Here is a 56,033-nt window from a genome sequence, read left to right on the forward strand (position 1 = left end):
ACGGGGATAGAAAAGGAAGATGAAGAGAGAACGGAGCGCGGCATTGCGGTCCCGTCCCGTTCGTCGGACCTGCAGGAGCCGGCGGCAAGCCGCAACGGCTGCGCCGTCCTCCACATACGTTCCGGCCGTTCCGGTGCGCATTCCGCCGATCGCTCCTGCTTACGGCCCTCCGCGACGGGGCCGCGATGGGCGCGGCCTTCAGACCAAGGAGGTTTGGACATGACAAGGAAATCAGAAAACACGCGCAGCGATATCTACGCCCGCATCACGGACAGGATCGTCACTGACCTGGAAAAGGGCGTCCGCCCATGGGTGCAGCCGTGGAGCGCGGCCAATCTGACCGGCCGAGTTAGCCGGCCCCTACGGCATAACGGCCAACCGTACACAGGCCTCAATGTTCTCCTTCTGTGGTCGGAGAGCGTCGCCAGCGGTTTCAGGTCGCCGACATGGATGACGCTGCGCCAGGCAAATGAACTCGGCGCTCACGTGCGCAAGGGCGAGAGCGGCGCGACCGTCGTCTATGCCAGCCGCTTCACCAAAACCGGGATAGACGCGAGTGGTGGCGAGGTTGAACGCGATATCCCGTTCCTCAAAGCGTACACGGTCTTCAATTGCGATCAGATCGATGGTCTCGCAGATCACTATTACCGCTGCCCTGACCCAATCGCCAAACCACTCGAGCGCATCGAATATACCGATCGCTTCTTCGACAACACGGGCGCTGTTGTCCGATACGGCGGCGACAAGGCCTATTATTCTCCCGCGACCGACCACATCCAGCTGCCGCGGCCCGAACAGTTTCGCGACGTGGCCTCGTTCGTTGCCACGAGAGCACACGAAACCTTGCATTGGGCAGGCGGTCCCGCGCGGCTGAACAGGGATCTCAGCCGCTACCATAAGGACCGTCGCGAACGGGCATTCGAAGAAATGCTGGTGGAATTGGGCTCAGCGATGCTGTGTGCCGATCTCGGCATCGTGCCGGAGCTTGAACCCCGCCCGGATCATGCCGCCTATATCCAGAGTTGGGCCGAAATCCTCGGCTCCGACAAGCGCGCGATCTTCAATGCGGCGGCGCATGCGCAGCGCGCTGTCACCTATCTGCATGACCTTCAGCCGGAAGCGACCGCCGCGCAGGAGGCTGCTTGACGCTTCATGATCAGAGCTTTGCAGGAAAGGGCGTGTGGCGTCTAAGGGTGGCATACGGGCGGCTTGGCCACGGATACCGGCCATTGCGGAAGGCATGCCGCCTTCTGCGGACCTCTGCCGTAAAACACGCCGGCCCAGCCAGTCCCTGAAGTCCGAAACTACCTTCCGTGCCGGCCAACCGGTGCGGTGTGGGCGCTGAGGGCTGGGCGGGATCGCATGCAAACCGAAGTCCTTGCCGGCAGAATGAGGCGCCATCCAGTCGACGATGAGCTCGATTGTCGAACGGTCGGTAGTGCAGACCCATCATTCGGCGAGGGGTTCGAACGGAACGGCACGACCGCAGCCGTGACGGGGTATGAGCATGGTGCCATAACGATCGTGCCGGCAGCGCGATGCTGGTGAACTCACCGGTAGGTCTCTCGGCATGTCGTGCGCGATCCGGTTCGGCTGGCCACACCCACGCAGACCTCGATGGATCTGGTGTGACCGAAGGACGCCTTCGTCTCGACCGCCTTGGCCGCAACGGCCATACGCAACTTTCTTCCCCTGCGAACAGGTTCGCATTCCTCGCGGGCCAAGAAAGCCGCTCCCGGCCATCCTCCGCTTCGTTCCGGCCCCGTTGGGGTGCGGCGTCGATCGCCGTCGGTCTTAACACCGTCATCGAGGACGCGATGGGCGCGGCCCGAGCAAACCGGAAAGGTTACAACAATGGCAGTCATCGGCGAATTCACCACCAACGGCAACAACTCCATCATCGGCAACGTGCGCACTCTCACCGTTAGCATGAAGGCCCGCCTGAACCCGATCGAACGCGTCTCGCGCGACGCTCCGGATTTCCGCATCACCGCCAGCAACGGCGTCGAGGTCGGCGCCGGCTGGAAAGCGGTCTCCAACGACGGCGAGGAATACATCTCGGTCAAGCTGGACGATCCGAGCTTCAACGCCCCGATCACTGCAGCCCTTTGGCCGAGCGAGAAGAACGGCGAATACGCCCTCATCTGGAACCGCCCGAAGCGGGAGGCCTGATCACCCCGAAGAGCTTCGCCGAAAGGCGGGGCTCTTTTCCGTCCCATTGAAGAAGCCGGGCGCAGGCATCGAGCCTGCTTCCGGCTTTTTCGCTGCCATACGGGAGGTGGGAACTGCTCAGTTCGTCCAAGGGTGCCATGGCGAATCGAAGGCGTCCAGCACGAGCGGCGCCTCCAATTTGCTCCTCCCGCCTATGGCGGCTTCCGCAAATCGACTCCTCCACTCGCCGCCTCTGGCGGTCGCGTCCCGCGCTGCTTGACCCCTCCGTTTCGCCATGACGCGCGGCGCCGTCTTTCACAAACGTCAAGGAGACGACGATGACGATTTCTCTCGAAATGCAACGCGAAGAGCTCAAGGCCGAACTCAGGAACACCTGCGATCCGGCTGAGCGTCGCCAGATTGCGGCGGAGCTGGAGATGGTACAGGCCGAGATTGCAGCCATTGAGGCCGAGCAGGACGGGCGCATCAGCGTGGAGCCACCGTTTTGAGGGGAGGCGTCGAACGACTTCGTGTGCGTCACTTGCTGCCGAAGATCTCGTGTCGATCTCATTTCATCGACATCAGGGATGGTGCGTCCCGGACGTCTGGCCGCAACCTGATGACGCCAGAATTTTCCCCGCCTGTGGCTCCTCGCGCATCAAAATTCAGGCGCCCTCAGGTCCTCCGCTCCGCTTCGGCCCTATGGGTGCAGCTCTCCTTTCCGGTTCGCTCTTCATCCCCGCAATGAAATGCAATCAACAGGAGATCCATGATGCAACAGCTCGCAAAATTCCTCAGCGCCACCGGCCGCCGTCTTCGCACCCTTGGCAAGGTCGTCAGTCACCTCTTCCGCAAGGGCAAAGTCGGTTTGAAGATCGCGATTAAGATCCCCTTCTTCGCCGATGTCGAGCTCAACATCGAGACCGAATGGGAACGGCGCGGGTGAGCGCCGACGGGCTCGGCCTTAACCGGCCGAGCCCCCTAGCACCAGGGCTCGCGACGACCCGTCCAGGTCCGGGCCAGTCCTTCCGAGACCAGGACATCGCCGAGGCTATGGCCATTTCGAACGAGAACTCGCAGCGCCCGACCGTAGCGATCCTTGTCACGACCCGGCCATGCTCGCATTTCGAATGGACCCTGGTTGACCAGTTGGATCAATCGCTCGGTCGCTCGGTTTCCAAGAGCAAGTTCCGAGGCGCATTTCGGCTCGCTGATCTCAGGTGCGTCGATGTCGGCGACGCGGACTTTCGTGCCATCGATCCACAGTGTGTCGCCGTCGATGACGCAGGCGATCCGGTGGCCGCCCGTGCATTTCTCAAACACTGTAGCGGGCATATTCGGTGCGGCCAGTGTCATCGACGCAGCACTGGCCGTGAGCGCCATGGTGCTCAGGACGCCGAGCACCATGGCGGGCATGGTGAGGTCGCGCTGCCTTCTCTTTTTCCGGAAGAAATGCCGGAGACCGTGTGAATATGCCAAACGTCGAATGCTCCAGTTTCATCGTGGTCGATGTGTGAATCTTGGCCGGTGTTCTGCGAGAGATTGCCCATCTTCAATGATGGGCTGCCGAAGGAGTGACCCGATATCCGCGGCTTCGTTTCTGTCGTAGAAGATCGAGGAAGGCTGCGACAGCATCACGCTCACAGGCGAAATGCTGAACCTTCATCTGGCCCTGCGCTCCGATCCGGCCCCAGCGGCGTGTCAGGGATACCTCCCCGAACAGATTGGGCTCGATCGTCATGGCATAGAAGCGCGCCATATTCTTGGCCTCATCCGTGCGTTCGACATAGAGCTGATAGGGTTGAAGGAGCATGGCAGCATATTCGCTCGACCACCAAGTCTCGTCCAACGAGAGATATGAATCGATCGCGTCTGACCGATTCATTTCTGTGAAGTTCGGGTGAACACTATGGGCGGTCCGCCTGCGGCGTTCAGCTCTATTCGCCAAAGCGAACGAAGCCCAGCGGTCTTCGCCCATCCGGGTTAAGATCTTTCCGCAAACGCCAAGCGGGATCAGTGCGAACGGACGTCGATCAATATCCGAGGAAGCTGAGGACATCGCCCCCATTAAATTCTCCGTAGTTGTCGGGAAGAGTAATGACTTCCCCACTATCCTTGTCGATCAGCGAGCCGTCGGCTTCGCGTGCAACTGCCGTGATGCCGTGCCTCCGGCATTCCTCGATCGCCTCGGCCACTGTTACCTGTGCTTCGCACGCTTCCCAATACATCATCCATGTGTCCTCTATCTATCGCACGACCGGTTCGTCCGTGGGGGAAGAGTTCTTGTGAAAGCGGTTCTCCCCGGCGCAGGCCTTCATGTCCTCGCGCCGGAACCAGATGGCGCGGCCACAGCGCAGCGGGGGATTGCCTGATGTGAAGACGATCTGCTCGTCCGCGCGCATGCGCAGCACCTCGTGCGGCAGGATCAGCGGCCGGCGGCTGAGCTGCTTCGATCGAGATCGTGATGATCCCTTCATTCCGGACGATCTGTTTGTCTGGTCCACTTCGACCGTGGTGTCGCCGCAACGCTTCGAGATGTAGTCAGCCGTATCGGGATCGTTGATCGCAGAAAAAGAAATCCAGGACGCGGACTCGAACCACTTGCTCGTCGCATCCCGGCCGCCATAGGCCTCGCGCATTTGGCCGAGTGACTGGAAGATCAGGGTGAGCGTGATGCCGTATTTGCGGCCGGCGTCACGAGCGGTTTCGAGGATGCGCAGATAGCCGAGACGCGCCACCTCGTCGAGCAGGAACAGCGTGCGATCCTTCACGTCGCCGTTGCGGTTATAGATGGCATTGAGCAGCGAGCCGATGACGACACGGGCGAGCCCCGGATGAGCTTCCAGCACTTTCAGATCGAGCGCAATGAAGATGTCGGTCCCACCGGCGGCAAGATCGTCGGTGGAGAAGCTGTCGCCAGAGACGAGGCCGGAATAGTTCGGGTAGGAGAGCCAATGGGTTTCCTTCACCGCATTGGCATAGACACCGGAAAACGTCTCCGGCGTCATGTTGACGAAAACGGCGACATTCTCCTTCACGAAGTCGGAATCCGACTGTTCGTAGATTCGCGTCAGCCGCTCGCGGAGCTTCGGCTCCGGCTCGGAGAGATTGGCACGGACGCGGCGCAAGGTCTGGTCTTTTTCATCCGTATGTCCTGAAAGGCAGACATCGGCGATGAGCGCCGTCAGAAGCTGCATCGCCGATGCCCGGAAGAAGTCGTCGCGGGCGGACGCCGTGCGCGCATTGTCGGTCATGATCCATGTTGCGACAGCGACGATATCCTCTTCCTTGGTATTGCCGTGACGGCCAATCCAATCCAGCGCATTGAAGCCGACACCAGATGCGGCGGGATCGAGCACGACCACCTTGCGGCCGGCCTTGCGCCGGTGTTCGATCACCATCGGCGCGACCTCGCTCGACGGATCCAGCACAACAAGGCCGCCGCCCCATTTGAGCGCGGTCGGGATCGTCACAGAGGTCGTCTTGAAGCCGCCGGAACCGGCAAAGACGATGCCGTGCGACGAGCCAAAGGAGCCGTCGAAGCAGAGCAGCGGCGACTTGCCGCCTGCGCCCCAGCTTTGCGGTTCATCGGAGCGGAACGGCAGAGTGGCAACGCTGTCGCGATCGACACGATAACGTTCGCCGATAACGATACCGCCTGCTTCTGGAAACAGGTTTGCGGCTTCGGGCAGTTTCATCCAGTCGGCCTCGCCATGCACAGCGCGTTTGCCGCCGATGCGGCGCGGTCCGGACGCCGCGAACGCAGCATTGCCTTTCAGCGCAACACGCAAGGCGAAGATACCGCTGAAGAGTGCTGCGGCAGCACCCACCATCGTCGCCGGGTCGCAATAGGCGAGAACCGACCGTCCCGCCGGAACGTTTCCGGCGATACCGGCAAGCCGGACGATCTCGCGCACCACGGCGATGACGACGGTCACGGCGTTTCCGGCAAGCACGCTCCCGCCGGCCGCCTTGATGTTCGCGGAACCGTTGACGGCGAACAGCGCGATGGCGCCGATCGCGGCGGCGGCGACACAGGGCAGGGCGAGCCCGACGCGGCCCAGCATCAGCTTCGCCTGCGCCGATGCTCCGAGCGCCGCCAGCCGATGTTCCATGCCTGATGCCAGGATCATAGCTGCGACCATGATTGCCGCGGGCAGGATTGCCAGAAGCAGCCTATTCGCCGTCATCACCGAAGGCCTCCGCGCCGATTGCCATCATTCGAGCCTTCTCCATCTCGTCGCCCTTGATCCGCCTGCCGGCGTCGATCAGCAGGCCGAGCAACAGAGCACGCTTTTCGTAGCGCAGCCCGGCCTTGACGATCAGGCCACCGAGTTCGATTTTTTCCCGCGTGTCCTTTTTGCGCGCATCCGATGTCATCGCCTTTGCCATCCGCTCAAGCCTCACCAGGCCCGCTCGCATCCGCGCCAAGCGACTGCGTCGCGGACGCCCCGCTTGCGGTCCTGCTATCTCCGGCGTCTCTCTTCCCGGTCGCACTCCCTTTGCCTCCGCGAAACCGTTTGGCGATTTCCTCGAACGCGGCCTGAAGCTCTGCCTCGTCAATCTCGATTTCCCCGAGACCGGCCTTCAGTGCGATGCGGCCGATGCGTTCGGCCTCACGGGTCTCGGCCTGCTTCAGCTGGTCCTGCAATCTGGCGATTTCTTCCCTGATCCTCGATGATGGCTTCTTCATTCCGGTCGCTCCTTCGGCGTTTGGGCGTTGCACTTGCGACGCCCAGATTCTTCCGGATGTGCCTGAATTGAAATCTGCAGATCTGCAGATCGCCAAGAGCGATGCTTTTGTGAATGATCCCGCCGTTCCGAAGGAATGGCTCCAAGGGCGCAATTATACGTCGCGATGCGACGCGTTGCTTTTCGGTCCGATGAGACCGGGCTCTACCGCCACTCTCGACGAACTTGGTTCTAACCGGAGCGTTCTTCGACGTGGCCATCGCCCATTTCTCAGCCAGCATTGTCAGCCGCGGCTCCGGCCGCAGCGTGGTGCTGTCTGCGGCCTACCGGCACTGCGCGAAGATGGAATTCGAGCGTGAGGCCCGCACCATCGACTACACCCGCAAGCAGGGCCTGCTGTACGAAGAGTTCTTACTCCCGGCCGAAGCCCCAAAATGGGTCCGCTCGCTGATCGCCGACCGCTCGGTTTCCGGTGCCTCTGAAGCCTTTTGGAACAAGGTCGAAGCCTTCGAGAAACGTGCCGACGCACAGCTGGCGCGCGATCTGACCATCGCGCTTCCGCTGGAGCTGTCCGCCGAGCAGAATATCGCCCTGGTCCGGGATTTCGTCGAGAAACACATCCTGGCGAAAGGCATGGTCGCCGACTGGGTGTATCACGACAATCCCGGCAATCCGCATATCCATCTGATGACGACGTTGCGGCCTCTCTCCGACGACGGGTTCGGGTCGAAAAAGGTTGCTGTTGTGGGCGAGGATGGCCAGCCGGTGCGGACGAAGTCCGGTAAAATCCTCTACGAACTCTGGGCCGGTTCGACTGATGACTTCAACGTCCTGCGGGATGGATGGTTCGAGCGGCTGAACCATCATCTTGCACTCGGCGGCATCGATCTTCGCATCGATGGGCGCTCCTACGAGAAGCAGGGAATTGATCTGCAACCTACCATCCATCTCGGCGTCGGCGCCAAGGCGATCGAACGCAAGGCGGAGAGCCGGGGCGTTCGGCCAGAGCTAGAACGGATCGAGCTGAACGAGCACCGACGTTCGGAAAACACCCGGCGGATCATGCGCAATCCCGCCATCGTGCTCGACCTGATTATGCGAGAAAAGAGCGTCTTCGACGAGCGAGACATCGCCAAAGTCGTACATCGGTACATCGACGATCCCGCTGTTTTCCAGCAGCTTATGATCAGGATCATCCTGAACCCGGACGTGTTGCGGCTGCAGCGCGACACGATCGATTTTGCGACGGGTGCGAAGTTGCCGTCGCGTTATTCGACGCGAGCGATGATCCGGCTGGAAGCGACGATGGCGCGGCAGGCAACATGGCTGTCGGAGCGGGAGGGAAGGGGCGTTTCCCAATCCGCTCTTGATGCGACGTTCCGTCGGCATGAACGGCTGTCCGACGAGCAGAAAGCGGCGATTGAGCGCGTAGCCGGCCCAGCCCGTATCACCGCGGTCGTCGGGCGCGCCGGGGCCGGTAAGACCACGATGATGAAAGCTGCACGCGAGGCGTGGGAACTGGACGGATACCGCGTCGTTGGCGGTGCGCTCGCCGGCAAGGCGGCCGAGGGTCTGGAAAAGGAAGCCGGCATCGAGAGCCGGACGCTTGCGTCATGGGAGCTGCGCTGGAACCGTGGCCGGGACGTTCTGGACGACAAGACGATCTTCGTCATGGACGAGGCCGGCATGGTTGCGTCGAAGCAGATGGCTGGGTTCGTCGATGCCGTGGTTCGGGCCGGCGCGAAGATTGTGCTGGTGGGTGATCCCGAGCAGCTTCAGCCGATCGAGGCGGGGGCTGCCTTCCGCGCCATTGTCGATCGCATTGGCTATGCCGAACTCGAAACTATCTATCGTCAGCGCGAGGACTGGATGCGCAAGGCCTCGCTCGATCTCGCGCGCGGCAATGTCGACAAGGCTTTGAGTGCTTATGGTGCCAACGTCAGGATTACGGGCGAGCGCCTGAAAGCCGAAGCCGTCGAGAGATTGATCACCGATTGGAACCATGACTACGATCGAACGAAGACGACGCTGATCCTCGCCCATCTGCGCCGCGACGTGCGCATGCTCAATGTCATGGCCCGCGAAAAACTCGTCGAGCGCAGCATCGTCGGCGAGGGTCATCTGTTCCGGACAGCTGACGGCGAGCGCCGTTTCGATGTCGGTGACCAGATTGTCTTCCTGAAGAACGAGGGATCGCTCGGGCTCAAGAACGGAATGATCGGCCATGTCGTTGAGGCTCAACCGAACCGCATCGTGGCTGTGGTCGGCGAGGGGGATCATCGGCGGCATGTCGTTGTCGAACAGCGGTTCTACAATAATCTCGATTACGGCTACGCCACGACGATCCACAAGTCTCAAGGAGCGACGGTCGACAGGGTCAAGGTGCTCGCTTCCCTGTCCTTGAATCGGCATCTGACCTATGTGGCGATGACCCGCCATCGGGAGGATCTGCAGCTCTACTATGGGACAAGATCCTTCTCGTTCAACGGTGGGCTGGCCAAGGTTCTCTCCCGAAGGAATGCCAAGGAGACGACGCTCGATTACGAGCGCGGCCAGCTCTATCGAGAGGCGCTGCGCTTTGCCGAGGCCCGTGGTCTGTCCATCGTTCAGGTCGCTCGTACGGTGGTACGCGACCGGCTCGATTGGACGCTGCGCCAGAAGGCGAAACTCGTCGATCTCGGCCAGCGTCTTACTGCCTTCGCCGCGAGCCTCGGCATTTTCCAAATCCCTGACACTCAAACGAGGAAGGAGGCCGCACCCATGGTCGCAGGCATCAAGACATTCTCCGGCTCTGTTGCCGATACGGTCGGTGACAAGCTCGGAGCAGATCCTACCCTGAAACGGCAATGGGAAGAAGTCTCTGCACGTTTCGCTTACGTCTTTGCCGATCCCGAAACCGCCTTCCGTGCGATGAACTTCAATGCGGTTCTTGTGGACAAGGAGATGGCGAAAGAGGCTCTGTGGAAGCTCGAGGCGGAGCCGGCTTCGATCGGCCTGCTGAAGGGCAAAACCGGCATTCTCGCCAGCAAGGCGGATCGGGAGGCGCGTCGTATCGCCGAGGTCAATATACCGGCCCTGAAGCGGGAACTTGAGCAGTATCTTCGGATGCGCGAAACGGTCACGCAGAGGCTGCAAACGGACGAGCAGGCCCTGCGTCAGCGGGTTTCGATCGACATTCCAGCTCTGTCGCCGGCAGCCCGCGTCGTGTTGGAGCGGGTGCGCGACGCCATCGACCGAAACGATCTGCCAGCGGCAATGGCATATGCGCTCAACAATCGGGACACCAAGCTCGAAATCGACGGGTTCAACCAGGCTGTTACCGAGCGGTTCGGGGAACGCACGCTATTAAGCAACGCTGCCCGTGAACCCTCCGGAAAACTGTACGAAGAGCTCTCCAAGGGCATGAAGCCGCAACAGATGGAGGAGCTCAAACAGGCTTGGCCAGTGATGCGGACAGCGCAACAACTGGCGGCCCACGAGCGCACCGTTAATTCTCTAAAGCTGGCCGAGGAACAGCGTCTAACCCAGCGCCAGACGCCGGTGCTGAAGCAATGAGGCACAGGCGGATTCTCCTGTTTCTGGCGGGCGCCGCCGGCGTCATGTCCGCACTGGCGGCGACTGCGATCACGGGCGGCTATCAGCTGAACCTGACCCCAAGCGAGCCGCTCGGCCTCTGGCGTATCGAGAAGCTTCAACGTCCGGTCTCTACCGGCGATCTTGTGTTTTTATGCCCGCCCACCACAGCCGTGTTCACAGAGGCGTGGCGCCGCGGATATCTGCGGCGGGGGCTTTGCCCCGGCGGATTTGCGCCGCTGATCAAGACTGTCGCAGCGCTTCCTAGGCAGCTTGTCGAAATTAACGATCACGTGCTCATCGATGGTCGTCCGGTTGCCGCATCGTCTGTGCGGCGCACTGACGGCGAGGGCAGAGCGCTCATGCCTGATGCCGGCGGTGTCGTGCCGCCCCATCATCTATTTCTTCACTCACCCTTTGCGAGCTCCTATGATTCCCGATATTTTGGCCCGGTTCCGGATGCCGGTCTTCTCGGCCTGGCGCGGCCGGTCCTCACCTTCGATCCCTGATCGCGGTGACAATCATCCGACTGATCGCTGGAAATCCATGCCTCTGATCATCGCGCCCATGGCCTGTGGGTGGGTCGGCTGGAGCGGTGAGGTGCTTCTCCTGCCGCTCGCCATGTTCTTTCCTTTGCTCTGGGCGATGGCGCCGTCACGCTCGATCGCAGCACTTGTGGCGGCGAGCTATTTCCTGGCCGCCTCTCGTGGGTTGCCGCAGGGTGTGAATAACTTCTATAGCGCCAATCTCTGGCCGGGTCTGGGGCTTTGGCTTGCTGCATCGGTGTCGTTCACTGGCGTGCATGCCGCCCTCTGGACGAAGCGTCATGGTACATTTGCAGTCGGGAAGAGGGGCGGCGGGTGGGCGATGCCGCTACGCCATCTTATCGTGATCGTGCTTATGGCGCTGCCGCCCTTTGGTATTACTGGGTGGGCGCATCCTCTGACGGCTGCAGGCGTGCTATTTCCCGGCTGGGGATGGTGGGGTCTGTGCGCGATGGCGACCGGCCTGCTCATCATGACGACAAGGCTTTGGCCGGCCGCAGCCATCATCCTTGCGGGATTCTGGCTCTGGTCCGCCGCGACGTGGACGGAACCGAAACTACCTGATGCGTGGAGGGGCGTCGATCTTCAGGTGGGACAAAATCTCGGGCGCGATGGATCGCTTCTGTATCACCGTGACCTGATCGCAACGATGCGCCGGAAAATTGCTGCGCATCCGGGCGCACGCGTCGTGGTCCTGCCCGAAAGTGCGCTCGGCTTCTGGACGCCGACCGTGGCGCGGGTCTGGCAGGAAGGTCTCCGGGGCTCGAGCCTCACCGTCATCGCAGGTGCCGCCGTCATCGATCCGCAGGGCTACGACAATGTCATGGTCGCACTTTCAGCTGCTGCAGCGAAGGTCCTTTATCGCGAGCGCATGCCGGTCCCAGGCTCCATGTGGCAGCCATGGTTGCAATGGACCGGGCAGGGCGGTGGCGCGAGAGCCGACTTCTTCGGCAATGCGGTGGTTGAGGTCGAAGGGATCAGGATCGTGCCGCTGATCTGCTACGAGCAGCTCATTCTCTGGCCAGTCCTGCAGTCGATGCTGCATTCGCCCCAGGTTCTGGTTGCGGTGGGTAATGGCTGGTGGACCGAAAACACCTCCATCGTTGATATCCAGAGAGCGAGCGTTGCGGCTTGGGCGAGGCTCTTTGGCCTGCCTGTCGTCATGGCATTCAATACATAGGGAGTATCAAGATGCTCGACGCCGTCCTTATCCAGCAATGCGCCGATCCCTCCTTGAAGCCTGCGATCATTGAGCAGTTCATCGCGAAAGCCGGATCGCAGGATCCGCTGGCTATAACCGTGCGCTCAGGCAACCGGGTGGTGCTGGTCCCGAAGCCAACCACACCGGAAGAGGCACTCGCTTTGATCCGCGACAATCTCGGTCGCAACACGGTTCGCGTTGGCATCACCCAGTATCCGGCGGGCCTCGGCATCGTCGAGGCCGGTCAGTTGAAGCCGGAGATGGTAGAGTCTTGTGAGAATATCCGCATGGGAACGGCGCTCTTTGCCAAGGTCTTTCGCATCGTTTCGAAATGGTATGGCAATCCAACGGCGAAAGAAGTCCTGCCACAGATTATGGATGATGCGGTCCTTGCCTGGCAGACGGGGTATTTCGAAGGGGTGGCGGTGTTTCGGGAGGAGGATCCGGGGCAGGAGAAAATCACTCGCCCCGCCACGGCCGATTCCAAAGAACCTGAAAATGGCGCTGACTCAAATGAGGATGCCGTCTCGACGGCAACTGCGACTGACACAGTAGCCCCCGATCCCAACAAGGCAAGCATCAGGATTGATCTTTCGGGGATTGGTGCGCGGCCGTGAATCCGCGTAGGCTGCAGATCTGCAGGACGATTGTTTTCCATTGCCCTAGCGGAAACAGTCTGGAGCTTTTATAAGACGGGCAGGGCAGTACGCGCTGCCCGGGGTGTGCAAACCCTTCCTAGCGGTTGGTGTCGGCCGAGACGGCACCAGAATCCTCTGACCATTTGGCCGGGGGCCTGTGACGCATGTCCAGGCGCCTCGGTGCTAAAGGTCTCAGGACTGTCTAGGACGGTTTGCAACCCCCGGCTTGGGATCAGAGATTAACGTTTGCGGGGGCGCACCGCAGACAATATCCTAGGGTTGGATCGCCAATGGATTTGAAAGATTCAGCAGTGTCGGACACATGTGAACTGCGCCCGGTGATCGGGCTGACACGCGGACTGCCCAACTCGGACATCGAAACTTTGGCGGTGAATTCAATTCGGCTGCACAGGCAGCTTGTTGAGAAGGCGGATCGGTTTTTCCAGGCGTTGCCGGAGGATTACAAAACGGGCAAATCAGCCGGGGGCGAGCAGCATCTCGAATACATCGAAGCGATGATCGAGATGCATGCGCAGATGAGCGCGGTCAATACGCTGGTCGGCCTTTTGGGCTACATACCGAAGGTGTCGGTCAACTGAAGCCGCGACTATATGAGGCCTGCTCGGATCGCCAGTGCCACCAAGTGCGGCATTGTATGGATCTGGAAGCGCTTTCTCGCTTCTTCAAGTTTGCTTTTCACTGAATTGTATTTGACGCCTTCGAGATCGGCCGCTTCTTCCATCGTCTTGCCGACCGAGATCCAGTTGAGGTACGCAGCCTCCTTCGGGTCTAGCCAGGCCGGGTGCTGTGCGCTCGGCGTAAGGGGCAACAGGGTCATGCGGGCATGAAGCTGCCCAACAGCGGCGGCTGCCGCGACAGGATCGACATCGCGTTCTAGGTCAATCGACGTTTTGTCAGAAGCGAGCGTGAACATGGAGGTCGATCCATTGGCCGCCCGAATGGGTATGGTGATTCCAGAACGGATCCCAAAATCCGCTGCCTGATCAAAAAACTCTCGTTTCTCCTTCGATAGGTGCCGCCGTTCATGCTCTCCGCTCCACGTAAACACGCGCTTCAACGACTTTGCCCGGTTTACGATCGGATCGATGGCCTCGAACTTTCGCTTGAAGTAGATTGTCCGCCATTCGGGAGGGTAATTTGACGAGGTTATCGTGTGACCAGGTCGGATGAACAGGTAGGCATAGCCGGAAAATCCCGCTTGATGGGCAAGGTTGGTCAGAGCATCCTCGAGAACACCTTCGTCACCTCGAAGCGCAGCAAGGTCAACCAGCCTGTCTAGCCAATGTTGCATATTATACTCCGTATTTTCAGGTGGGACAGGTCACCGAGGCGCTCCTAAATATTGTATTCTTGGCATAAGCGCAATCTAAGATTGCATAATCCTTTTTATGGAACTCTTGGTCACAATGGAGGTATCTGAGAGCGACATGTGCATGCAGCGACTACCAAACATGCTCACTGGCGGATGCAGCCGGTGTTTTGCGGCTTCTTGGAACATCGAAGCCGAAGGAGCAAAGCTTTGCCTTATTACCGGCCCGAGGAAAGCCATTCCAATGCTTTAAGAATTCATATTGGTGCCGTTGCGGCATAAGCTTTCCTCGGTGCCCAGGTGAAGCGCACGTCAAACGCCATTGCAACCAGTACTGATTAGAGCGGATCGCTCGAATGTTTGTAACGTGGTGTGTGTGCCGGGACCGTATCCGATGTGAATGCGCGACCAGACATTGAGCCCGCCGAACTTGCGCTTCGCCAAGGCGACTTGAAAACCAATAGGCGTCATAGCCTTTGTCTCCGATCGTCTTAACGTAACCATAGGAGCGTCCCCGGTTCCTATGGTTCTCAGCCGAAACAGCATCGCTTCGGCTGAGAATGCCGCAGACATCAAGATTAGCGCGTGCCACTCCATATGCGCCTCCCCAGCTATCAGTTGGTCGTGACAGTGATGGTCACGTTGATATTACCCCTCACCGCATTCGAATAGGGGCAGGTCGCATGCGCCGCACGCACAACCTCCTCGGCCGTTGCCTGATCGAGGCCGGTGATCGCGACGTCGAGCGCTACTGAAAGCGCGAAACCACCGCTCCCGTTTGGCGACAAGCCCACTTCAGCCACCACCACGATGTCATTATCTTTCACGTTTGCCACTTTGTTGCGGGTGACATGAATGACTGCGTTTTCGAAACAGGCGGCATAGCCGGCTGCGAAGAGTTGCTCTGGATTGGTGGCACCGCCAGCGCCGCCCATCGTCGTTGGAAGAGCCAACGGAAGTTCCAGAAGCCCGTCCTCGCTGCGGACCCTGCCGCTGCGCCCGCCGACCGCGGTGACCTTGGTACTGTAGAGTGTGTTCATTGTTGTGTTCCCGTCAGATCATGTTGCCCATGCCGAGCGCGCGAAGGAGATCGTTCTGTATGGGAGCGACGGCCTCATTCAGCCGCTGAACGCCAAGATCCATGCCTTCCGGCATGACGACCGTCCGCAGAGGTCGCCGTTCCGTGGCCTCGACCAGTTGCGCAATCGCGCCAGCAACGCGCTGGGGCTGTGGCGGATTTTGTGGATCGATCCCGTCGTTAGAGTGCTGCTTGATCTGGCCCGGGATGGCCGCGACGTCTCCGTATGTTTTCAGCACGCCGTGGTCCGAGGGTTCGGGGCTGGACGGGAGAAGATTGCTTGGGAACGGGCCTGGCTCGACGATGACGGAGTCAATGCCGAAGCTCGAGAGTTCGTAGCGGTAGGCTTCCGCGAGGGCTTCGAGCGCAAACTTGCTGGCGGAATAGACACCAAAAAACGGGAAGATCACCCGGCCCATGAGCGACGTAACATGGATGAGGACGCCACTGCCGGCGGCTCGCATGTGCGGCAGAACGGCGCGATCGGTGCGCACGGCGCCGAAGAAGTTCACCGCGAACTGCGCTTCGATATCTTTGACTGTATAGGCCTCAGTGACGCCTACGGGCATCATCCCTGCATTGTTGACCAGAGCATCGACCCTGCCGTGCTGTCGGATGACAAATTCGATTGCCGCGTTGACCGATTGCTCGTCGGCGACGTTCATCTCGAGAACCTGCAGCGCATGCCCTTCAGCCTTTGCCGATTCGACAAGCTCTTCGCGAACGCGGCTGTTTCTTCCTGCGACATCGCGCATGGTCGCGACCACAGTGTGGCCCCGCCTTGCGAGCTCCAGGACGGTAAGTTTCCCAAAGCCACTGCTCGCGCCGGTGACGACTACGACTTTTCCACTCATCTCAAGACCTTTCTCTGAAATCCAAGGAGACGCATGTAGCCATAGACAGACCTGTATGTATTTGCAATACTGTGATTGACAGAATAGTCTGTCCAGCGGTGCAACCAATTTCCAGGGCAAAGACGATCGTGGCCAAGGTGTTTGATTTCGTGGACGTAGACATGCGTCCGCTTGACGGGCTCGCCCCGCGAGAGCGTATCTTGAAAACGGCGTCAGACCTGTTTTACCGGTTCAGCATCAACTCCGTCGGAATCGATCGGATCATCGCCGAAAGCGGCGTGGCCAAGATGACATTCTACAAGCACTTCCCCTCGAAGGCAGACCTCATCGCCACCTATCTGCGCTACAAGAGCGTGATCTGGTTTCAGATGCTTTCGACGTCCACGGAAAAGGTCGGCCTCTCGTCGATAGAGCGCGTGCTCGCTGTCTTCGACGCACTCGAGGAACCCCTTCTCGCCCCGTCCTTCCGTGGCTGTCCGTTCGTGAAGGGGATGGCGGAGTTCGGGCCTGAAGCGAAGGCCCCGGATGTGGAGGCGACTATCGCGGCCTATTTCACGCAGCTACACGACTTAGTCGCGTCGCTTGTCGAGCCCTTGGGATTGCGCAATCCGGAAAAGGCCGTGATTCAGATTCTGGCACTTATTCAGGGCTCGATCGTCATTGCCCAGACTACCCGCGATCCGGCTATCGTCGAGGCTAACCGAGATGCGGCCAGAGTGTTGCTGGAAGACGGATTGGGCTCCACGTCTTAACGTGCAGGTCAAGAGCCGTTGGAATGCAACCAACCAAGCGTCTGTCAGTGATCAGGTTATCACATCGCGGAAATTTAGGATGGCACCGCGGCCTTATATCCCCCGCCAGAGGTGGGCTGGCACGTAACGGGCGATCTGATCTTCACCCGCTGGCGGAGCCCGCAAACCGCTCCGGACATCATTTATCGCACGGCATGCAGCCGGGCCGAAGACGGAAAGAGGACTATGCCGATGAATGAAGCTCAGACGTTCATTCGAATCGAAGACGGCCTCGATCTCCCGATTGTCGGCTTCGGCACGTGCCTTATCAGCCAGAATGACTCAGCCCCTGCTGTCACCGCTGCCATCGTGGCGGGATATCGGCACATCGACACAGCAGTGGCCTACGAGAACGAAGCCGGCGTCGGCGCAGGTATCCGGGCGGGCATATCTGCCATCGGTATCGCCCGGCGGGACATTTTCGTTACCGCCAAGCTATGGCCCGGCAATGCCGACTGGGATGATGCGCCCAAGGGGTATGAAGCTGTGCTTGAAGCGTTCGAGACGACCCGATCGGCGCTCGGTCTCGATTACATCGATCTCTACCTCGTGCATGCGCCAACCGGTGGGGCAGAGCGGCTCAATCAATGGCGGGCGATGCTTCATCTCAAGGACGAAGGAAAAGTTCGCGCCATCGGCGTCAGCAACTTTGCCCAGTCCCACATCGAGGAGATAAAGACAGCTGGCCTGCCGCTGCCGGCCGTCAACCAGATAGAGCTGCATCCTTGGTCACAGAAGCCGGCACTCGTTCCATATCTCAATCAGAATGGCATTAAGCCGATTGCCTACAGCTCACTCGTGCCGCTTTCCACCTGGCGGGCAAAGGAAGGGGAGCCTAGCTCAAAGACCGAAGCGATGAAGGCAGCGAGTAGCAATGGTTCCTCGCCGTTCAAGACGATGGCCTTGAAGTACGGCGTCTCCGAGGCACAGTTATTGTTGCGGTGGGGCGTACAGAAAGGCTTTGCGATCCTACCGAAGAGCCTCAGTCCAAACCGTATGCGTGAAAACCTCGACCTCTTCGGCTTCGTCATTGATCAAAACGACATGGCCCTGATCGAAGGCATGGACCGCGGCGACGGCGTGGCCTGGCCCATTGGCGATCCGACGAAGCTGGGGTGACATGCAGCAATATGCACCGCTACAATGACATCTTATTGCTATCCCGCAACTCTCTACTGAATACCAAACGTCCGGCATCTGTTCGCATTGCCGCCATATGGCTTACGAAGTATTCGGTTGTAACCCGCTTCGGCCTCCCCAGGATCTGTGCTCGCAGTCTGCATTTCGTACTGCACTAGGAACTGAGCCCAAAGCTGCCAAGAGAGCATAGGAGCCGCCGTATCCGGCGGCTCGTCGCCACTTTATGGGACGCAACGCTCCTTGCAAGCGATGTCGCGTGGGCGGGTGTTCTCTAAGCTGGCGCGATGCCGCTGTCATGTTGAGGGTCGGACTGGCGCAAATCACGCCGCATGAATGCCCAGTCGATGAGCTCTGCCATCGACGGGCCCAACGCGATCCCCATGTCGCTCAGTGCGTATTCGACACGCGGCGGAACCTGTGGATAGACCGTTCGAGTGACGATGCCGTCTTTCTCCAACTCCTTCAGCTGTTGGATCAGCATTTTTTGGTTCACGCCCTCGACGCGCTTTTCAAGTTCCGAAAATCTAAGCGGACCCTTTGCTCCAAACAGCTGGCAGATGATAACGATCTTCCATTTGCCTTCCAGAACCCGCAGTGCGTCTCTGGTCGCAGCTGCCCAGATCAATTGCTGCTTGGGATCGTCGCAGCGCCAATCTCTCTCGATCGCCATACTTACCTCAAGGTGGGTTACACACGTTTCAGTGCGTTCTTGCTCAATCTTACAGCTATACCTATTCTTCGGAGCACTACAAGTCACGTCTCCGCTCGACACGTAGATTGAGTGAATACAGAGAGGAAATATTATGAAAATTGGCATCATCGGCGCAGGCAATATCGGCGCGACGCTGGCACGCAAGCTTGCTGCGGTCGGGCACGAGATTAAGCTTGCGAACTCCAAGGGTCCGGAATCAATCCGTGACATCGCGGCGGAGGCAGGTGCGACGGCAACGACCAAGGAAGAGGCCGTTACGGGGGTAGATGCAGTGATCCTGTCCATCCCGTTTGCAGCTTATCGCGATCTTGCCACGTTGTTTGAGACCGTTCCCGACAACGTCATCGTGGTGGACACCTCCAATTACTATCCGTTCCGGGACGGGTCGATCAGCGACGTGGATGGTGGAAAACCGGAAGCGGTCTGGGTGACGGAGCAGATCAAGAGGCCTGTCATCAAAGCCTGGAACGCGGTGCTTGCAGCGACCCTTGAGAAAAAGGGCGTAGACAGAACGCAACCCGGCCGCATCGCCCTTCCCGTAGCGGGTGATGATCCCGCAGCAAAGTCGCGCGTCATGGAACTGGTAGAGGCGACAGGTTTCGACACTGTCGATGCCGGCGAGCTTGCGACCTCGTGGCGACAGCAGCCAGGCACGCCTGCCTATTGCACGGAACTGACTGCTGAAGAGCTGAAATCTGCTCTTGAAAAAGCAGACCAGAAGCGGTCGGCGGATAACCGCGAAGTTCTGATCAAGGAATTCATGGAGAGAGGCGATAGCTTGACCCACGACGACATGGTGGCGCGCAACCGCGCGGTGACAGCGTGAGCAAGACAGGAAACAGCATGAAAGTTGGTATTCTTGGTGCCGGCCACATCGGAAAAACGCTGGTGCGTGAACTCAGCAAAACCGGGTACGATGTGAAAGTGGCAAACTCGCGTGGTCCCGAAACGATAGGGCCATCGGTATTTACATCCGGTGGACGCGCCGTAACCATCGAGCAGGCAGTCGAGGACGTCGATATCCTGATCCTTTCGATCCCGCTGAACCGCTTGCCCGAAATTGCGCCGAGAATTGCTGCCCTTCCAGAGGACACCGTGGTCATCGACACGTCCAACTACTACCCGGGGCGTGACAGCGTTATCGCTGATATAGAAGCCGGCGAGGTTGAGAGCGTCTGGGTATCCAGACAACTCGGGCGACCGGTCGCCAAGGCCTGGAATGCAATCGGTTCCGACTCTTTCGCCCGACTGGGAAAACCTGCGGGTCACCCGGAGCGCATTGCCATACCGGTCGCTGCAGACAATGAACGCGCCCGACGCGTCGCCATGGCTCTTGTAGAAGATACGGGCTTTGACGCGGTCGATGCCGGATCGCTTGCGGAATCATGGCGCCAGCAGCCGGGCTCTCCCGTTTACTGCACGGACCTGACGGCCGACCAGGTACCTGATGCGCTGGCCTCCGCGGAAAGATCTCGGCTGCCAAGGCGACGCGACCTGTCCGTCGCTGCGGTTCAAGAGAGGCTTGGCGATACAAAAAGCAATCCCGACGCGGATTTTCTGGTGCGTTTGAACAGGGCGCTGTTCATGTAGGTTGCCATCCTCCGTACCCGAGGCTCAAATCCACCTGTCGTCAGTCTACGCGATCGCTGATGAGGTCGCCGACGACCGTGCGGCCCGGGCCGGAACCGCACGGATCTAACGTACGACTCAAAACACCTTGGTGCTGCCGGGCAGCACGAGACAATCTGCACCGCAGACTTGGCAGCCTCCGACGAGCCGTGCGGGCGCCGGAATATGGAATCGATTATGTCGCGTAAAATGATCATCGGAATGCATTTTGGAAACGGCTATGGTTCCCAGCCGGGGGCATGGCGAATGGCGGGAGTCGATCCCCGGAACTACACGAACTTCGATAGCCAGGTGCGATATGCTCAGGCGGCTGAGCGGGGCAAATTTCAGTTCCTGTTTATGCCGGATTTTCCGGTCTTGACGGGAAATGTGCAGACTGAAGCTCCTATGATCAACATCGATCCGATGATGACGCTCGCGGCCGTCGCGCGCGGCACCGAGAGGATCGGCCTGGTAGCGACCGGTTCGACCACGTTCAACGAGCCCTATAATCTGGCGCGCCAGTTCAAGGCTCTCGACCTGATGAGCCATGGCCGGGCGGGATGGAACGCGGTTCCGACCAGCGATCCCGCGATCGCCGCCAATTACGGGCGCAGTCTTCCGCCCCGCGGCGAAAAATACCAGCGGCTGCACGAGTCGATCCAGATCGTTCAGGCCCTCTGGGGCAGCTGGGAAGAGGGGGCATGGCTGCACGACGCCGCATCGGGGCGTTTCGCCGATCCATCCAGGATCCGGCCCATCAATCTTCAGGGAAACCACGTCGGCTCCAGCGGTCCGCTGCCGCTGCCGCCGTCGGAACAGGGCCAGCCGGTCATCTTCCAGGCGGGCGGAGGCGATCAGGGACTGGAGGTGGCGGGCCGGTATGCAAGCGGGGTCATCGGGGCGGTCTACACGACCGAAGCGGCGCGCGCCCAGCGCATGGCACTCCGCAGCTCGGCGGAACGGGCCGGCCGCAACCCTGACGAGGTTAAGTTCTTTCCTGGTCTGATGACGACGATAGCTCCCGACAGACGCAGCGGGCTCGATCGCCGGATCGCGGTCAGCGGGGAAACCTTCCCGCAGCGTGTCGGATATCTCGGCCAGATGCTGGGCTTGCAGCTCGATGCGAGCCGGCTCGGCGAGCCCCTGTCACAAGCTGAACTATCAGCGGCCCGCCCGTCACCGCGCGATCCCCGGTCTGCCCGTGCACTCGAAATCGCCCGGCAGGGCTGGAGCCTGCGGGATATTCTGGCGCATGGGGTGATCGACTATCACCCTGTTATCGCCGGACCTGCGGTCGAAGCTGCCGATCATATGCAGGCTTGGTTTGAGGCCGGTGCGGCCGATGGCTTCTGGCTGTCGCCCGATGTCTACGAAGACGGTATCGATGCGATCGTTGATCAGGTGGTCCCTCTCCTGCAGGAACGCGGATTGTTTCATCGCGACTACGCAGGAACGACCCTGCGTGACCATCTCGGCGCACCGCCCCAGTACGGGCTCGATCCGCGCATCCTAAGCTGAACGGGGGACGGCCTCACCTGCGCAGGCGGCGCTGGAGCTTGCTGTCAGGTCCCGCAGTCCTCCAACGACAGCCGTCCATCCGCAACCACCTGGCCGGCAGGAGGCTGGCCGCCCTCCAGAACCGTCACAACGGCACGCGCGGCAAGGAGGTTTGTTCGGGCAAGGCCCTCGGCCGACGAGGCCGCAGAGTGTGGCGTGGCGACGACGTTGGGGAGAGCAAGCAGCCTTGCGGTAACGGGTTTGAACACGGGATCGCTCTCACTCGCGAACACATCAAGCCCTGCGCCCGCGAGCCTCTTTTCGAGGAGGGCGTCGAGCAGGCTCCGGTCGTCCACGAGCCCGCCGCGACCGACATTGATGAGGGTCGCCGCCTTCTTCATCCGGCCAAGCGCGTCGGCATCGAGCAGAAAGCGCGTCGCGGGCGTCAACGGTGCGTGAACGCTGACGATGTCGCTGTCCCGCAGAAGAGTTTCAAGATCGACAAAGCATACATCGTTTTCAGCGGCATAGTCCGGATCGGGCGTTCTACTGTTCACCAGTACCCGGCAGTCGAACCCTTTCAAACGCCGGACGACGCTTTTTCCAACGCGGCCAAGCCCTATAATGCCCACCGTCTTCAGATGAAGATCGCCGGTGGTTGGGATGGTCCAGTCGCCGTTTTCCATGGCGATCCGGCTTTCCCGGAGACGACGAAGGACAGCCAGCATCAGGCCGATCGTGTGGTCGGCTACGGATGCATCGTTGCCCCCGGCAGCAATCGTCACGACCAGTCCGGCTTTGCGCGCAGCCTCCAGATCGACGCGGTCGTATCCGACCCCGGCTCGCGCGACGATCTTCAGATCCGGCAGCCGCGCGAGCACGTCCGAGGTTACGTGGGCGTGTCCGACGATCCAGCCCTGCGCACCCTTCAGCCGTTCAATCAACGTCTCGACACCGAGGCTTCCGTCGTTCGAACCCGGCGGGAGGGAAACGTGGTCGACCACACATCCACTCTCCCGCAAATAGGCAGTGGCTGTCTCATCGAACGAACGCGCGGTTACGACGATACGACGGTGGTTTTCGGTCATATAGCCTTAGGATGTGTGCGGTAACAGAACGGAAAAGCGGAACGTGATATCGGGTGCGACCGTCACCTGGATTTGTCCCTCCGACGGCAGCGCTATTGCTCCGCAAAGCGACCCGGTTGTCACCACGGCGCCACCTTGCAGGGACTGCGGGTCGCGTGTCGAAAGATTGGCGAAATCAATGAGCCAGCCGAGGCAGTCGCCATTCGCGTGCTTCGCTCTGCCCGCGAAAAGCGTGTGCGAACCGTGCAGGATCGTCAGATCACCTGTCTGCATCTGATCCAGCCGGCTCACGGAAAAGGCGGGGCCAAGATGGTAGCCATCATTGCCCATCCGATCCGCGAGGAACAGCGGAAACGACACTTTCCCGTTTTCCAGCGCCACACTGCGCACGAGTTCCGCTCCGACGAAGACCGCATCGCTCGCATTGACGATGTCGTCGCGATCGTATTGCGGTCCGGGAGGAAGGTCCTGCTTAAGGCGTACCGCTATCTCGATTTCAAGCAACATACCCGGACGCCACGATAGCGCTTGCTCGGCGGCGCTTGAAACGAAGGGATGAAGGCGCGAGATCACGGGAATGCCGGTCGGCGACTTTGCTACCTTCCACGCGTTCGCAATACTTCCAGAAAGAGTGGCCGATCGCTGGATGGCATCCGCCGTAGCGAGATCTGGCGGGATATCGAATTCGGACGTGTGTGCTCGTGTACCCGAAGAACGGAACGCATCGATGGTTTCGCGGAGCCTCGCTTGGTCAAATCCGGATGCGGATGGCGTCGTCATTCAGTCGCCTTTCCAGTTGCTCACGCTCTCGGTTACCACCAGCGCGGTCATATTGACGATACCGCGCGTCGTCGTCGACGGTACGAGGACGTGGAGAGGTTTAGACATGCCGAGAAGCAGAGGGCCGACCGCGACACCCTTGGTGACCGACGTGAGCAGTGTCAGAGAGATATTGGCGGCGTCGAGAGAGGGCATGACCAGAAGGTTGGCCGCTCCGTCCAGTGTGCTCTTCGAAATCGCTCTCGCCCGAATGGCAGGATTAATCGCGGCATCCGCGTGCATTTCCCCGTCGACGTCCAGGTCTGGCGCGGTGCTCCTGAGGATCGCGAGCGCATCCCGCATCTTCCGGGCGCTCGGAGATTTTGATACGCCGAAATTGGAATGTGAGGTCAGGGCGACAGTGGGGGTCTGGCCGAAGCGGCGGACTTGCTCGGCCGCCATCAGGGTCAACTCCGCGATCTGCTCGGCATTCGGGTCGACATTGAGGTGGGTGTCGGCGAAGAACAATGTGCCCTGGCTGTGGATGAGCGCCGTTAATGCAGAGACGCGCCCGACGCCAGGCGCCTTCGGTATGATCTCCAGCGCCAGTCGCGTTTCCTGCGACCAGTCTGCCGGCGTGCCGCATAGCGCGGCATCGACAAGGCCTGCCTCAAGCAGCATGGCGGCGACGACCGTGGGTTGCTGGCGTAGACGGCGGCGGGCGGCTTGGGGCGTCACGCCCCGCCGCTCGACCAGATTCACATAGCGCTCTTGCAGCATGACGAGAACATCAGTCTCCACCGTCGGATCGAATACCTCAATGTGGTCACCGACCCGAATCCGCAGGCCAAGCCGTGCAATGGCATCCTCGATCACGGGCGCGCGCCCAACGAGCACGGGCCGGGCAAGCCGTTCGTCCACGACGATCTGTGCGGCACGTAGCACCGGTTCCGTTTCTCCCGCAGCATAGGCGACGCGCTTCGGCGCACGCCGCGCCGCCTCGAAAACAGGCATCATCAGTTGCGTGGAGTTGAAGGCATGTCGTTCGAGCTGACGGCGATAGGCAGCAAGGTCGGCGATAGGGCTCAATGCAACGTCCGTCTCGGCAGCCGCCTTGGCAACGGCCGGAGCGACTTCGAGGATCAGCCTCGGATCGAACGGCTTGGGAATGATGTGTTCCGGCCCGAACAACAAAGCCTCGCCGCCATAGGCATTGGCCACAGCTTCATCCGGCTCGGCGCGGGCGAGTGCCGCAATTGCCGAGACGGCCGCCATCTTCATGGCCTCGTTGATTTCGGTAGCCTGACAGTCTAGCGCCCCGCGGAAAATATAAGGAAAACAAAGAAGATTGTTCACCTGATTGGGGAAGTCGGAGCGTCCTGTGGCGATGATCGCATCGGGCCTTGCGGCCTTCACCAAATGTGGCAGGATTTCCGGATCAGGGTTGGCCATCGCCAGAATGAGTGGGTGCGGCGCGAGAAGAGGCAGCCACTCCGGCTGGAAGACGCCGGGAGCTGACAGGCCGAGAAAGATATCGGCTCCGGCAACCACATCCGCCAGCTTGCGCGCATCGGTCCGATGGGCGAACCGGCGCATGTTGGGCAGCATCGGCGTGTTGCGTTCGGCGTGGACGACGCCGTCGATGTCGGTCAGCGTGATGTTCTCGTGTTTCATCCCCATCGCGGCGAGCAGTTCGACGCAGGCAATGGCGGCCGCCCCCGCGCCGGATGTGACGAGCCGGACCTCCTCGATCCGTTTGCCCTGGATGCGCAAGGCGTTCGTGACAGCGGCCGCGCAGACGATTGCAGTGCCGTGCTGGTCGTCGTGGAAGACAGGGATCTTCATCCGCGACCGCAGGTTTGCTTCGATCAGGAAGCATTCCGGCGCTTTGATATCCTCGAGATTGATGCCGCCGAATGTCGGTTCCAGCAGCGCGACCGCATCGCAGAAAGCCTCGACATCTGTCGTATCGACCTCGATGTCAAACGAATCGATGCCTGCGAACTTCTTGAAGAGGACGGCCTTGCCCTCCATCACCGGCTTGGCGGCCAGCGGGCCGATGTTGCCGAGCCCAAGGACGGCTGTCCCGTTGGTGATGACGCCGACGAGATTGCCGCGGGCAGTATATTGGCGCGCGTTTGCCGGATCCGCGACGATCGCCTCGCATGGAGCGGCGACGCCGGGCGAATAGGCAAGCGCCAGATCACGTTGCGTTTCCATCCTTTTGGTCGTCTGGATGCCGAGTTTTCCCGGCTCTGGATGACGATGATAGTCGAGTGCGGCTTGGCGGACGTCATCAATCATGGCCGGAGACTCCTCGATCAGAAAACGTGGGGAGCGCGTGACCGCTCCCCACGACGCCATTACTCGGCGAGTTCGCGCATGACCTTGATCAGGTCGGACTTGCCTTCGAAGCCTATGCCCGGCAGTTCCGGCATCGTGATGTGACCGTCGATGACCTTGACGCCGTCCGGGAAGCCGCCATAGGGCTGGAACAGATCCGGATAGCTCTCGTTGCCACCGAGACCGAGGCCGGCAGCGATGTTGAGCGACATCTGGTGACCTCCGTGCGGAATGCAGCGCGACGGCGACCAGCCGAACTGGCGCAGGACATCGAGCGTACGCAGGTACTCGACGAGACCGTAGGACAGGGCGCAGTCGAACTGCAGGAAGTCGCGGTCCGGCCGCATGCCGCCGTACCGCAGCAAGTTGCGGGCGTCCTGGTGGGAGAAGAGATTCTCGCCAGTCGCCATCGGGCCATCGTAGAATTCCGAAATGGCAGCCTGCAGCGCGTAGTCGAGCGGATCGCCGATTTCCTCGTACCAGAAGAGCGGATAATCGCGCAGCATCTTGGCATAGGCGATGCCGGTTTCCAGGTCGAAGCGGCCGTTTGCATCGACGGCAAGCTTTGCTTCTGAACCGATTTCCTCCAGCACGGATTCGATCCGGCCGCGGTCTTCCTCGATGGATGCGCCGCCGATCTTCATCTTCACGACATTGTAGCCGCGGTCGAGATAGCCGCGCATTTCCTTGCGAAGCGCGCTGTTGTCCTTGCCGGGATAATAATATCCGCCGGCGGCGTAGACAAAGACCTTCGGGTTGGCTTCCCGGCCCTTCATGTCGGCGAGGTGGCGGAAAAGCGGCTTGCCCTCGATCTTGGCGACAGCATCCCAGATCGCCATGTCGATGGTGCCGACGGCTACCGAGCGCTCGCCGTGACCGCCGGGCTTCTCGTTCATCATCATCTTCGCCCAGATCTTGTGCGGGTCGAGATTGGTGCCGGCGTCATTGATCAGTTCTGCCGGGTCAGCTTCGAGAATACGGTCCTTGAACCGCTCGCGAATGAGGCCGCCCTGACCGTAACGCCCGTTCGAATTGAAGCCATAACCGACGACGCGGCGCCCGTCCTTGACCACGTCGGTCACGACGGCGACGAGGCTGGCGGTCATCTTCGAGAAGTCGATATAGGCGTTGCGGATGGGCGAAGCGATTGGCTTGGTGACTTCGCAGACGTCTACAATACGCATTTTGTTCTCCGTGTTGTAAAAAGATTGGAACGATTGATTAGTGCTGCGCTTCGTGCGCGATGGCTGTGATTTGGGGTGGTCTGTCCCCGCGCTGTTCAGCGATGACCGCCTCGACGGTGGCCCGATCAAGGGCACCTTCCCATTTGGCGATGGCGATAGTCGCGACGCCGTTTCCAATGAGGTTCACGACCGCCCGAGCCTCGTTCATGAAGCGATCGACGCCGAGCAGCAGCACGAGACCTGCGATAGGAATGGCGTGGAAACTGGACAGGGTGGCGGCAAGGGTCACGAAGCCCGCACCCGCTACGCCGGCCGAACCCTTCGACGTCAGCAGGAGGACGCCCAGGATCAGCAACTGACCCTCCAGACCGAGCGGTGTATTGGTGGCCTGCGCGACAAAGACGGCGGCCATCGTCAGGTAGATGCAGGTCCCGTCGGCATTGAACGTGTAGCCGGTCGGAAGCACCAGGCCGACGACCGACTTCTTGCAGCCGAGACGCTCGAGCTTCGCCATCATGCGCGGCAGCACGGCCTCGGACGAGCAGGTGGCGAGAACGATCAGGATCTCGTCCTTGAAGTAGCGGAAGAAGTGCAGCAGCGGGAAACCCGACCAGCGTGCAATAGTACCAAGAACGAAAATGACGAACAACGCAGAGGTGAGGTAGACCGCCAGCATGAGGTGCCCGAGCGACCAGAGCGTGCCGATGCCGTGCTTGCCGATGGTGTAGGCGACGCCGGCGCCCGCGCCGATGGGCGCAAGCCGCATGACCATGCCCACAATGCGGAACAGGGCCAGGAGGAACGCATCGAGCACGTCGACGACGGGCTTGCCGCGTTCGCCGATCTGCACGAGGGCGATACCGACCAGCACGGCCAGAAGGATGACCTGCAGCATCGCACCCTTGGCGAAGGCATCGACCATCGTAGTCGGGATGATGTTCATTACGAACTCGACGAAGCCGCCCTGCGTCTGCGCGGTCTGCTGGTATTGCGAGATGGCGCCGGCGTCGAGGGTGTTGGCGTCGATATTCATGCCGACGCCCGGCTGCATGATGTTGACGACGATCAGGCCAAGCACGAGGGCGATGGTCGAGACGACCTCGAAGTAGATTAGAGCGCGGGCGCCTGTCTTTCCGACTTCCTTGATGTCACCCATCTTCGCGATGCCGAGCACGACCGTCGCGAAGATAACGGGTGCAAGGAGCATCTTGATGAGCTTGATGAAGCCGTCCGCGAGCGGCTGGAGCTTCGTCGCGAGGTCCGGAAACACGAGCCCGACGACGATGCCAATGCCGATCCCGATGAGTACCTGTATATAAAGCTGTCCTAGCAACCGTCGTGCCATATTGACCTCCTCCTTATAGTCTCTGCTGCACCTCCGCAGCCATCGGGCGGGGCCGACTGGTGCTTTGATAGTAGAGCGAGAACAGCCGTTCCAATGCCGTGCCGATTTGAATTAGTGCCATTTGGGCATTATGGTTTAGGTTGCGAGACTAATGTTACGGCTGGAATGGTTTGTTAAAACGCAGATTTCTCCCATTTCGGTTGTTTGGCCTCGACGCCATGCATAAGCGTAGCGATGCCCATTTGGGCTTCATCGCGCTGCATCCGCTACGAGACCACAGCTGAGCATGTCATCGGATCGCTTGCGCAACCGCCTCTCCGCAAGTGACGGTGTCCGCGTCCCCACCCAGGTCGCGTGTTCGAAGCCTCCGATCGGCGAGAACCGACTCGATCCCGGCCATGATGGCGGCGCTAGCTTCATGCTCTCCCAGATGATCCAGCATCATTGCCGCCGACCAGATCTGGCCGATGGGATTTGCAATCCCCTGCCCGGCAATGTCAGGGGCTGATCCGTGGACGGGTTCGAACAGGGACGGGAATTTTCGCTCCGGGTTGATATTGCCCGAAGGGGCGATGCCAATTGTACCCGTGCAGGCGGGTCCAAGATCCGAAAGGATGTCGCCGAACAGGTTCGATGCGACGACCACGTCGAAGCGGTCCGGGTTGAGCACGAAATGGGCGCAGAGAATATCAATATGGTATTTGTCCCAGGCGACATCTGGATAGGACTTGGCCATTTCCTCGACCCGCTCGTCCCAATAGGGCATCGAGATGGAGATGCCATTCGACTTGGTCGCGGACGTCAGTCGTTTGCGCGGACGGTTTTGAGCGAGATCGAAGGCGAACTTCAGGATCCTATCGACGCCGATCCGCGTCATCACCGTTTCCTGGAGAACCGTTTCCCGCTCCGTTCCCGGAAAGATGCGCCCGCCGATCGACGAATATTCACCTTCGGTGTTTTCCCGGACGACATAGAAGTCGATATCGCCTGGGCCGCGGCCGGCGAGAGGCGACGTCACGCCGGGCATCAACCGCACGGGCCTCAGACTGACATACTGGTCGAACTCGCGCCGGAACTGGATGAGCGAGCCCCAGAGCGAAATATGGTCCGGCACAAGCTCGGGCCAGCCGACGGCCCCGAAGAAGATGGCGTCGTGACTACCAATCTGCGCCTTCCAGTCCTCCGGCATCATCTGCCCGTGCTTCACGTAGTAGTCGCAGGAGGCGAAGTCGAAGCTGTCGATCTGGAGTTCGAAGCCAAACTTTTTCGATGCCGCTTCGAGGACCCGGATGCCCTCGGGGACTACCTCTTTCCCGATCCCATCCCCAGCGATAGAGGCAATTTTGTGTACGCGGTTGGTTCTGTTTTCCACGGTATGCTCCAGTTGGATCAGTCTTCCTCGACAAAGACCTGATTGCGACGTCTCGCGATGTTGGGAAGAAAAGCGATGACCAGCACCAGAAGGGCGACGGTCAGAAGCCCTGCGCTAATGGGCCGGGTGACGAAGACGGAGATGTCGCCGTGCGATATCGTCATCGCCCTGCGAAGATGTTCCTCCAGCAGGGGACCGAGGACAAACCCCAGCAGCATGGGAGCCGGCTCGAAATCAAGTTTCGACAACGCGTAGCCAAACACGCCAAAAGCCGCCATCACATAGAGATCGAACGTATTGGAATTCACGCTGTAGACGCCGATGGAGGCAAAGGCGAGGATCGCCGGAAAAAGCACCGTGTAGGGAACTGTCAGAAGTTTGACCCAGAGACCGATCAACGGCAGATTGAGGATGACGAGAAGCAGGTTGCCAATCCACATCGAGGCAATCAGGCCCCAGAACAACGCTGGCTGAGTGGTCGCCACCTGTGGTCCGGGCACGATGCCCTGGATGATCATTGCGCCGATCATGAGGGCCATGACCGGGTTGGCAGGCACGCCGAGCGTCAGCATCGGTATGAACGACGTCTGGGCCCCTGCATTGTTTGCGGCCTCTGGTCCGGCGACGCCCTCGATCGCCCCGCTGCCGAAGCGCTCCGGCGTCTTGGAGATTTTCTTCTCGAGTGCATAGGACGCGAAAGACGCCAGGATTGCCCCGCCGCCTGGTAGAACGCCGAGGGCGGAGCCGAGCAGCGTACCCCGAAACGCGGGCCCCACCATTGCCTTTAGATCCGCGCGCGTTGGCCAGAGGCCCACAACCCGCTTGACGACTGCGGTTCGCTCGATCGTCGTCTCCAGATTTCGCAGGATTTCGGCGATCCCGAAGAGACCGACCGCAACGGCCACGAAATTCAATCCGTCCGCCAATTCCGGCCGACCAAGCGTAAAACGCATCGCCCCCGTATTGATGTCTGTTCCCACAAGTCCGAAGACGAGTCCCATCGATACCATGGCAATCGTCTTCAGCACCGACCCGCGCGCAAGCACGATTGAGGCGGCAAGACCAAGCACCATCAGACCGAAGTATTCGGGTGAGCCGAATTTCAACGCGATCGAGGTCAAGGGCGGTGCGAGGGCGGCCACAACCACGGTCGCGATCGTGCCGGCAAAGAAGGAACTCAGCGCGGCGGCGGCAAGCGCCGGCCCTGCTCTCCCCTGCCGTGCCATCTGGTATCCGTCCAGAGCCGTCACGGCCGACGAGGATTCGCCCGGCAGATTGATGAGGATCGCCGTCGTCGAGCCGCCATACTGTGCGCCGTAGTAGATGCCGGCCAGCATGATCAGGGATGTTTCGGGCGAGAGCGACAGGGTGATCGGCAGGAGCATGGCGATCGTTGCCGTCGGGCCGATCCCCGGGAGAACGCCGACCAGCGTTCCAAGCAGCGTTCCTACGAAGCAGAAGAGAATGTTATAGGGCGTCAGAGCCGCGCTCAGGCCGAGCCCGAGATTTCCGATGAGGTCCATCATGGCCTACGCTCCCAGCCAGGGGCCGATAAGACGGACGGGCAGCCCAAGTCCATAATAGAAGACGCCGAGGCAGAAGACGGTGATGCCGAGAGTGATGGCAAGAACGACCAGCGGCTTCTGCCCTCCCGCCGCCGATGCGGCAGACAGTGTGGTGAGCGCCACCGCCGGAACGAACCCCAGGCCACGGACGGTCAGGCCAAACAGGATCGGCGCCACGATGATCGCGGCCAGCGCTCGCAGGGGTGCGATCTGCGGGCGAAACGTTTCCGTCTGGGTGAGCGCCTTGATGCCAATGGCAACCCCGATCACCGTGATGACGATCGATAGTATCAGGGGGAAATAGCCCGGCCCCATTCTGAGCGCCGATCCGACGTCCATTGTGAATATTGATGAAATGCCGAACCCGATCCCGACAGCCAGCAGCGTGCCGGAAGCGGCGATGTTCTTGATATCCATGGAAAGACCTCCGTTCGGCCGGGGCGCTTGCCCCAGCCGAACCACCACCGTTAATCTGCGAACTGGCCAGCAGCCTTGATGATGGGATCCCACCGCTTGATTTCGGAATCGAGCTTGGTACGAAGCGCTTCCTGGGTCGCCTGCTCTTTCGTCGCGGGCATGGTGGCGATCTGGGCGAAGCGTTCTTTCAAGGTACCGTCGTCCATTGCGGCTTGGAGCGCCGACGTCAACTTGTCCAGGACGTCCTTCGGAGTGCCCTTGGGCGCGTATACGCCATGCCAGACGCCGACTTGGAATTCAGGCAAACCGGCCTCTGTCGTCGTCGGCACGTCGGGCAGCGTGGCAGCCCGCGCTTCACTGGTAATCGCGTAGGCTTTGACCTGCTTTTGCGAAATCGGCCCAACGGTATTCGTTGCCTGATCACAAGTCATATCGATCTGCCCGCCGAGCAAATCCGTCATGATCGGGCCGTTCCCCTTGTAGGGAACGGTCGTCATCTGGGTTCCAATGGTTGACATGAACAATGTACCGCAGAGATGGGACGCAGCGCCAATCCCGGCGTGGGCATAGGTGACCTTGTTACCGTTCTGCTTGATGTACGCGACAAGTTCCTGAAATGTCTCGGCAGGGAACTCCTTGCGCGCGATGACTGTCATCGCAGCGTCACTGACAAGTCCGATCGGCTCGAACGCCTCCATCGGCTTGTAAGGCAGCTGCCGGTAAAGGGCCGGAGCCGTCGCCATGCCGATGTGATGGACGAGGATCGTGTAACCGTCCGGATCCGCGTCCGCGACGCGGCGGGCGCCGATCGTTCCGCCTGCGCCGGCGACGTTCTCTACGACAATCTGCTTGCCGAGCGACTTCGACATGGCGTCTGCGGTCAGTCGAGCGATTGTGTCGGTCGGCCCACCCGCTGCGTAGGGAACGATCATAAATATATTGCGTTCCGGGTAATCGGCAGCAATTGCCGAGGTGACGGACAGCGTAAAGGCCGCTATAATTGATAGTGTCTTCATTTCTTCCTCCATTTGCCGTTGTCTCCAACAACGGCACTCCTCAAATCAACATTCGCTAACAAGCGATTGACGGTCTAATGCCGTTTCGGCTTCAATTGGTGCCGTAAGTGAGGGGATGAAATGGATACTGCCTGGCTTCTGGATCTGCGAGCTCTCGCCGATACCCTCAATTTTTCGAGGGCGGCGGAGATGCGGAATATCACCCAGCCCGCTTTTGGCCGTCGCATCAAGGCTCTTGAAGAGTGGAGCGGGTCCGTCCTAATCGATCGATCGACCCACCGCCTCAGGATTACGCCTGCGGGTGAAATTATGCTGGATGCCGCAAAAGATATTCTTCAGAGAATTGAGAAGGCGAGCCATGACTTAGGCCAGGAACGTTCTGCCACTGCTACCCTGACGTTTGCGGCGACCCACGCTCTGTCCTTCACCTTTTTTCCGGGATGGGTGCAAAGTCTAGGCTCGTCGATAGCCACGGTACCAATCAGGCTTCTTTCGGACAATATGAATGAGTGCGAAAAGATGATGGCGGAAGGAAGGGCACAGTTTCTCCTCTGCCACTTCCACCCAAACAGCGAAATTCGCCTGCATGAAGCCGACTTCAAGCACCTTGAATTGGCTAGCGACGTGCTTGTCCCGGTCGCCCAAAGAGGAGAAGGCGGAGCGCCTATCCATTCGCTTCCGGGCACACCCGAGACCCCGGTGCCTCATGTGTCGTTCGACGAAAAATCGGGGATGGGCCGGATACTGGCCTCCAACCTGAGGCCCGTTGGGAGAGAATTGCATTTGTCTCGCGTATTCACCTCTCACCTGGCAATGGTTTTGAAGGCACTGGCAATTGATGGAAAAGGCGTCGCATGGATACCGCTCAGCCTTGCGAATTCCGAGTTGAAGCCAGAAGGAAAGCTTGCCATCGCCGGCAGCGAAGAGTGGATGGTACCCGTCAAGATCGTTCTAATTCGATCCAGAACCCGCATGACCGAGTTGGCGGAGCAATTCTGGACGACGGTCGCAGTCGCCTCGAAGAGGAAACCAGCTTGAACTTCAGTCTCTCAAAGTCCCACCGTAATAGGAAGAGCTGTAGTGCCGCTGTAGCAGCGACCTTCGGAAGAGAGCAGGGTTCCACCTTACAACGACAATCAACTTGCGGCGGCAGCAACATGATCGGCGCTACCTGAGACTGGCTGGTGAGAAGCCGCATCGTGGGAATCTCGTCGCATAAAGGCCGAGTTAATGAGTTTCGCCGTAGACGGCCCCAGCGCAACTCCCATCCCGCTCAGGGCACATCCTCGGCGGAACTGGAGGTAAACCGTCCTCGGGACGAGACCATCAGTCTCAAGCCCTTTTAGCTGCTGTATGAGCATCTTTTGGTTCACGCCCTCGACACGCTTCTCCAGTTCCGAATAGCGGAGAGGCCTTTGCGCCGAACAGTTGGCAGATGATGACGATCTTCCGTTTCTCTTCCAGCACACGCAGCGCATCCCTGGTCGCCGCCGCCCAGATCGATTGTTGCCTGGGATCATCGCAACGCCAGTCCCGTTCTTGAGTTATACTTACCTTTAGGTCTATTACCCACTTTTAAGTAGGTTCTTGCCATAACAGATAGCTATACCTATTCTTCGCAGCACATCAGCCATCTCATTGGGAATGATCTTATTTGCCAACGAATAACAAGGTATGGTGATGAAGATCGGTATCATCGGCGCCGGAAACATCGGATCAACCCTCGCGCGCAAGCTCTCGGCTGCAGGCCACCACATTAAGCTTGCGAACTCCGAGGGGCCTAAGTCGCTTCGTGACCTCGCCTCAGACGTCGGAGCGACGGCTGTGACGAAGGAAGACGCAGTAATCGGCGTTGACGCCATTATTCTGTCGATCCTCTTCTCGAGATATCATGACCTCGGCGGCTTGTTCGCCAACGTTCCAGAGAATGTTCTGGCTATAGACACGTCCAACCGTTACCCGTTCCGCAACGGGGCGATTTCCAAGGTCGATGCCGGCATGCCGGAGGCGGTCTGGATTAGCGAGCAGATCAAGCGTCCCATCATCAAGGCCTGGAAAGCGGCACTGACCATGACGCTCGCTGAGAAGGGACGTCCTGCCTCTGAGCCCGGGCGGATCGCTCTCCCGGTTGCCGGTGACGATGCTGACAAGAAATCGGTCGCTATGGCGCTGGTTGAAACAACAGGTTTCGACGCGTTCGACGCTGGAAGCCTGGCAGCCTCATGGCGCCAGCAGCCGGGCGCCCTGCCTATTGCACGGACCTACGGTACGAGGAGATGGCAGCCGCGCTGGCGGCAGCCAAGAACCACCGACTTCCGAAGCGCCGCGACCTCGCAGTTGCAGTGATACAGGAACGGCCCGGGGACGCGACCACCAGCCCGGACCTTCCTCGTCGCTTTGAACAGCGCCATTTACATGTAGGTTTGTGGCAAAAACAGCAAACTTGGCGCCCGTCTGGAGATAGGACATTCGCGCGCGGTGAACCAAAGGTAGTAACTGCAACAGGCCTGTCTTCAAAGGATCGACTAAATCTCTCAACTGGAAGAGCACCTGGAGCACTTTATGACTAACAAGCCAATCCGCGTCGGGTTCATTGGCCTCAATCCCGGCCTTCATTGGGCAGCCACCGCCCACATCCCGGCGCTCAAGGCCTTGCCGAACGACTACGCAGTGGTCGGCGTTGCGAACACCAGTCTTGCCAGCGCACGGAAGGCTGCCGATGCTTTCGGACTGCCATATGCGTTTGAGAATGCGCAGGCGTTGGTCAATTCTCCCGAGGTCGACCTCGTCGTCGTCACCGTGAAAGTGCCGTATCATCGCAACCTGGTGACGGCTGCGCTGAACGCCGGGAAGCACGTCTATTGTGAGTGGCCGCTAGGTAACGGTCTCGCCGAGGCGCGTGAGTTGGCGGATCTGGCCGAGGCGAAAGGGCTGGTGGCGGCGGTCGGCACGCAGATGCGCGTCGCACCGGAAATCGAGTATCTGCGCCAACTCATCGCCGACGGCTATGTCGGAGAGGTGCTTTCGACGACCCTGGTGGGCAGTGGCGGTGAATGGGGCGGGGAAACCGATGCCGCGCACGCCTATCTTTACGACCGGAGCAATGGCGCAACGCTTCTCACTATCCCGCTCGGCCACACACTTGCTGGAGTGCGGGAGGTGCTGGGCGGCTTCGGGGACCTGTCCGCACGAATGATCACGCGTCGTAAAACCGCGCATGTGACCGATACCGGCGAGACGATCCCCAACACGTCCCATGACCAGGTCCTTGTCCACGGCGCTCTCGAAAGCGGGGCGGCGTTCTCGATCCATTATCGCGGAGGCATGTCTCGCGGGACCAACCTGCTGTGGGAGATTAACGGCACCGAAGGCGATATCCAGGTGACCGGCGCCACGGGGCACAGCCAGGTTGTGCAGCTGTCGATCAGAGGCGCCAATGGCAAGGCAAGCGCACTCGCACCGCTGACACCGCCTGCTTCGGCCTATGAAGGCTGGCCGGACAGTTCGGTCGCGCGCAATGTCGCCCGGCTCTACGCCCTGGTAGCGCAGGATATCCGCTCGGGCACGCGCCTGGCGCCCAGCTTCCGAGATGCTGTTACGCTGCACGAGACGGTCGATGCGATCGAGCGTTCCGCTGCCCTAAAGGACGCGAAATGACCACGCTCTCGCTGCTGGAACTTGTCCGCGTTACGCAGGACACCCCCGCCGCAATGGCTCTCAACAATGCGAGAGACCTTGCATCCCATGCGGAGGAATGGGGCTACAGCCGTGTATGGGTGGCTGAGCACCATAACATGGAGGGGGTCGCCAGCGCCGCCACGTCGATCGTCGTCGCTCACATTGCCGGCGGCACGAAGTCGATCCGCGTTGGCGCCGGTGGCATCATGCTGCCGAACCACGCTCCATACATCATTGCCGAGCAGTTCGGCACGCTCGAACGGCTTTATCCCGGACGCATCGATCTTGGACTGGGCCGCGCACCGGGTACCGATCAGATTGCCGTGCGGGCGATGCGGCGCTCTCCGGAGGCCTCGGACCGCTTTCCGCAGGATGTGATGGAACTCCAGGCGTTCCTTGCGCCTGCCGGCCCTGACCAGCGCATCATCGCCGTACCGGCGGCCGGCACCAACGTGCCCCTCTGGATATTGGGGTCGAGCACTTTCGGGGCGACGCTGGCGGCCGAACTCGGCCTGCCTTACGCCTTCGCGTCCCATTTTCAGCCCGACACCCTGCTGCCTGCGCTGGAGATCTACCGCAGCCGCTTCAAGCCGTCCGAGCAGCTCGACCGCCCTTGCGCCATGGCCGGCATCAACGTCATCGCTGCCGACACCGACGCGGAAGCGAAGCGGCTCGCGACCACCCAGCAGATGTCCTTCGCCGACATTTTCAGTGGACGTCGCGGATTAAGCAGGCCGCCCATCGACGATATCGAAACCTACTGGTCGCCGCATGAAAAGGCGCAGGCGATGCACATGCTCGCGCGCTCGGTCGTCGGTTCCGCAGATACCGTCCGCACAGGGTTGCAAGCGTTCGCTGCCGAGACTTCGGTCGACGAGGTGATGATCGTCTCCGACGTCTACGACCATCAGGCGCGACTGCGTTCGGTCCAGCTGATCGCCGAGGCGATGAACCCCGAGGACCCGCGACCCTCCCCACCCGAGTAGACGCTGCATCGACCCGGATCCAACGGGTGCCGAGTTTGCGCTCCGCCACGTCAGAGGGTCTGGAAGCCCACAACGAAGTTCCCGCTTTCGTAGATGTAGCGCTCGCAAGCCACGATCGCCTCCCTGCCTGTCTTCATCGTCGGCGCGCGTGAACATGCAGGCCCTAGAATACCGCGATTGTCCACCAGCAAACCAAATTAGCCAAGAGTGAGAAGATTGATATGATGGCAAGCTCCCGATCGCCTTTCGTTTCCACGCGCATCTATGCGGTCGTCCTGGGGCTGATTGCACTCGCCCTTCTGTTCGGGGGGTGGGTGGCTGTCCGCTCTGGGCGGGTCGCCTTATTACGTTCTTGCCGGCATTGCGCTGGCGGCCACAGCCATACTCGTTTGGCAACATGACGCCGCCCGGCCTGACGCCGTGGATCCAATCGCCCGGCTATGTTGGCGGGTCCGATTGGGGCGGCGCGTCGATCGACCTGGATCATGGCGTCATGGTCGTGAACTCGGCGAAGCTTGCCAATTACAGCCAGCTGATCACGCGGAAAGAGGCAGACGCCGATGGGTTGAAGCCATTGGGCGCTGATGCGAAGAGTGAAGAGGTCGGTGGCGCGGCCGTGCAGAAGGGGACGCCCTATGCCGTCAAGCCCGCGCCGTTCATGTCGCCGCTCGGCGTGCCGTGTCAGCAGCCACCCTACGGCTATCTCAGCGCGATTGACCTGGTTACCGGCAAGCTGATCTGGTCTCATACCTTGGGTTCCGCGCGTGACAGCGGTCGGCCGACATCGGCGTGGCCGAGAGGTTGCCGAGCGTGATGGATTGCGCGTCTCTCGCGAGACATGCGGGCTGAGGTCAATTCCAACGCCACAGGTCAAGACGTTGACCACGGCGGTCGAGTTCAGCTTCCGATCGATCCTGATGGCCATGCACGCCCGGTGTATTCATCGATGATGTTGAGCATGCGGAACTTCCTTCCATCATGTGTCCGGCTCTCGACGATCAGTCGTTCGCGACCGCGGTAGTTGTTCCCCAACCGTGCTTCAGAAGGTCGCGCAATGTGTTGCCGGTGTTCTCGTCCGCCGCTCGCTCTCCACCTGCCCATGCGATAGCCAAAGCCCCAAGAAAGATATCGCGCCCCGTGATTGATTGCCGCGCCAGCCCCTCATCTTGTGCCGCACGCACAAACTTGTCGGTTGTTTCAATCACGCCTTGGCAAGTCGCCGTCAGTGCTGAGTCAACGCGACATGCTGCTCGCAGCGGTTCCGGCAGGCCCTCGTAGCCCCGCATCCAATCGCCAAGCGCGTCAATCCAGCGCTCCAGCGCAATACCGGCATGGCCTTCCTCCGCCTCTATAGCCGCGCGCATTCGTTCAAGACCTTCGTGATGGCTTGCCAACAATGAGGCTAGAAGGTCCTCCTTGGTGCGAAAATGACGATAAAGCGTTCCTGGGCCGACACCGGCCTGTTTTGCAAGAGCGTCCATTGACACATCAACGCCATCACGTCGGAAGGCCTGCCGCGCCACTTCAAGAATATGGGCGCGATTAAGCTGAGCATCTTTTCGAGGTCGGCGGAGAGGCCGTGATGACGTCATGGCAATCAAGTCCCTTGCAATACGGAGAGACTCTCCGTATATCTCCAGTTATGTGGAGACTGTCTCCATATAATGTAGGTTCTGGTCAATGAACAGGGTAGGCCTTTCTGGTAAAGGCAGGAAATGGAAATGGTCAGACAGATAATCATCGGTATGCACTTTGGAGACGGCTACGGCTCTCAACTTGGGCATGGCGCCCAAGGTACTATTCTAACTTCGACAGCCAGGTGCGGGACGCGCAGGCAGGAGAGCGAGCCACGTTTTTGTTCGTCCGCGACTTGCCGGGCCCGGAGGGCGAAATAGGCGCCGAAGTTCCAATGATTCAAATTGGCCCTATGCTGACACTGGCTGCGTGGGCCGCGAGACAGTGAGGATAGGATTGTTACCACCGGCCCAAAACACCGCTCTCCGGGAAGCCGCCGCGCGGGCAAGACGTGATCTGGACGAGGTGAAATCCTTCCCCGATGCGCCACATAGTGAGGCCCTTGGAGAACCACGTCATCGACAACAGTATCCAGAATTAAACTAACGGAGTAACGTCATGCATTTAAAAACTAGCAGCGCTGCAATCGCGGCAATAATGATTGGTTGGTTTTCCCTTGGAGCCGAACCGGCAGTCGCGGACGAATGTGCGCCAACTGGCGATCTGCAGTTCCTCTGCGGCATTCAGGTGCCGGAGGACCTGATCAGCTTGCCGGGAGAGCGCTGGATTGTAGCAAGTGGAATGGCCCCTGGAAGTGGGCTGCACCTGATTGATGCGGATAAGAAGGAGTGGAAAAGATGGATTGCGCCTGCCGCGTCTAGCGCCACGGCCCCGTTCGACATGTGCCCATCACAGGCACCGTCCGATGAACTGCAGCTTCATGGTCTCCACGCCCGGGACAACGGTAATGGCCACGTCACGCTCTACGCGGTCAATCATGGGGGCAGTGAACCCCTTGAGAAAATGAATATTGGACGCGAACGTGAGGCCATCGAGGTCTTTGATATCGATATGACAGGGGAAGAGCCCATGCTTTCGTGGCAGGGCTGTGTTCCCATGCCAGATAGGCTTGTCGCTAACAGCGTCGCTTCGGGACCTGACGGAGCCGTCTATGCCACTGTTATGCTTCACCCGGACAACACGATGGAAGATTTGTGGGCAGGCAAGCCGACGGGAGCAATCTACAAGTGGACACCCGAGACCGCCATATTCAAGATTATGCCTGGGACCGAACGGACTGGCAACAATGGTATCGAGGTGTCCTCCGATGGGTCGGCTTTATATGTCACCAGCCAAGAGGGAGTAACAAAGCTCAGCAATACTTCCCCCGCCACGCAACTGGACACTATCAAAATTCCTGGTGGTGTGCCGGACAATATTCATTGGGTCGGCGAAAAGCTGGTTGTTGCTGGTCCCAGAACAGACCTTTGCCCTCCGACTGCCGAGGGTGCTCCTTGCTTGTCTGGATATCATGTCTCTTACCTGGACCCGAACAGCCTGTCCCTGAAACCTCTGGCCAAGGGCGCTGAAAGCCCGAAATACGGAGGAACATCAGTTGGTCTTCCTGTCGGCCAAACCCTGTGGCTCGGTTCTTATTCTTCCGATCGCGTCGCTTACCGCGAATTGCCATGACTTCTTCTCCGCGGACAGATGACGAGCGACATCCCGGTCGTCGAGGTGAAAGCCCAGCCCGTCTGTCATTGTTTGCTCATCGAAGTGCCGAGATCATTATTCGGCGGCAGCGATATTGAGCCAAACCTGAAAACTCTCGCCCTGCCGCGCGCTTGCCTCAACTCTGCATGCGGCAGGCGACGCAGCGAACGCCCTGCAACAGCCGGCGCCGATCTTCTTGATGTCCTGAATGATCAGACCCCAGCCCTGTACGGGGTACTGGATGTCGGTGATGCCGGCGAGTTCGAACTTACTCTTCGGCAGCGCCTGCTGCAGGCATTTCGAGATCGTCTGGTTGTAGGCAATCTGTTCCTGAACGATAAGGACGCCGTTGTTCTTCGGCTTCCATACACCCTTGTCCTGCATGGTCTGAAGGAACATCGGAAGGGTGTAGCCTTAATGGACTTCGGACGGGTCCGTCTGGAAGATATGACGGTACTTTTCCGGGTTCCTGAACAGCGCTTCGGGCATGGCGCGCTGGGTCAGGCCCCACAGGAACGGCGCCTTGTAATTGGCGGAAGCATCCGCCAGCGGAATCGGCGTGAAGGTGAATGCCGTCGACATCGCGTGTACCTTGGCATCGACGAGGCTGTTGATGGCGACGCGACCACTTTCAGGCGACAGGACGTCAAAGTCGACTATGGCGGGCTTGATCTGGCGTCCAAGAACGCCCCCTGCCGCTCCAACGCAAATGTCGTGCCGTTGAGATAATCCTGGTGATCGGCAACACCTGCCATCGCCGTGTGCGAGATCGGTAAACCGAGCAAAATCGGATCCGACTTTTGGCGACGTCGTGATGGAGATGAGGCTGATGGAGGCCTGCCGGATGTTGCGACAAGCAGGGGCTTCAAACCAGCCGGTCAACCTGGGCGAGATTGGATACAGCTGTGGCTTTGTCAGTCAGGCGCACTTCTCATCACGCTTTAGACAGCAGTTCGGAGTGAGCCCGAGCAACTTTGAATAATATTAGCCCTTTTCATCACTCGTCTTTATAAGCCAAACCCTCAAAATTGAGTCGAGACTCCAATTGGTGTTCTCAGCAGGGGATTTCAGCCGCCAATCTGACCCCACAAGGCAAAGCAGAACGCACAATCGATCGGGAAGCTACCCAGCCCAATTTTGCGTCATACCATGAGGTCCCTTGATCCATAAATCGCGGCTAGGCACCAACCGCGACAATAAAGATCAAGCGCTGAACGCGTGCGAAGGAGCAAAGACTAAGTCGCTTGTAAACCTGGCTGCCAACGTTCCATCTCAGTTTCCACCCCGAAGCTGCGTTTCTGGCGTGCCAACCAGTTTCGCACCGTCAATATCTTCCCTTGTAAAGGCGTCGTTCATCGTTTTCCTGGATGCTAGTTCCGCAGCCAGGACGCCGATGAACTCGTCGCCGGCGCCGTGTGTGCTTTCGACCTTAACCTTGACCCCTGCAATGAGGATCTCCTCCCCGTCGTGGTTTGCATAGGCTGCACCGGCACCACCGGCAGTCACCACCACTTCCGGGAAGACAGCCACCAGCTTCCATGGCGCCGAGGGACATCCACCGCATCAGTTCACTCCGCACAGAATTGGCGGAGGATCCAATCTGCGCGGGCTGAATGAAGCGCTCGGCGTCCCGCCAGGCGTCACTGGATGCACCGACCTTGTAATCCATTGCTCCCATTTGAGGACACCTCTAAATCTGACTTTGTCAGCTCGTTCATGAGATGGTAAAGGCAGTCCTAAACGCCTCCAGCGCGGCTTCCGGATTGACCTTGGCAAAGGCCTCGAGCCCAACTGGGCCGCGGTAACCCATCTCATGGAGCGCTCGCGCGATAGCCAAATAGTTTATTTCGCCTGTACCCGGCTCGCAGCGTCCGGGCACGTCGGCCACTTGCACCTCGCCGATCCATGGCAGGCAAGCCCTACAGGTTTCGATCAAATTCCCCTCGCCGATCTGGACATGGTAGAGGTCGAGATTGAGCGCAAGCCGTGGATGATTGACGGACGAAACCAGCGCCAGCGTGTCCTCGGCGCGGCCGAACGGTGTGCCCGGATGGTCGACTGGAAGGTTGAGGTTTTCCAGCGTGAAGACAACGTTCTCCTCCTCCGCCATGTCCGCGATGCGGGCAAGCGTATCGCGCGCCTTCAGCCACATGCGGCCTGTCGTCACCTCGCAAGGCCGGGCCGGCAAGCCGCCCTCGCCCAGCCCCGTTCCGTGCAGATTTAGCCGCGCCACACCGAGCCGCTTGCCGATCTGCGCTGTTTCGCGCGCAGAGCGCAGGAGTTCGTCGGCGCCTTCATCATCGGCAAGCCGTCCCGTGAGATAGCCGTTCATGATCGAGAAGGTGGCCCCCGATCTTTCCAGTGCTCCCAGATCGTGATCCGGCCAGTTCCAAAGGCCCACTTCGAAGCCCATTTCGTTCAGGCGCGCGCAGCGCCACTCTATCGGTCTGTCGCGCCACAGCATTTCGGCGCAGGCGGCAAGGGTGAACGGCTGTTCCATTTTCATTTCCCGAAGATAAGGGCGCCTTGCTCAGCGCATCAGGTGCTGGACATGAGGTGCGGCAACGAAACGCCACTTCCGCAAGGGGCCGGCCATGACGTTGAGATAGTACATTTCGAACCCGTAAGGGGCTCCGCAGGGATGGTGCCCGCGCGGCACGCAAACGACATCGCCGTCGTGTACGGCCATGGTCTCGTTCAGTTGCAGGTCGTCGGTGTAAACCCGCTGGATGCCGAAACCATCGGCCGGGTTCAGCCGGTGATAATAGGTTTCCTCGAGATAGGTTAAGCGCGGGAAATCGTCCTCGTCGTGACGATGGCTCGGATAGCTCGACCAGTGGCCCGCAGGCGCAAATACCTCAGTTACCAGAAGAGAGTCGCAGTAGTCCTCGTTCTCCATGGCAATGTTGTTGATGTAGCGGGTATTGGTGCCCTCACCGCGCTGCGTAAGCGTGATGCCGTCCGGTCCGATCTTGCGCGCCTCGTGCCCGCATTTGCCGGGCGCGGAACAGACCGCGATCACACAATCCGTTTCGGCCATGGCCTCCCAGTCGCAGCCGTTTGGCAGATAGAGGCAATGCGGCGGGCTCTTCTCGAAGACGCTCATGCGTCCGCCGAGCACGTCCCAGTCGTTTCCGGCGCCGCGGACCGCCGCCTTGCCTTCAACCATCACAAGGATGACTTCGCGCTCTCCGGTCGTCTCTGCGGCGCGATCCCCCGCACGAAGGCGATAGAGCGAAAAGCCGACATAGCGCCAGCCGGCCGAAGCGGGCGTGATCTCGTGCACCTTGCCATGGGAGCCGAAGGGGCGATGGAGCAGATTGGGCATGGGATTCCTCCTCGCTCTTGCGTCAGACCAGGCCGACATGGGCAGCGGCGGATTTCAGGGTCCTGAGACCGAGCGACTGGTATTTGAACGGCTTGCGGACCTCCGGATCCTGCTCTGCCTCGATCACGATCCAGCCGTCATAGCCGGCAGCCTTGAGGATGTTCAGGAGTGGCGCAAAATCGATCCCGCCGTCCTCGTCGCCAGGAACGGTAAAGACACCGGCTCGCACGCCGTCCATGAAGGACATGCCGGTCTCCCGAACCTGTCGCATCACTGCCGGCCGCACGTTCTTGGCATGGAAATGGCTGACCCGATCGACATACTTCGCCAGAACCGGCGTCGGATCCTTGCCGTTGCCACCGAAATAGCAATGCCCGGCATCAAAGAGAAGACGCGTTTCCGGTCCGGTCGCCTTCAAGAAGGCATCAATCCCCTCAGGCGTTTCGACCACCGTTCCCATGTGGTGGTGATAGACCAGCCTGATACCCTGGCTGGCGGTGAAGGCGGCGAGGTCCTCGACCTTGGCTCCGAAGGCCTTCATCTCTTCCGGCGTCAGCACCGGGCTTTCCGACAGCGGCACTTGCAACCCCTGGACGCTGTTGGAAGTCTCGCAGGCAATGCACACCTTGCAGCCGTTATGTTTCAGCTTGTCGAGATGCGGCTGGATCGCCTTCTTTTCGTCCTCGACGGATTGCGTCAGCAGGTTCAGCGAAAACCAGCCGGACACGAAAGCGAGGCCATGCGAGCCGAGCAACTGCTTCAGTTCCTCTGGATTGTCTGGCCAGCGATGACCGTTTTCGATTCCGTCGAAACCGATTTCCGCGGCCTCACGCAGAATCTGCTCGGTCGGGATATGCGCGCCCAGCGTCTGATCGTCGTCGTTGGCCCAGGCAATGGGATTGGTGCCGAAGCGAATCATGTGTTGTCCTCAATTCACGAGTCTTTGCCCCGCCGCCCCTTCGAGGTAGCGCGCATAGGCCTGTTTCAATTTGTCCGTCGTTCCCACTTCTGGCACGGCAACATCCCACCAGTTCCCGGCATCGCCGAAACCCGGTCCGTTGGTCGGGTCGCTGTCAACGACAATCACGGTCGGAATGTCGCGCCCGCGGGCGGCGGCGACCTGCGCTTCGAGATCCGCGATATTCTTCGCCTTCACCGCGTGCGCTCCCATGGAGGCGGCATGCGCGACGAAATCGATCTCGGGCTGCTGCTCGACATTGCAATCCCTGTAGAGATTGTTGAACGCTTCGCCGCCCGTGCCTTGCTGCAGGCGGTTAATGCAGCCGTAACCGCGATTGTCGGTCAAAACGACAGTGAACGGCACCTTGCGCATCACCGCCGTCGCCAGTTCGGAATTGGCCATCATGTAGGAACCGTCGCCAACGAAGCAGATCACCTCGCGGTCCGGCCGCGCGAGCTTCAGGCCCATGGCGCCGGCAATCTCGTAGCCCATGCAGGAATAGCCGTATTCCATGTGGTAGCCGCCCTGGCTCGGCTGCCAGAGCAGTTTGAGCGCGCCGGGCATGGTACCGGCAGCGCACATGGCGATCGCATTTTCTCCGGTCGCGCGCTGCACGGCACCGATGACCTGCGCATCTGTCGGCAGATCCTCGCCCGAAGGAGCCGCGCAATGGCGATCCACGGCAGCAAGCCATTCGGAACGCAATGTCACGTCCGGCGCCGGCGCTCTATGTTGGCCGAGATGTTCGCTGAGTGCCCCGAGCGCGACCTTTGCGTCGGCGACGAGCCCCAACGCTCCATGCTTGTCCGCGTCGTAGGCCTGCACGTTGATCGACACCAACCGCCGGTCTTTTGCCTGAAACAGCGACCACGAACCGGTGGTGAAATCCTGGAAACGTGTTCCGATGCCGATGACGAGATCAGCCTTGCGGGCCAGCGCATTGGCGGCGGCCGAACCGTCGACGCCGGCCGCACCGAAGTTCATTGGATGGTTTTGCGCCAGCGCCGACTTGCCGGCCTGCGTCTCGATCACCGGAATGGCATGCCTCGTGGCAAACTCCGCGAGGTCCTTTTCCGCGCCGCTATAGATGACGCCGCCGCCAGCTACGATCACCGGATTCTTTGCCGCCCTGATCAGAGCCGCCACATCCTCCACGTCCCGTGCGTCGGGAACAGGCCGGCGAATGCGCCAGATCTTTGACTCGAAGAACTCTTCCGGCCAGTCGTGCGCCTCGGCCTGAACGTCCTGGCAAAACGAAAGCGTCACCGGTCCACAATTCGCCGGGTCGGTCATGACGCGCAAGGCCCGCGGCAGTGCCGTCAGCAATTGCTCGGGCCGGGTAATGCGGTCGAAATAACGGCTCACCGGACGGAAGCAGTCATTGGCGGAAACGGTACCGTCGTCGAAATCCTCGATCTGCTGCAGAACTGGGTCCGGCCGCCGGTTGGCAAAAACGTCGCCGGGAATGAAGAGAACCGGAAGACGGTTTACATGGGCCAGCGCCGCCGCCGTCACCATATTGGTTGCGCCCGGCCCGATCGAGGACGTCACCGCCTGCACCTGCCGGCGCTTCTTCGCCTTGGCATAGGCGATGGCTGCATGCGCCATGGTCTGCTCGTTCTGGCCGCGCCAGGTCGGCAGCCCGTTGCCGGCCTTCTGCAGTGCCTCGCCGAGACCTGCGACATTGCCATGGCCGAATATCGCCCACACACCGTCGACGAAACGTTCCCGTTCTTCCGTCATCTGCGCGGCAAGCCATTTCACCATGGCCTGCGCCGTCGTCAGTCTTACCGTGTTCATGCTGCCTCCCGTGCCTTCACCCGCGCCGCGTCCCAGATGCCGCATAGCCGGGCATAACGCGTCGCCATTTCGTCCACCGCCGCAGCATCGGCGAGTTCGCCGGCAAACCAGCGACGCGCCACATCGCCGAAGATCGTCCGCCCGACGGCAAACCCCTTGACGAGATCAAAGCCCGCCGCGATCTCGAAGCTCGCCGCCAGTTCCTCCTCCGGCGCATCCAGTCCGAGCACGACGATACCTCGCGTGTGCCGGTCGTGTTCCTCGATGGCCGCGATCGCATTGGCCCAGCCTTTGCGCGAGGTCATCGGCTCCAGCTTCCACCAGTCGGGATAGATTCCCGCCGCATAGAACTGATGGATCAGCGTTGCGACGGTCGTTTCGTCGGTAGTGCCGACCTTGGAAGGAATGATCTCCAGCAGGAACTCCAGCCGGTTGCGCCGCGCGGCCTCGAACAATCGCTTCACGGTCGCTTCCTGAGCCGCCCGCGTTTGCTTGTCGTCGTCCGGGTGGCAAAAGCAGAGTACCTTCACCACGTCCTCGCCCGCCCATTCGCCGAGCGTTCCGCAATCGAGCCCAAGTTCAGGCTCCAGGGCTAGCGGTCGCGAACCGGGCCATTCCGCCGGTCGCCCGATCCAGAGACCCGTGCCGGACGCCCGATGCAGCGCGGACCGGCCGATGCGATTGTCGCAGAGGATGCCGTAGCCGCCGCGGCCCGCCTGGACGCGAAGCGCCGCATTGAGGCAAAGCTGCTTGAACGCCGCGCCCTTGGGCAGTGTGAACCCGTCCATCTGTTCCAGCTGCATCCGATGGTCGAAGGCGAAAACCCGCATGGTCGACCAGTCGCCGTTGACCCGCGTATGACGCGTTGTGGACCAGTGAAGCTGTTCGAGTTCGGCATCGTTGCGCAGATCCGGGCGAACCACGCCGCGCTTCAGGAAGAACTGCAGTTCCTCGAAGCTTGGATAGGCCGGCGTACAGCCATGCCGGCTGACCGCGAAGGCACCACAGGCATTGGCGTATTTGAGAGAGGTCGGCCAGTCCTCTCCCGTCATCCAGCCGCGCAGCAGACCGGAAAAGAAACCGTCTCCTGCCCCCAGCACGTTGAACACCTCGATCGGGAAGCCCTGCCCCGTCTGGCCCTTGTCGAGGCTGTCGGGGATGGCATCCTGGAAGGCCACCGCGCCCAGCGGGCCGCGCTTGCAGACCAGCGTCGCTTTGCTCACCGCCCGCACCGCGCCGAGCGCGGCAAGCGTGTCGGTCGATCCGCCGGCGATGTGGAATTCTTCTTCCGTCCCGACGATCAGGTCGAAATAGTGGAGCGAAGCCTGAAGCCGTGCTGTCACCTTCGCGCTCTCGACGAAGCGGCTTTCGCCGTCGCCATGCCCGGCAACTCCCCAGAGATTGGGCCGATAGTCGATGTCGAGCGCCGTGCGCAGCCCGTGCTTGCGTGCCAGTTCCAGCGCCTTGACGACGGCGGCCTCCGTGCGCGGATGGCTGAGATGGGTGCCGGTGACGACGACGGCACGCGCCGAAGAGATGAAGGCCTCGTCGATGTCGTCTTCGCAAAGCGCCATGTCGGCGCAGTTCTCACGATAGAATATCAGCGGGAATTGCGTGTCGTCGCGAATACCGAGGATAACGAGCGCGGTCAGCCGTTCCGGGTCGATCTTCACCCCTTCCGTCGAGACGCCTTCCCGGGCAAGCTGTTCGAGGATGAAGCGCCCCATATGCTCGTCACCGACCCGGCTGATCAGCGCCGTCTTCAAGCCGAGCCGGGCACTGCCGCAGGCAATATTGGTGGGCGAACCGCCGATATATTTCTCGAAGGAGCCCATATCCTCCAGGCGCCCGCCGATCTGGGCGCCGTAGAGATCGACGCCGGCGCGGCCGATGGTGATGACATCGAGTACCTTGGTCACTTTATTACCTCCCGAGCCGGATCGCTGTACCGTTCGAGGCAGCCATCGCGTGAATAATCCTCTCGATCTCCAGTCCATGGGCGAAATCGGGACCCGCGTTCGGACCGCCGGCAATCGCCGTCAGGAGATCGCGTGCCTCGATGACTTTCTGCTCATTGAAACCGAAATTGTGGCCCGGCGCCGGGCAGAAGACTGAGAAATCCGGTTGCGCAGGGCCTGTCAGGTGGCGGACGAATCCGTCATCTCCCGCGCGATACACCCAGAGTTCGTTCATGTTCTCCTGATCGAACACGATCGTTCCGTCCGTACCGTGCAGCTCCCACTGCAGTCTGCACTTGCGCCCACGCGCCACCCGCGAGGTGGCGAACGAGCCCTGCGCGCCGGAGGTAAAGCGCAAAAGCGCGAGCGCACTGTCCTCGTTCTCCACCCGCTTCGCCCCATCGGGCGAAGGGCGCGAGGGAACGGCGATCTGGGTCTGGGCGACGACTTCCGCCACCGGCCCCATCAGCGCCAGCATATGGCTCACAAGGTGGCAGCCGAGGTCACCGAGCGCCCCCAGACCGCCGCCCTCGCGAGTCATCCGCCAGGACCACGGGAGGAGTGGATCAGCGGAATAGTCCTCGTCATAGACCCCGCGAAAGGCGACCGGCTTGCCGATCGCTCTGTCGCGAACCATGTTCCGTGCAGCCTGGAATGCCGGACTTCTCAGGTAGTTGTAGCCAAGCATGGTCACCTGCCCCGAATGGGCGGCGGCCGTTTCGGCCATAGCCTCGGCGTCTTCGAGCGTCAGAGCCATCGGCTTCTCCAACCAGACGTGCTTGCCGGCTTTCAGCGCCGCTTCAGCCATCGGCCGGTGCATCCCGTTTGGCGCGGTGATCGAAACCACATCGACCTTCGGGTCGGAAACCGCCTCCTCCCAGCGGGCGGTCGACCGTGCAAATCCGAACTGCCGGGAGAACCGCCCCGCACCGTCCTCGGTGACGTCCGAAAGAATCTCGAGCCTGGGATGCGCGCCGCCGAAAACGGCGGCGACATTGCGCCAAGCCATGGCATGGCACTTGCCCATGAAGCCCGTGCCGATCAGGGCGATTCCAAGTTCTGTCTGCGGCATTGAAGACGACATTTTCATCCCCGGTTTAAGCATGGCGGGGCGGCGTATCGACCGCCCCTGCAACCCTCAGATCGTCCCGCCTAGCGAGCCTTCCAGCTCGGCGAGTTCCTGGCCGCCGGCCATCAGATCCTGCAATTGAGCGGCATTGATTTCGCCCTTCCTTGCAGTCCCCAGCGTCTGGCCCCGGTTGAGCACGGTGAAGCGGTCGCCGACCGCCATGGCATGACGGACGTTGTGCGAAATGAAGACGACACCAATGCCTTGGGCACGCACTCGGTTGATGGTGGCGAGCACATTGGAGGTCTGCCGGACGCCGAGCGCGGAGGTCGGCTCGTCGAGGATCAGCACCTTGGCGCCAAAATAGACGGCGCGGGCGATCGCCACCGTCTGCCGCTCGCCGCCGGACAGCGTGCCGACCGCCTGATCCGGAGCCCGCAGGTTGATGCCCATCTTGCGCATCTCCGCCATGGTGATCTCATTGGCCTTGTCGATGTCGAAGCGTTTGAACGGCCCCCACCCCTTGGTCGGCTCGCGCCCCATGAAGAAGTTGCGCGTGACCGACATCAGCGGGATCATCGCGAGATCTTGGAACACCGTGGCAATGCCGGCTTCCATCGCATCGCGCGGGCTCTCGAATGACAGGGGCCGGCCCTCGAAGGTGATCGAACCTTCCGTCGGCTTGTGCACGCCCGACATGGTCTTGATGAAGGTCGACTTGCCGGCGCCGTTGTCGCCGAGAAGGCAGTGGCATTCGCCCGCTCTGACGTCGAAGGTTACCCCGTTCAGCGCAATGACATTGCCATAGTGCTTCTTGATATTTTCCATGTGGATGATCGGTGCGGTCATGTCAGCGCTCTCCGGTCACACGTCGGCGGATGACGTTGTTGAAGATCACGGCGAGCAGCAGCATTGCGCCAAGGAAGATCTGAAACCAGTCCTGGTCGAATTTCGTATAGGTAAGACCGATCGTCACCATGCCGAAGATAATCGCACCGAAGAAGGCGCCGATTGCCGAGCCGTAGCCCCCGGTCAGCAGGCAGCCGCCGATGACCGCCGTGATGATCGCCTCGAATTCCTTCATGAAGCCGCGACGGGCATCGGTCGAACCGGCGTCGATGACCGTGATGATGGCAACGAGGGCGGCAGCGACGGCTGTGAGCATGAAGAGCGCGATCTTGACGTTTCGGACAGGAACGCCGGAATTCTGCGCAGCAAGAGAATCGCCGCCCGTGGCGAAGATCCAGTTGCCAACCGGAGTTCGCAACAGGACGTAGGTGGCGATCACGGCGAAGAGGACAAACCAGATGATTTCCACCGGAATGCCAGGCACCTTGGGCACGCCGGACTTGAAGCTCTCCACAAGACCGGCCTCGGCGAGCCATCTGAACACAAACCCGAAGGCGTCGCCGGAAAAGATCGGCGTGAGAAAATCTTCGCCGATGGCTTCCCTGATTCCGCGAAGCTGCGTAGCCCCGCCGGTCAGGACCTTGAGACCAACCAGCGTCGCGCCGCGCAGTATGAACAATCCAGCCAACGTCACGATAAACGACGGCAGACCTGTTCGGATGACGATCAGGCCATTGGCTGCGCCAAGCATGGCGGCAAACGTCATGGTGAGCGGGATGGCAAGAATGAGCGGCATACCGACATTGACGGTAAAAGCACCAAAGAGCATGCCGGAGAACGCTACCATCGACCCGATGGAGAGATCGAACTCTCCACCAATCATTAGCATGGCGGCGGCGATGCCAAGAATGCCGAGCTGGGCCGCCGGGGTCATGAAATTCATTATGCCGGACAGGGTGAACATTGTCCGATCCGCAGTGGCGAGAAAGAAAAGTGTGACGAGGACCACGCCCCCGATTGCCCCCAATTCCGGTCGTTTCATGAGTTTGGTGGCAAAGGACTCGGATTTGATCCGCTCATCCGTTTGCGTCAGCGTTTCAATCGACATGGTTTTCCTCCTCTTGGCGATGGCCGGGCGGCCCTACCCACATGCCTCCCGGCCACTTTTTCTTAGCGGATGCCCTGAGCGGACAAATCAATCACCTTGGCGGCGCTCTCCTTGGTCACGAGGTTCGGTCCAGAGGGTACGTCGCCACCCGGAACGAGGCCGTACTGGGCTTTCAAGGCGAGGAATGCGACAGGCAGATAGCCTTGGAGGAACTGCTGCTGGTCGATTGCGAAAGCGGCCTTGCCGTCGGCGACGTCCTTCAGAAAACCAGCAGACAGGTCGAAGCTAGCGACCAGGACGTTGTCGCGGCCCAGCGCCTGAACGGCCTTAACCGCGGGCTCGCCAACCAGGGAAGCACCGAGGCCCAGCACAGTATCGACGGCTGGATCGGATTCGAGCGCCGCGCGAACTTTGGATTCGACTTCCGCTGGATCATTCTGCGTGGGGATGACGGCAACAGGCTTGCCAAAGCCTTCGGTAAAGCCCTTGCAACGAAGGTCGAGCGCGACATTGCCGACTTCCTGGTTGACGCAGATGCCCTTGGTGCCACCCATTTCAGCGAGCTTGGCGCCGGCGGCCTTGCCGGCGTCGAACTCCGACTGGCCGACATGCAGAAGCGCGCCCAGCTTGTGCGCGACGTCGGAACCGGAATTCATCGAGATGACCGGAATGCCCGCATCGACCGCACGTTTGATCGCCGGACCAAGCGCGTCGCCGTCCGGAATGGAGACGACGAGGCCGTCCGGCTCCTGGTTTACGGCGGCGTCGATCATCTGGCCCATCTGGACCATGTCGAAGGTTTCCGGCGAACGGAACTCGACATTTGCACCGGTGTCCTTGGCCGCCTTCTCGACGCCGTTCTTGACCACCGACCAGAACGGATCGTTCGCCTGGCCATGCGCCACGACGATAATGTCAATTGCGAACGCCGGCGCGGCCATGGCCATGATGCCGGCAACCGTGACGGATGCGAATAGTTTCTTCATGCTAACCTCCCAGTTAAGATTGCCATCGGCGCCACTCCTCGACGCCCACTCATCCGGCCCAATAGGCCGGAATTGAAAGCCGGCGACGGCACCTCCCGTGCACTCGGCAATGTTTGCGGATGGCCCGCGCCATCTAATCCTTCAGAATGCCAAGGAAACCGGCTGTCCGGATGCCGCCGATTGCGTTGCCGCTTCGGCCATTACCAGAGCTGCAACACCGTCCTTCAGCGTGACCGGAATACGGGTGCCGTCGAGGACGGCACGCACGAAGGCATCCCATTCCGCCGCATAGGCGCGCATGTATCGTTCAAGGAAGAAGAACTCGGGCTTGGCGCTCGTAACGCCGGTCTTCGTCGCCTTGGAAACGGTGTGCTCGAGGACATTCCCCGCCGAAAGCAGTCCCTCCGAGCCCAGCAGTTCGACGCGCTGGTCATAGCCATAGACGGCACGGCGGCTGTTCTTGATGACGGCGATGCGCCCGTCGGCATATGTCAGCGTCACGACGGCGGTATCGACGTCGCCGGCTGCTCCGATTTCAGGATCGACGATCGAGGTTCCGACCGCATGAACGGCTTTGGGCGCATCGCCCATGAGGAAATTCGCCATATCGAAGTCGTGGATCATCATGTCGCGGAACAGGCCGCCGGACACCTTGACGTAGCTGACGGGTGGCGGCGAGGGATCGAATGACGTGATCGATAGCAGTTCCGGCTTGCCGATCCCGCCAGCCTCCAGGGTCGCCTTGACTCCTGCGAAATTCGGATCGAAACGGCGGTTGAAGCCGATCATGACTGGCACGCCGGTTGCCGATGCCATGGCCAGGCATGCCTTGGCCCGCTGCAGGGAAAGATCCACCGGCTTTTCGCAAAGCACTGCCTTGCCGGCGGCCGTCGCCCTTTCAATCAGGTCCGAATGGGTATCGGTGGACGTAGCGATCAGCACGGCATCGATAGAGGCATCCATGAGGATTTCGTCGGAGCTCAGGACCTTCGCACCGTAGGAGTCGGCCAGGAAACGCGCCGCCTCTTCATTTACGTCCGAGACTGCGATCAACTCGCTCCTGGCATGACCGGCAATATTGATGGCGTGCACACGGCCAATCCGGCCCGCCCCGAGCAATCCAATTCTAAGCACTGATATCCTCCCAACAAGCGGGCCTGCCGCCGCCTTGGAGGGACTATCTTTAATTTTGCTCTCGCGAGCAAGAATTTTTTGCTCGCGGGAGCAATTTTTTTATTGGACTGGCCGATATTCGCGCTATCAATAAAGCGCGATCCTATCGAGGAGGATCGGGAGATGAGGATGCCGGACGGGAAAAAGCTTGAATTTGCGAACGTGACTGCGGACGATGTCGCTGCCGCTGCTGGTGTGTCGCGGTGGACGGTCAACCGTGCCTTCCGCAAGGAAGCCTCGATCTCCCGTAAAAGTCTCGAAAAGGTGATGATTGCCGCCGAGCGGCTGGGCTACGTACCAGACCTGCGTGCCGCAAGTCTGGCCTCGGACCGGTCGAACCTGATAGCGCTGCTGATCGACGACTTCGCCAACCCCCACAAACTGGTTATGATGGAATGCCTGACCCGGATCTTGCGGCGCGAGGGATGGGATATACTGCTGGTCAATACCCTGGATCGGGATGACGCCGGCCATGCTTTGTTGAATGCCAGCCAAAGACGCGTGGACGCGGTCATCCTGATCGGCTTGCAATTCGACGATGAAGTGCTTGAAACCGCGCTTCACGCGCGCCGGTTTCGCAAGCTGATCATCTTTGCTCGCAGCTCGGAGCACTCGAATACGATCTCGATCGCGGTCGATGATGTGGGGGCGATGACCGAACTCGCGAGATACGTTCATCAACGCGGATATCAACGTCCGCTTTTTGTCGCCGGACCGCAGACCTATTCGGCGCATCTCCTGCGGAAGGAAACCTTTTTCTCATACTGGACAACGCATTTCGGGGTTGAGCCGGAATTGGTGACTGTTCAGACATACGATCCGGCCTTGGCCGGCAAAGTCGTGACGGAGCGTTTGAGCAACTGTGCGCGGGAAGACCTGCCGGATGTGCTGGTATGCGAGAACGACGCCCTCGCGATGGGCGCAAGCGATGCGGTTCGGTATGCCTTGGGTCTCTCGATCCCTGGCGATATTGCCATTACCGGCTTCGATGACGTTCCCCAGGCCGACAACCCCAACTATCGCCTCACGACTTATCGCCAGCCTCTAGCAGACATGGCGGAATACCTGGTCAAAGTCCTGGCCGATCCGGATGAGCAGGATATCAATCACCTCTTCATCGGGAGCCTCATAGCCCGAGAGAGTGCTTAACCCCTCCGTATGCCCCCCTCGATCATCACCGCTTCCACACGCCTTTGTCCTGCCGAGCTTATGAGCTCAAACGTCTTCGCATGCTCCTGCGTCGGACGACTTGTCGGGTGGATTTCACGATATCCGCGATACCGCTATGATCGGGGGCGTCTCAAGTTGATCCGCGATCACCGCCCAACGATCGGCGAAGCGACCATAAGCCGTCTTGATATCCACCCCGACCGGAAGTTCGGGGCATTCGTTCTCGCCATTGGTTCCCCAGTTGACCCACCCGGATTGACGGCGCTGAACGACCTGGAAGGCGCCAGACGCGGCCGAGGTCCACCAGACCATCGCCCGTCCCGACGGTTCATGATACTCGACCGTCTTCGTCGCCGGACCTGGAAAGATCGTCTCGTGCGGCACAGCCGAGACATCGACCGCTTCTTCCGTCAGTATCCAGGGCCGATCATTGAGATCCGCCTTGACATGTGAGGCCGCCCTCACGCGCGCCAGGCGCTCGCGGATTTCATGCTCCGGCAGTACGTTTTCCCAGGTACAGAACAGCCGCCAGTAGAGATCCCAATGCGCGGACTCGATGTCGGAAAGCTCAGAGCGGAACTCTTGGAGCTTCCCGCCCCTGCTCGTGGAATTGGCGACGGTCTCGGCAACCATCGCCACCAGCTCGCCGGCATAGGGGTCGCCGGCCCGATACCGGGTGCCGCCATAGGCCGCGAACCGGTCGAACACGAGCTCGCCGGGACCGCCTTCGAATTCGTCGCCGACCGTTATCCTGTTGGTTACCGAGCGGCCGTTGATGACGGTCGAGAAATCGTCGACCAGGTAGCGTCGCTGGAAAAAAGGGCTTCCATAGGTGAA

The 56,033-nt window shown here is 60.4% G+C and carries 55 protein-coding genes and 3 pseudogenes (1 of these 58 only partly in view); 22 read left to right on the forward strand and 36 right to left on the reverse strand.

What is annotated here, in order from left to right:
• Positions 1-219 precede the first annotated feature (219 nt).
• The 4 genes from EDE09_RS17915 to EDE09_RS28250 all read left to right on the forward strand — a co-directional run bounded on the left by EDE09_RS17915 (position 220) and on the right by EDE09_RS28250 (position 3,097).
• Positions 220-1,146 carry an ArdC family protein gene (locus EDE09_RS17915; protein WP_132412071.1) on the forward strand — a complete coding sequence of 309 codons (927 nt, stop codon included), beginning with the start codon at positions 220-222 and terminating at the stop codon, positions 1,144-1,146.
• A gap of 708 nt (positions 1,147-1,854) precedes the next feature.
• Positions 1,855-2,172, forward strand: a complete 318-nt coding sequence (locus EDE09_RS17920; RefSeq protein ID WP_132412073.1) for a DUF736 domain-containing protein — start codon at positions 1,855-1,857, stop codon at positions 2,170-2,172.
• A 317-nt stretch (positions 2,173-2,489) separates the two neighbouring features.
• The gene (locus EDE09_RS28245) at positions 2,490-2,660 is read left to right on the forward strand and encodes a hypothetical protein (protein WP_165924214.1); all 171 of its coding nucleotides are present in this window, start codon (positions 2,490-2,492) and stop codon (positions 2,658-2,660) included.
• Between the two features lie 263 nt (positions 2,661-2,923).
• On the forward strand, positions 2,924-3,097 hold the full coding sequence (locus EDE09_RS28250; protein WP_165924215.1) for a hypothetical protein: 174 nt from the start codon (positions 2,924-2,926) through the stop codon (positions 3,095-3,097).
• Between the two features lie 35 nt (positions 3,098-3,132).
• On the opposite strand, the gene EDE09_RS17925 is transcribed toward EDE09_RS28250, so the two are convergent.
• The 6 genes from EDE09_RS17925 to traC form a co-directional block, all read right to left on the reverse strand.
• The gene (locus EDE09_RS17925) at positions 3,133-3,630 is read right to left on the reverse strand and encodes a thermonuclease family protein (RefSeq protein WP_348631324.1); all 498 of its coding nucleotides are present in this window, start codon (positions 3,628-3,630) and stop codon (positions 3,133-3,135) included.
• Between the two features lie 73 nt (positions 3,631-3,703).
• Positions 3,704-4,036, reverse strand: coding sequence for a WGR domain-containing protein (locus EDE09_RS17930; protein WP_132412075.1), 333 nt, complete (start codon positions 4,034-4,036; stop codon positions 3,704-3,706).
• 148 nt (positions 4,037-4,184) lie between these two features.
• Positions 4,185-4,382, reverse strand: a complete 198-nt coding sequence (locus EDE09_RS17935; RefSeq protein ID WP_132412077.1) for a hypothetical protein — start codon at positions 4,380-4,382, stop codon at positions 4,185-4,187.
• A 15-nt stretch (positions 4,383-4,397) separates the two neighbouring features.
• The gene (gene traG / locus EDE09_RS17940) at positions 4,398-6,341 is read right to left on the reverse strand and encodes a Ti-type conjugative transfer system protein TraG (protein WP_132412079.1); all 1,944 of its coding nucleotides are present in this window, start codon (positions 6,339-6,341) and stop codon (positions 4,398-4,400) included.
• A complete protein-coding gene (locus tag EDE09_RS17945) occupies positions 6,328-6,543 on the reverse strand; it encodes a type IV conjugative transfer system coupling protein TraD (RefSeq protein ID WP_165924216.1) in 216 nt (71 codons plus the stop codon). Before EDE09_RS17945 ends, traG begins: the two co-directional genes overlap by 14 nt.
• A gap of 4 nt (positions 6,544-6,547) precedes the next feature.
• Entirely contained in the window at positions 6,548-6,844 is a 297-nt protein-coding gene (gene traC / locus EDE09_RS17950) for a conjugal transfer protein TraC (protein WP_132412081.1), read from the reverse strand.
• A gap of 251 nt (positions 6,845-7,095) precedes the next feature.
• Here traC and traA point away from each other — a divergent pair, with 251 nt between their 5' ends.
• The 5 genes from traA (at position 7,096) to EDE09_RS17975 (ending at position 13,399) form a co-directional block, all read left to right on the forward strand.
• Positions 7,096-10,398 carry a Ti-type conjugative transfer relaxase TraA gene (gene traA, locus EDE09_RS17955; protein ID WP_132412083.1) on the forward strand — a complete coding sequence of 1,101 codons (3,303 nt, stop codon included), beginning with the start codon at positions 7,096-7,098 and terminating at the stop codon, positions 10,396-10,398.
• On the forward strand, positions 10,395-10,925 hold the full coding sequence (gene traF / locus EDE09_RS17960; protein ID WP_132412085.1) for a conjugative transfer signal peptidase TraF: 531 nt from the start codon (positions 10,395-10,397) through the stop codon (positions 10,923-10,925). The genes traA and traF overlap by 4 nt, the downstream gene beginning before the upstream one ends.
• A 37-nt stretch (positions 10,926-10,962) precedes the next feature.
• Positions 10,963-12,141, forward strand: a complete 1,179-nt coding sequence (locus EDE09_RS17965) for a conjugal transfer protein TraB (protein WP_245505189.1) — start codon at positions 10,963-10,965, stop codon at positions 12,139-12,141.
• Positions 12,142-12,152: 11 nt separating this feature from the next.
• Positions 12,153-12,779 (forward strand): TraH family protein, encoded by a 627-nt coding sequence (locus EDE09_RS17970; RefSeq protein WP_132412089.1) that lies wholly within the window; start codon positions 12,153-12,155, stop codon positions 12,777-12,779.
• A gap of 311 nt (positions 12,780-13,090) precedes the next feature.
• The gene (locus EDE09_RS17975; protein WP_132412091.1) at positions 13,091-13,399 is read left to right on the forward strand and encodes a transcriptional repressor TraM; all 309 of its coding nucleotides are present in this window, start codon (positions 13,091-13,093) and stop codon (positions 13,397-13,399) included.
• An 8-nt stretch (positions 13,400-13,407) separates the two neighbouring features.
• Here the strand turns inward: EDE09_RS17975 and traR are convergent, their stop codons facing one another.
• From traR to EDE09_RS17990, 3 genes are all read right to left on the reverse strand, one after another.
• On the reverse strand, positions 13,408-14,112 hold the full coding sequence (gene traR, locus EDE09_RS17980; RefSeq protein WP_132412093.1) for a transcriptional regulator TraR: 705 nt from the start codon (positions 14,110-14,112) through the stop codon (positions 13,408-13,410).
• A 632-nt stretch (positions 14,113-14,744) separates the two neighbouring features.
• Positions 14,745-15,170 carry an organic hydroperoxide resistance protein gene (locus tag EDE09_RS17985; protein ID WP_132412095.1) on the reverse strand — a complete coding sequence of 142 codons (426 nt, stop codon included), beginning with the start codon at positions 15,168-15,170 and terminating at the stop codon, positions 14,745-14,747.
• 13 nt (positions 15,171-15,183) lie between these two features.
• Positions 15,184-16,062, reverse strand: coding sequence for an SDR family oxidoreductase (locus tag EDE09_RS17990; RefSeq protein ID WP_132412097.1), 879 nt, complete (start codon positions 16,060-16,062; stop codon positions 15,184-15,186).
• A gap of 161 nt (positions 16,063-16,223) precedes the next feature.
• Between EDE09_RS17990 and EDE09_RS17995 the strand changes: the two genes are divergently transcribed.
• Both EDE09_RS17995 and EDE09_RS18000 read left to right on the forward strand, forming a co-directional pair.
• Entirely contained in the window at positions 16,224-16,814 is a 591-nt protein-coding gene (locus EDE09_RS17995; protein WP_132412099.1) for a TetR/AcrR family transcriptional regulator, read from the forward strand.
• 231 nt (positions 16,815-17,045) lie between these two features.
• Positions 17,046-17,972 carry an aldo/keto reductase gene (locus EDE09_RS18000; RefSeq protein WP_132412243.1) on the forward strand — a complete coding sequence of 309 codons (927 nt, stop codon included), beginning with the start codon at positions 17,046-17,048 and terminating at the stop codon, positions 17,970-17,972.
• A 292-nt stretch (positions 17,973-18,264) separates the two neighbouring features.
• Here the strand turns inward: EDE09_RS18000 and EDE09_RS18005 are convergent, their stop codons facing one another.
• A complete protein-coding gene (locus tag EDE09_RS18005) occupies positions 18,265-18,663 on the reverse strand; it encodes a helix-turn-helix domain-containing protein (RefSeq protein ID WP_132412101.1) in 399 nt (132 codons plus the stop codon).
• A gap of 133 nt (positions 18,664-18,796) precedes the next feature.
• Between EDE09_RS18005 and EDE09_RS18010 the strand changes: the two genes are divergently transcribed.
• From EDE09_RS18010 to EDE09_RS18020, 3 genes are all read left to right on the forward strand, one after another.
• Positions 18,797-19,531, forward strand: coding sequence for an NAD(P)-binding domain-containing protein (locus EDE09_RS18010; protein WP_132412103.1), 735 nt, complete (start codon positions 18,797-18,799; stop codon positions 19,529-19,531).
• Between the two features lie 17 nt (positions 19,532-19,548).
• The gene (locus tag EDE09_RS18015) at positions 19,549-20,295 is read left to right on the forward strand and encodes an NAD(P)-binding domain-containing protein (RefSeq protein WP_132412105.1); all 747 of its coding nucleotides are present in this window, start codon (positions 19,549-19,551) and stop codon (positions 20,293-20,295) included.
• 216 nt (positions 20,296-20,511) lie between these two features.
• Positions 20,512-21,834 carry an NtaA/DmoA family FMN-dependent monooxygenase gene (locus EDE09_RS18020; protein WP_132412107.1) on the forward strand — a complete coding sequence of 441 codons (1,323 nt, stop codon included), beginning with the start codon at positions 20,512-20,514 and terminating at the stop codon, positions 21,832-21,834.
• A gap of 44 nt (positions 21,835-21,878) precedes the next feature.
• Here EDE09_RS18020 and EDE09_RS18025 read toward each other — a convergent pair whose 3' ends face one another.
• The 9 genes from EDE09_RS18025 to EDE09_RS18065 form a co-directional block, all read right to left on the reverse strand.
• Positions 21,879-22,901 carry a phosphoglycerate dehydrogenase gene (locus EDE09_RS18025; protein WP_132412109.1) on the reverse strand — a complete coding sequence of 341 codons (1,023 nt, stop codon included), beginning with the start codon at positions 22,899-22,901 and terminating at the stop codon, positions 21,879-21,881.
• Positions 22,902-22,907: 6 nt separating this feature from the next.
• The gene (locus EDE09_RS18030) at positions 22,908-23,681 is read right to left on the reverse strand and encodes a 2-keto-4-pentenoate hydratase (protein WP_132412111.1); all 774 of its coding nucleotides are present in this window, start codon (positions 23,679-23,681) and stop codon (positions 22,908-22,910) included.
• Positions 23,682-25,964, reverse strand: coding sequence for an NADP-dependent malic enzyme (locus EDE09_RS18035; protein WP_132412121.1), 2,283 nt, complete (start codon positions 25,962-25,964; stop codon positions 23,682-23,684). It lies immediately after the preceding gene.
• 59 nt (positions 25,965-26,023) lie between these two features.
• Entirely contained in the window at positions 26,024-27,187 is a 1,164-nt protein-coding gene (locus EDE09_RS18040; protein ID WP_132412123.1) for a mandelate racemase/muconate lactonizing enzyme family protein, read from the reverse strand.
• 37 nt (positions 27,188-27,224) lie between these two features.
• Positions 27,225-28,532 carry a C4-dicarboxylate transporter DctA gene (gene dctA / locus EDE09_RS18045; protein WP_132412125.1) on the reverse strand — a complete coding sequence of 436 codons (1,308 nt, stop codon included), beginning with the start codon at positions 28,530-28,532 and terminating at the stop codon, positions 27,225-27,227.
• Positions 28,533-28,821: 289 nt separating this feature from the next.
• A complete protein-coding gene (locus tag EDE09_RS18050) occupies positions 28,822-29,904 on the reverse strand; it encodes a tartrate dehydrogenase (protein WP_132412127.1) in 1,083 nt (360 codons plus the stop codon).
• Between the two features lie 17 nt (positions 29,905-29,921).
• Positions 29,922-31,427: a tripartite tricarboxylate transporter permease gene (locus EDE09_RS18055; RefSeq protein ID WP_132412245.1), complete on the reverse strand. Its 1,506-nt coding sequence runs from the start codon at positions 31,425-31,427 to the stop codon at positions 29,922-29,924.
• 6 nt (positions 31,428-31,433) lie between these two features.
• Positions 31,434-31,886, reverse strand: coding sequence for a tripartite tricarboxylate transporter TctB family protein (locus EDE09_RS18060; protein ID WP_132412129.1), 453 nt, complete (start codon positions 31,884-31,886; stop codon positions 31,434-31,436).
• Between the two features lie 50 nt (positions 31,887-31,936).
• On the reverse strand, positions 31,937-32,902 hold the full coding sequence (locus tag EDE09_RS18065; RefSeq protein ID WP_132412131.1) for a tripartite tricarboxylate transporter substrate-binding protein: 966 nt from the start codon (positions 32,900-32,902) through the stop codon (positions 31,937-31,939).
• A gap of 120 nt (positions 32,903-33,022) precedes the next feature.
• On the opposite strand from EDE09_RS18065, the gene EDE09_RS18070 reads away from it, so the two are divergent.
• Positions 33,023-33,940 carry a LysR substrate-binding domain-containing protein gene (locus EDE09_RS18070; protein ID WP_132412133.1) on the forward strand — a complete coding sequence of 306 codons (918 nt, stop codon included), beginning with the start codon at positions 33,023-33,025 and terminating at the stop codon, positions 33,938-33,940.
• 98 nt (positions 33,941-34,038) lie between these two features.
• On the opposite strand, the pseudogene EDE09_RS18075 reads toward EDE09_RS18070, so the two are convergent.
• A pseudogene (locus EDE09_RS18075) lies at positions 34,039-34,450 on the reverse strand (helix-turn-helix domain-containing protein).
• A gap of 132 nt (positions 34,451-34,582) precedes the next feature.
• On the opposite strand from EDE09_RS18075, the pseudogene EDE09_RS18080 reads away from it, so the two are divergent.
• The 4 genes and pseudogenes from EDE09_RS18080 to EDE09_RS18095 form a co-directional block, all read left to right on the forward strand.
• Positions 34,583-35,193: pseudogene (locus tag EDE09_RS18080) on the forward strand (NAD(P)-binding domain-containing protein); the annotation flags it as partial.
• A gap of 271 nt (positions 35,194-35,464) precedes the next feature.
• A complete protein-coding gene (locus tag EDE09_RS18085) occupies positions 35,465-36,559 on the forward strand; it encodes a Gfo/Idh/MocA family oxidoreductase (protein WP_132412135.1) in 1,095 nt (364 codons plus the stop codon).
• On the forward strand, positions 36,556-37,566 hold the full coding sequence (locus tag EDE09_RS18090; protein WP_132412137.1) for an LLM class flavin-dependent oxidoreductase: 1,011 nt from the start codon (positions 36,556-36,558) through the stop codon (positions 37,564-37,566). Before EDE09_RS18085 ends, EDE09_RS18090 begins: the two co-directional genes overlap by 4 nt.
• Before the next feature lie 397 nt (positions 37,567-37,963).
• Positions 37,964-38,380 (forward strand): PQQ-binding-like beta-propeller repeat protein, encoded by a 417-nt coding sequence (locus EDE09_RS18095; protein ID WP_132412139.1) that lies wholly within the window; start codon positions 37,964-37,966, stop codon positions 38,378-38,380.
• Positions 38,381-38,434: 54 nt separating this feature from the next.
• On the opposite strand, the pseudogene EDE09_RS18100 reads toward EDE09_RS18095, so the two are convergent.
• Together EDE09_RS18100 and EDE09_RS18105 are read right to left on the reverse strand one after the other, a co-directional pair.
• A pseudogene (locus EDE09_RS18100) lies at positions 38,435-38,562 on the reverse strand (IS3 family transposase); the annotation flags it as partial.
• A 2-nt stretch (positions 38,563-38,564) separates the two neighbouring features.
• Positions 38,565-39,158: a TetR/AcrR family transcriptional regulator gene (locus tag EDE09_RS18105; RefSeq protein WP_132412141.1), complete on the reverse strand. Its 594-nt coding sequence runs from the start codon at positions 39,156-39,158 to the stop codon at positions 38,565-38,567.
• A gap of 541 nt (positions 39,159-39,699) precedes the next feature.
• On the opposite strand from EDE09_RS18105, the gene EDE09_RS18110 reads away from it, so the two are divergent.
• Complete coding sequence (locus EDE09_RS18110) at positions 39,700-40,773, forward strand: hypothetical protein (protein ID WP_132412143.1); 1,074 nt, start codon at positions 39,700-39,702, stop codon at positions 40,771-40,773.
• A gap of 96 nt (positions 40,774-40,869) precedes the next feature.
• Here EDE09_RS18110 and EDE09_RS28465 read toward each other — a convergent pair whose 3' ends face one another.
• Positions 40,870-41,193 carry a hypothetical protein gene (locus EDE09_RS28465; protein ID WP_207914864.1) on the reverse strand — a complete coding sequence of 108 codons (324 nt, stop codon included), beginning with the start codon at positions 41,191-41,193 and terminating at the stop codon, positions 40,870-40,872.
• Positions 41,194-41,208: 15 nt separating this feature from the next.
• A complete protein-coding gene (locus EDE09_RS28470; protein WP_207914865.1) occupies positions 41,209-41,676 on the reverse strand; it encodes a hypothetical protein in 468 nt (155 codons plus the stop codon).
• Here EDE09_RS28470 and EDE09_RS18120 point away from each other — a divergent pair.
• Entirely contained in the window at positions 41,639-41,776 is a 138-nt protein-coding gene (locus EDE09_RS18120; protein WP_245505193.1) for an AraC family transcriptional regulator, read from the forward strand. The genes EDE09_RS28470 and EDE09_RS18120 overlap by 38 nt on opposite strands.
• Positions 41,777-42,066: 290 nt before the next feature.
• Here EDE09_RS18120 and EDE09_RS18125 read toward each other — a convergent pair whose 3' ends face one another.
• From EDE09_RS18125 to iolG, 11 genes are all read right to left on the reverse strand, one after another.
• Positions 42,067-42,324 carry a PfkB family carbohydrate kinase gene (locus tag EDE09_RS18125; RefSeq protein ID WP_348631325.1) on the reverse strand — a complete coding sequence of 86 codons (258 nt, stop codon included), beginning with the start codon at positions 42,322-42,324 and terminating at the stop codon, positions 42,067-42,069.
• A 184-nt stretch (positions 42,325-42,508) separates the two neighbouring features.
• On the reverse strand, positions 42,509-43,294 hold the full coding sequence (locus EDE09_RS18130; RefSeq protein WP_132412147.1) for a TIM barrel protein: 786 nt from the start codon (positions 43,292-43,294) through the stop codon (positions 42,509-42,511).
• A 30-nt stretch (positions 43,295-43,324) separates the two neighbouring features.
• The gene (gene iolB / locus EDE09_RS18135) at positions 43,325-44,122 is read right to left on the reverse strand and encodes a 5-deoxy-glucuronate isomerase (protein WP_132412149.1); all 798 of its coding nucleotides are present in this window, start codon (positions 44,120-44,122) and stop codon (positions 43,325-43,327) included.
• Positions 44,123-44,144: 22 nt separating this feature from the next.
• Positions 44,145-45,041: a myo-inosose-2 dehydratase gene (iolE, locus tag EDE09_RS18140; RefSeq protein ID WP_132412151.1), complete on the reverse strand. Its 897-nt coding sequence runs from the start codon at positions 45,039-45,041 to the stop codon at positions 44,145-44,147.
• Positions 45,042-45,050: 9 nt separating this feature from the next.
• Positions 45,051-46,883, reverse strand: coding sequence for a 3D-(3,5/4)-trihydroxycyclohexane-1,2-dione acylhydrolase (decyclizing) (gene iolD / locus EDE09_RS18145; protein ID WP_132412153.1), 1,833 nt, complete (start codon positions 46,881-46,883; stop codon positions 45,051-45,053).
• Positions 46,880-48,802 carry a 5-dehydro-2-deoxygluconokinase gene (iolC, locus tag EDE09_RS18150; protein WP_132412155.1) on the reverse strand — a complete coding sequence of 641 codons (1,923 nt, stop codon included), beginning with the start codon at positions 48,800-48,802 and terminating at the stop codon, positions 46,880-46,882. The genes iolD and iolC overlap by 4 nt, the downstream gene beginning before the upstream one ends.
• A gap of 4 nt (positions 48,803-48,806) precedes the next feature.
• Positions 48,807-49,925, reverse strand: a complete 1,119-nt coding sequence (locus EDE09_RS18155; RefSeq protein WP_132412157.1) for a Gfo/Idh/MocA family oxidoreductase — start codon at positions 49,923-49,925, stop codon at positions 48,807-48,809.
• A gap of 54 nt (positions 49,926-49,979) precedes the next feature.
• Complete coding sequence (locus EDE09_RS18160; protein ID WP_132412159.1) at positions 49,980-50,759, reverse strand: ATP-binding cassette domain-containing protein; 780 nt, start codon at positions 50,757-50,759, stop codon at positions 49,980-49,982.
• Between the two features lies 1 nt (position 50,760).
• Entirely contained in the window at positions 50,761-51,867 is a 1,107-nt protein-coding gene (locus EDE09_RS18165; protein ID WP_132412161.1) for an ABC transporter permease, read from the reverse strand.
• A 62-nt stretch (positions 51,868-51,929) separates the two neighbouring features.
• The gene (locus tag EDE09_RS18170) at positions 51,930-52,853 is read right to left on the reverse strand and encodes a sugar ABC transporter substrate-binding protein (RefSeq protein WP_132412163.1); all 924 of its coding nucleotides are present in this window, start codon (positions 52,851-52,853) and stop codon (positions 51,930-51,932) included.
• A 141-nt stretch (positions 52,854-52,994) separates the two neighbouring features.
• Positions 52,995-53,987 carry an inositol 2-dehydrogenase gene (gene iolG / locus EDE09_RS18175; protein ID WP_132412165.1) on the reverse strand — a complete coding sequence of 331 codons (993 nt, stop codon included), beginning with the start codon at positions 53,985-53,987 and terminating at the stop codon, positions 52,995-52,997.
• A 168-nt stretch (positions 53,988-54,155) separates the two neighbouring features.
• On the opposite strand from iolG, the gene EDE09_RS18180 reads away from it, so the two are divergent.
• Entirely contained in the window at positions 54,156-55,175 is a 1,020-nt protein-coding gene (locus EDE09_RS18180) for a substrate-binding domain-containing protein (protein ID WP_132412167.1), read from the forward strand.
• Between the two features lie 114 nt (positions 55,176-55,289).
• On the opposite strand, the gene EDE09_RS18185 is transcribed toward EDE09_RS18180, so the two are convergent.
• Positions 55,290-56,033, reverse strand: partial view of a hypothetical protein gene (locus tag EDE09_RS18185; protein WP_132412169.1) — the 3' portion only. 621 nt of this gene lie beyond the right edge of the window; the window shows 744 of its 1,365 coding nt (coding positions 622-1,365); its start codon lies off the right edge, out of view — the gene reads right to left on this strand; the stop codon is at positions 55,290-55,292.

It is taken from the genome of Neorhizobium sp. S3-V5DH, from assembly GCF_004343065.1.
Classification (GTDB): Bacteria; Pseudomonadota; Alphaproteobacteria; order Rhizobiales; family Rhizobiaceae; genus Neorhizobium; species Neorhizobium huautlense.

Excerpts from the sequence above, each read along its gene's own strand:
- EDE09_RS17965 (WP_245505189.1), top strand. The coding sequence starts at position 10,963 with ATGCCTCTGATCATCGCGCCCATGGCCTGTGGGTGGGTCGGCTGGAGC.
- EDE09_RS18160 (WP_132412159.1), bottom strand. The coding sequence starts at position 50,759 with ATGACCGCACCGATCATCCACATGGAAAATATCAAGAAGCACTATGGC.
- dctA (WP_132412125.1), bottom strand. The coding sequence starts at position 28,532 with ATGGCACGACGGTTGCTAGGACAGCTTTATATACAGGTACTCATCGGG.
- EDE09_RS18130 (WP_132412147.1), bottom strand. The coding sequence starts at position 43,294 with ATGGAACAGCCGTTCACCCTTGCCGCCTGCGCCGAAATGCTGTGGCGC.
- EDE09_RS18120 (WP_245505193.1), top strand. The coding sequence starts at position 41,639 with ATGTTGCGACAAGCAGGGGCTTCAAACCAGCCGGTCAACCTGGGCGAG.
- EDE09_RS18020 (WP_132412107.1), top strand. The coding sequence starts at position 20,512 with ATGTCGCGTAAAATGATCATCGGAATGCATTTTGGAAACGGCTATGGT.
- EDE09_RS18030 (WP_132412111.1), bottom strand. The coding sequence starts at position 23,681 with ATGACGACGCCATCCGCATCCGGATTTGACCAAGCGAGGCTCCGCGAA.
- EDE09_RS18065 (WP_132412131.1), bottom strand. The coding sequence starts at position 32,902 with ATGAAGACACTATCAATTATAGCGGCCTTTACGCTGTCCGTCACCTCG.
- EDE09_RS18155 (WP_132412157.1), bottom strand. The coding sequence starts at position 49,925 with ATGTCGTCTTCAATGCCGCAGACAGAACTTGGAATCGCCCTGATCGGC.
- EDE09_RS17995 (WP_132412099.1), top strand. The coding sequence starts at position 16,224 with ATGCGTCCGCTTGACGGGCTCGCCCCGCGAGAGCGTATCTTGAAAACG.
- EDE09_RS18090 (WP_132412137.1), top strand. The coding sequence starts at position 36,556 with ATGACCACGCTCTCGCTGCTGGAACTTGTCCGCGTTACGCAGGACACC.
- EDE09_RS18010 (WP_132412103.1), top strand. The coding sequence starts at position 18,797 with ATGAAAATTGGCATCATCGGCGCAGGCAATATCGGCGCGACGCTGGCA.
- traG (WP_132412079.1), bottom strand. The coding sequence starts at position 6,341 with ATGACGGCGAATAGGCTGCTTCTGGCAATCCTGCCCGCGGCAATCATG.
- EDE09_RS18005 (WP_132412101.1), bottom strand. The coding sequence starts at position 18,663 with ATGGCGATCGAGAGAGATTGGCGCTGCGACGATCCCAAGCAGCAATTG.
- EDE09_RS18025 (WP_132412109.1), bottom strand. The coding sequence starts at position 22,901 with ATGACCGAAAACCACCGTCGTATCGTCGTAACCGCGCGTTCGTTCGAT.
- EDE09_RS18070 (WP_132412133.1), top strand. The coding sequence starts at position 33,023 with ATGGATACTGCCTGGCTTCTGGATCTGCGAGCTCTCGCCGATACCCTC.
- EDE09_RS17915 (WP_132412071.1), top strand. The coding sequence starts at position 220 with ATGACAAGGAAATCAGAAAACACGCGCAGCGATATCTACGCCCGCATC.
- EDE09_RS18170 (WP_132412163.1), bottom strand. The coding sequence starts at position 52,853 with ATGAAGAAACTATTCGCATCCGTCACGGTTGCCGGCATCATGGCCATG.
- traR (WP_132412093.1), bottom strand. The coding sequence starts at position 14,112 with ATGCAACATTGGCTAGACAGGCTGGTTGACCTTGCTGCGCTTCGAGGT.
- EDE09_RS18095 (WP_132412139.1), top strand. The coding sequence starts at position 37,964 with ATGACGCCGCCCGGCCTGACGCCGTGGATCCAATCGCCCGGCTATGTT.
- iolD (WP_132412153.1), bottom strand. The coding sequence starts at position 46,883 with ATGAACACGGTAAGACTGACGACGGCGCAGGCCATGGTGAAATGGCTT.
- EDE09_RS17990 (WP_132412097.1), bottom strand. The coding sequence starts at position 16,062 with ATGAGTGGAAAAGTCGTAGTCGTCACCGGCGCGAGCAGTGGCTTTGGG.
- EDE09_RS18040 (WP_132412123.1), bottom strand. The coding sequence starts at position 27,187 with ATGCGTATTGTAGACGTCTGCGAAGTCACCAAGCCAATCGCTTCGCCC.
- EDE09_RS18085 (WP_132412135.1), top strand. The coding sequence starts at position 35,465 with ATGACTAACAAGCCAATCCGCGTCGGGTTCATTGGCCTCAATCCCGGC.
- EDE09_RS17975 (WP_132412091.1), top strand. The coding sequence starts at position 13,091 with ATGGATTTGAAAGATTCAGCAGTGTCGGACACATGTGAACTGCGCCCG.
- EDE09_RS17970 (WP_132412089.1), top strand. The coding sequence starts at position 12,153 with ATGCTCGACGCCGTCCTTATCCAGCAATGCGCCGATCCCTCCTTGAAG.
- EDE09_RS18055 (WP_132412245.1), bottom strand. The coding sequence starts at position 31,427 with ATGGACCTCATCGGAAATCTCGGGCTCGGCCTGAGCGCGGCTCTGACG.
- EDE09_RS17930 (WP_132412075.1), bottom strand. The coding sequence starts at position 4,036 with ATGAATCGGTCAGACGCGATCGATTCATATCTCTCGTTGGACGAGACT.
- EDE09_RS17945 (WP_165924216.1), bottom strand. The coding sequence starts at position 6,543 with ATGGCAAAGGCGATGACATCGGATGCGCGCAAAAAGGACACGCGGGAA.
- EDE09_RS17920 (WP_132412073.1), top strand. The coding sequence starts at position 1,855 with ATGGCAGTCATCGGCGAATTCACCACCAACGGCAACAACTCCATCATC.
- EDE09_RS28465 (WP_207914864.1), bottom strand. The coding sequence starts at position 41,193 with ATGTTCCTTCAGACCATGCAGGACAAGGGTGTATGGAAGCCGAAGAAC.
- traF (WP_132412085.1), top strand. The coding sequence starts at position 10,395 with ATGAGGCACAGGCGGATTCTCCTGTTTCTGGCGGGCGCCGCCGGCGTC.
- traC (WP_132412081.1), bottom strand. The coding sequence starts at position 6,844 with ATGAAGAAGCCATCATCGAGGATCAGGGAAGAAATCGCCAGATTGCAG.
- EDE09_RS18110 (WP_132412143.1), top strand. The coding sequence starts at position 39,700 with ATGCATTTAAAAACTAGCAGCGCTGCAATCGCGGCAATAATGATTGGT.
- iolE (WP_132412151.1), bottom strand. The coding sequence starts at position 45,041 with ATGATTCGCTTCGGCACCAATCCCATTGCCTGGGCCAACGACGACGAT.
- EDE09_RS18035 (WP_132412121.1), bottom strand. The coding sequence starts at position 25,964 with ATGATTGATGACGTCCGCCAAGCCGCACTCGACTATCATCGTCATCCA.
- EDE09_RS28250 (WP_165924215.1), top strand. The coding sequence starts at position 2,924 with ATGCAACAGCTCGCAAAATTCCTCAGCGCCACCGGCCGCCGTCTTCGC.
- EDE09_RS18000 (WP_132412243.1), top strand. The coding sequence starts at position 17,046 with ATGAATGAAGCTCAGACGTTCATTCGAATCGAAGACGGCCTCGATCTC.
- EDE09_RS17935 (WP_132412077.1), bottom strand. The coding sequence starts at position 4,382 with ATGATGTATTGGGAAGCGTGCGAAGCACAGGTAACAGTGGCCGAGGCG.
- EDE09_RS18180 (WP_132412167.1), top strand. The coding sequence starts at position 54,156 with ATGCCGGACGGGAAAAAGCTTGAATTTGCGAACGTGACTGCGGACGAT.
- EDE09_RS18015 (WP_132412105.1), top strand. The coding sequence starts at position 19,549 with ATGAAAGTTGGTATTCTTGGTGCCGGCCACATCGGAAAAACGCTGGTG.
- iolB (WP_132412149.1), bottom strand. The coding sequence starts at position 44,122 with ATGCCCAATCTGCTCCATCGCCCCTTCGGCTCCCATGGCAAGGTGCAC.
- EDE09_RS18060 (WP_132412129.1), bottom strand. The coding sequence starts at position 31,886 with ATGGATATCAAGAACATCGCCGCTTCCGGCACGCTGCTGGCTGTCGGG.
- EDE09_RS28245 (WP_165924214.1), top strand. The coding sequence starts at position 2,490 with ATGACGATTTCTCTCGAAATGCAACGCGAAGAGCTCAAGGCCGAACTC.
- EDE09_RS18105 (WP_132412141.1), bottom strand. The coding sequence starts at position 39,158 with ATGACGTCATCACGGCCTCTCCGCCGACCTCGAAAAGATGCTCAGCTT.
- EDE09_RS18165 (WP_132412161.1), bottom strand. The coding sequence starts at position 51,867 with ATGTCGATTGAAACGCTGACGCAAACGGATGAGCGGATCAAATCCGAG.
- EDE09_RS17985 (WP_132412095.1), bottom strand. The coding sequence starts at position 15,170 with ATGAACACACTCTACAGTACCAAGGTCACCGCGGTCGGCGGGCGCAGC.